The sequence below is a fragment of the Virgibacillus sp. GM2-2 genome, assembly GCF_055329585.1.
The window spans coordinates 57,672-115,342 of sequence record NZ_JBUZWC010000002.1; the positions used below are offsets into that span (position 1 = coordinate 57,672).

At 36.3% G+C, this 57,671-nt stretch carries 57 protein-coding genes, 1 other RNA gene and 3 other annotated features (2 of these 61 cut by a window edge); of the genes, 53 read left to right on the forward strand and 5 right to left on the reverse strand.

Annotation, left to right across the window (positions count from 1 at the left end; genetic code table 11):
- From ACY9Z2_RS04005 to yajC, 25 genes are all read left to right on the forward strand, one after another.
- Positions 1-1,334, forward strand: partial view of a sensor domain-containing diguanylate cyclase gene (locus ACY9Z2_RS04005; protein WP_463608328.1) — the 3' portion only. 385 nt of this gene lie to the left of the window's left edge; only the last 1,334 of its 1,719 coding nucleotides appear in the window; its start codon lies beyond the left edge, outside the window; its stop codon occupies positions 1,332-1,334.
- Positions 1,335-1,723: 389 nt separating this feature from the next.
- A complete protein-coding gene (locus ACY9Z2_RS04010; RefSeq protein ID WP_463608329.1) occupies positions 1,724-2,647 on the forward strand; it encodes a hypothetical protein in 924 nt (307 codons plus the stop codon).
- 197 nt (positions 2,648-2,844) lie between these two features.
- Positions 2,845-3,534: a RadC family protein gene (gene radC, locus ACY9Z2_RS04015; RefSeq protein WP_463608330.1), complete on the forward strand. Its 690-nt coding sequence runs from the start codon at positions 2,845-2,847 to the stop codon at positions 3,532-3,534.
- A 361-nt stretch (positions 3,535-3,895) separates the two neighbouring features.
- Entirely contained in the window at positions 3,896-4,936 is a 1,041-nt protein-coding gene (locus ACY9Z2_RS04020) for a rod shape-determining protein (protein WP_463608331.1), read from the forward strand.
- Between the two features lie 16 nt (positions 4,937-4,952).
- Positions 4,953-5,831: a rod shape-determining protein MreC gene (gene mreC / locus ACY9Z2_RS04025; protein ID WP_463608332.1), complete on the forward strand. Its 879-nt coding sequence runs from the start codon at positions 4,953-4,955 to the stop codon at positions 5,829-5,831.
- A gap of 2 nt (positions 5,832-5,833) precedes the next feature.
- Positions 5,834-6,367, forward strand: a complete 534-nt coding sequence (gene mreD / locus ACY9Z2_RS04030) for a rod shape-determining protein MreD (RefSeq protein WP_463608333.1) — start codon at positions 5,834-5,836, stop codon at positions 6,365-6,367.
- 66 nt (positions 6,368-6,433) lie between these two features.
- Positions 6,434-7,120, forward strand: coding sequence for a septum site-determining protein MinC (gene minC, locus ACY9Z2_RS04035; protein WP_463608334.1), 687 nt, complete (start codon positions 6,434-6,436; stop codon positions 7,118-7,120).
- A complete protein-coding gene (gene minD, locus ACY9Z2_RS04040) occupies positions 7,113-7,907 on the forward strand; it encodes a septum site-determining protein MinD (protein WP_463608335.1) in 795 nt (264 codons plus the stop codon). The genes minC and minD overlap by 8 nt, the downstream gene beginning before the upstream one ends.
- A gap of 714 nt (positions 7,908-8,621) precedes the next feature.
- Positions 8,622-9,389: a peptidoglycan DD-metalloendopeptidase family protein gene (locus ACY9Z2_RS04045; RefSeq protein WP_463608336.1), complete on the forward strand. Its 768-nt coding sequence runs from the start codon at positions 8,622-8,624 to the stop codon at positions 9,387-9,389.
- Complete coding sequence (locus ACY9Z2_RS04050; protein WP_463608337.1) at positions 9,376-10,236, forward strand: M50 family metallopeptidase; 861 nt, start codon at positions 9,376-9,378, stop codon at positions 10,234-10,236. Before ACY9Z2_RS04045 ends, ACY9Z2_RS04050 begins: the two co-directional genes overlap by 14 nt.
- Before the next feature lie 66 nt (positions 10,237-10,302).
- Positions 10,303-10,403: a sequence feature (ribosomal protein L21 leader region), on the forward strand.
- 15 nt (positions 10,404-10,418) lie between these two features.
- Positions 10,419-10,727: a 50S ribosomal protein L21 gene (rplU, locus tag ACY9Z2_RS04055; RefSeq protein WP_463608338.1), complete on the forward strand. Its 309-nt coding sequence runs from the start codon at positions 10,419-10,421 to the stop codon at positions 10,725-10,727.
- A 12-nt stretch (positions 10,728-10,739) separates the two neighbouring features.
- Positions 10,740-11,069 carry a ribosomal-processing cysteine protease Prp gene (locus ACY9Z2_RS04060; protein WP_463608339.1) on the forward strand — a complete coding sequence of 110 codons (330 nt, stop codon included), beginning with the start codon at positions 10,740-10,742 and terminating at the stop codon, positions 11,067-11,069.
- 14 nt (positions 11,070-11,083) lie between these two features.
- Entirely contained in the window at positions 11,084-11,374 is a 291-nt protein-coding gene (gene rpmA, locus ACY9Z2_RS04065; protein ID WP_463608340.1) for a 50S ribosomal protein L27, read from the forward strand.
- A 292-nt stretch (positions 11,375-11,666) separates the two neighbouring features.
- A complete protein-coding gene (locus tag ACY9Z2_RS04070; protein ID WP_463608341.1) occupies positions 11,667-12,155 on the forward strand; it encodes a Spo0B domain-containing protein in 489 nt (162 codons plus the stop codon).
- Complete coding sequence (gene obgE / locus ACY9Z2_RS04075) at positions 12,155-13,435, forward strand: GTPase ObgE (RefSeq protein ID WP_463608342.1); 1,281 nt, start codon at positions 12,155-12,157, stop codon at positions 13,433-13,435. Before ACY9Z2_RS04070 ends, obgE begins: the two co-directional genes overlap by 1 nt.
- Positions 13,436-14,236: 801 nt before the next feature.
- Positions 14,237-15,034, forward strand: coding sequence for a SafA/ExsA family spore coat assembly protein (gene safA, locus ACY9Z2_RS04080; protein WP_463608343.1), 798 nt, complete (start codon positions 14,237-14,239; stop codon positions 15,032-15,034).
- Between the two features lie 131 nt (positions 15,035-15,165).
- Positions 15,166-15,903, forward strand: a complete 738-nt coding sequence (nadE, locus tag ACY9Z2_RS04085; RefSeq protein ID WP_463608344.1) for an NAD(+) synthase — start codon at positions 15,166-15,168, stop codon at positions 15,901-15,903.
- Positions 15,904-15,977: 74 nt separating this feature from the next.
- On the forward strand, positions 15,978-16,529 hold the full coding sequence (locus ACY9Z2_RS04090; RefSeq protein WP_463608345.1) for a YhcN/YlaJ family sporulation lipoprotein: 552 nt from the start codon (positions 15,978-15,980) through the stop codon (positions 16,527-16,529).
- 106 nt (positions 16,530-16,635) lie between these two features.
- The gene (locus ACY9Z2_RS04095) at positions 16,636-17,364 is read left to right on the forward strand and encodes a YebC/PmpR family DNA-binding transcriptional regulator (RefSeq protein ID WP_463608346.1); all 729 of its coding nucleotides are present in this window, start codon (positions 16,636-16,638) and stop codon (positions 17,362-17,364) included.
- Positions 17,365-17,451: 87 nt separating this feature from the next.
- Positions 17,452-18,057, forward strand: coding sequence for a Holliday junction branch migration protein RuvA (gene ruvA, locus ACY9Z2_RS04100; RefSeq protein WP_463608347.1), 606 nt, complete (start codon positions 17,452-17,454; stop codon positions 18,055-18,057).
- Positions 18,058-18,072: 15 nt separating this feature from the next.
- Positions 18,073-19,074 carry a Holliday junction branch migration DNA helicase RuvB gene (ruvB, locus tag ACY9Z2_RS04105; protein ID WP_463608348.1) on the forward strand — a complete coding sequence of 334 codons (1,002 nt, stop codon included), beginning with the start codon at positions 18,073-18,075 and terminating at the stop codon, positions 19,072-19,074.
- 1 nt (position 19,075) lies between these two features.
- Entirely contained in the window at positions 19,076-19,273 is a 198-nt protein-coding gene (locus ACY9Z2_RS04110) for a DUF2905 domain-containing protein (protein WP_463608349.1), read from the forward strand.
- Positions 19,274-19,521: 248 nt separating this feature from the next.
- Positions 19,522-20,550 carry a tRNA preQ1(34) S-adenosylmethionine ribosyltransferase-isomerase QueA gene (queA, locus tag ACY9Z2_RS04115; RefSeq protein ID WP_463608350.1) on the forward strand — a complete coding sequence of 343 codons (1,029 nt, stop codon included), beginning with the start codon at positions 19,522-19,524 and terminating at the stop codon, positions 20,548-20,550.
- 17 nt (positions 20,551-20,567) lie between these two features.
- Positions 20,568-21,707, forward strand: a complete 1,140-nt coding sequence (tgt, locus tag ACY9Z2_RS04120; RefSeq protein WP_463608351.1) for a tRNA guanosine(34) transglycosylase Tgt — start codon at positions 20,568-20,570, stop codon at positions 21,705-21,707.
- Between the two features lie 17 nt (positions 21,708-21,724).
- The gene (yajC, locus tag ACY9Z2_RS04125; protein ID WP_463608352.1) at positions 21,725-21,994 is read left to right on the forward strand and encodes a preprotein translocase subunit YajC; all 270 of its coding nucleotides are present in this window, start codon (positions 21,725-21,727) and stop codon (positions 21,992-21,994) included.
- Positions 21,995-22,093: 99 nt separating this feature from the next.
- Here the strand turns inward: yajC and ACY9Z2_RS04130 are convergent, their stop codons facing one another.
- Both ACY9Z2_RS04130 and spoVB read right to left on the reverse strand, forming a co-directional pair.
- Positions 22,094-22,474, reverse strand: a complete 381-nt coding sequence (locus ACY9Z2_RS04130) for a TIGR04086 family membrane protein (RefSeq protein ID WP_463608353.1) — start codon at positions 22,472-22,474, stop codon at positions 22,094-22,096.
- Positions 22,475-22,542: 68 nt separating this feature from the next.
- Positions 22,543-24,096: a stage V sporulation protein B gene (spoVB, locus tag ACY9Z2_RS04135; RefSeq protein WP_463608354.1), complete on the reverse strand. Its 1,554-nt coding sequence runs from the start codon at positions 24,094-24,096 to the stop codon at positions 22,543-22,545.
- Positions 24,097-24,219: 123 nt separating this feature from the next.
- Between spoVB and ACY9Z2_RS04140 the strand changes: the two genes are divergently transcribed.
- The 7 genes from ACY9Z2_RS04140 to dtd all read left to right on the forward strand — a co-directional run bounded on the left by ACY9Z2_RS04140 (position 24,220) and on the right by dtd (position 33,296).
- Positions 24,220-24,510: a post-transcriptional regulator gene (locus ACY9Z2_RS04140; RefSeq protein ID WP_463608355.1), complete on the forward strand. Its 291-nt coding sequence runs from the start codon at positions 24,220-24,222 to the stop codon at positions 24,508-24,510.
- A gap of 60 nt (positions 24,511-24,570) precedes the next feature.
- Positions 24,571-26,841 (forward strand): protein translocase subunit SecDF, encoded by a 2,271-nt coding sequence (gene secDF, locus ACY9Z2_RS04145; protein WP_463608356.1) that lies wholly within the window; start codon positions 24,571-24,573, stop codon positions 26,839-26,841.
- 122 nt (positions 26,842-26,963) lie between these two features.
- A complete protein-coding gene (locus tag ACY9Z2_RS04150) occupies positions 26,964-27,305 on the forward strand; it encodes a LapA family protein (protein WP_463608357.1) in 342 nt (113 codons plus the stop codon).
- A 56-nt stretch (positions 27,306-27,361) separates the two neighbouring features.
- On the forward strand, positions 27,362-29,698 hold the full coding sequence (gene recJ, locus ACY9Z2_RS04155) for a single-stranded-DNA-specific exonuclease RecJ (protein ID WP_463608358.1): 2,337 nt from the start codon (positions 27,362-27,364) through the stop codon (positions 29,696-29,698).
- Positions 29,688-30,200, forward strand: a complete 513-nt coding sequence (locus ACY9Z2_RS04160) for an adenine phosphoribosyltransferase (protein WP_463608359.1) — start codon at positions 29,688-29,690, stop codon at positions 30,198-30,200. The genes recJ and ACY9Z2_RS04160 overlap by 11 nt, the downstream gene beginning before the upstream one ends.
- Positions 30,201-30,497: 297 nt before the next feature.
- On the forward strand, positions 30,498-32,699 hold the full coding sequence (locus ACY9Z2_RS04165; RefSeq protein WP_463608360.1) for a RelA/SpoT family protein: 2,202 nt from the start codon (positions 30,498-30,500) through the stop codon (positions 32,697-32,699).
- 150 nt (positions 32,700-32,849) lie between these two features.
- Entirely contained in the window at positions 32,850-33,296 is a 447-nt protein-coding gene (gene dtd / locus ACY9Z2_RS04170; protein ID WP_463608361.1) for a D-aminoacyl-tRNA deacylase, read from the forward strand.
- Between the two features lie 83 nt (positions 33,297-33,379).
- On the opposite strand, the gene ACY9Z2_RS04175 is transcribed toward dtd, so the two are convergent.
- On the reverse strand, positions 33,380-34,441 hold the full coding sequence (locus ACY9Z2_RS04175) for an N-acetylmuramoyl-L-alanine amidase family protein (RefSeq protein ID WP_463608362.1): 1,062 nt from the start codon (positions 34,439-34,441) through the stop codon (positions 33,380-33,382).
- A 97-nt stretch (positions 34,442-34,538) separates the two neighbouring features.
- Between ACY9Z2_RS04175 and ACY9Z2_RS04180 the strand changes: the two genes are divergently transcribed.
- From ACY9Z2_RS04180 to ssrS, 4 genes are all read left to right on the forward strand, one after another.
- Positions 34,539-34,712, forward strand: coding sequence for a hypothetical protein (locus tag ACY9Z2_RS04180; protein WP_463608363.1), 174 nt, complete (start codon positions 34,539-34,541; stop codon positions 34,710-34,712).
- 53 nt (positions 34,713-34,765) lie between these two features.
- Positions 34,766-34,980 (forward strand) — a binding site (T-box leader).
- 49 nt (positions 34,981-35,029) lie between these two features.
- Positions 35,030-36,313, forward strand: a complete 1,284-nt coding sequence (gene hisS / locus ACY9Z2_RS04185) for a histidine--tRNA ligase (RefSeq protein ID WP_463608364.1) — start codon at positions 35,030-35,032, stop codon at positions 36,311-36,313.
- Positions 36,313-38,103, forward strand: a complete 1,791-nt coding sequence (gene aspS, locus ACY9Z2_RS04190; protein ID WP_463608365.1) for an aspartate--tRNA ligase — start codon at positions 36,313-36,315, stop codon at positions 38,101-38,103. The genes hisS and aspS overlap by 1 nt, the downstream gene beginning before the upstream one ends.
- Positions 38,104-38,198: 95 nt before the next feature.
- Positions 38,199-38,388: non-coding RNA, 6S RNA (gene ssrS, locus ACY9Z2_RS04195), on the forward strand.
- 411 nt (positions 38,389-38,799) lie between these two features.
- On the opposite strand, the gene ACY9Z2_RS04200 is transcribed toward ssrS, so the two are convergent.
- Positions 38,800-39,459: an RsfA family transcriptional regulator gene (locus tag ACY9Z2_RS04200; RefSeq protein ID WP_463608366.1), complete on the reverse strand. Its 660-nt coding sequence runs from the start codon at positions 39,457-39,459 to the stop codon at positions 38,800-38,802.
- A gap of 98 nt (positions 39,460-39,557) precedes the next feature.
- Entirely contained in the window at positions 39,558-40,841 is a 1,284-nt protein-coding gene (locus ACY9Z2_RS04205) for a replication-associated recombination protein A (protein WP_463608367.1), read from the reverse strand.
- Between the two features lie 187 nt (positions 40,842-41,028).
- Between ACY9Z2_RS04205 and cymR the strand changes: the two genes are divergently transcribed.
- The 17 genes from cymR to mtnN all read left to right on the forward strand — a co-directional run.
- Positions 41,029-41,448 carry a cysteine metabolism transcriptional regulator CymR gene (gene cymR / locus ACY9Z2_RS04210; RefSeq protein WP_463608368.1) on the forward strand — a complete coding sequence of 140 codons (420 nt, stop codon included), beginning with the start codon at positions 41,029-41,031 and terminating at the stop codon, positions 41,446-41,448.
- Between the two features lie 27 nt (positions 41,449-41,475).
- Entirely contained in the window at positions 41,476-42,621 is a 1,146-nt protein-coding gene (locus tag ACY9Z2_RS04215; RefSeq protein WP_463608517.1) for a cysteine desulfurase family protein, read from the forward strand.
- 16 nt (positions 42,622-42,637) lie between these two features.
- Positions 42,638-43,750, forward strand: coding sequence for a tRNA 2-thiouridine(34) synthase MnmA (mnmA, locus tag ACY9Z2_RS04220; RefSeq protein ID WP_463608369.1), 1,113 nt, complete (start codon positions 42,638-42,640; stop codon positions 43,748-43,750).
- Between the two features lie 64 nt (positions 43,751-43,814).
- Positions 43,815-44,483, forward strand: coding sequence for a tetratricopeptide repeat protein (locus ACY9Z2_RS04225; protein ID WP_463608370.1), 669 nt, complete (start codon positions 43,815-43,817; stop codon positions 44,481-44,483).
- A gap of 17 nt (positions 44,484-44,500) precedes the next feature.
- Positions 44,501-46,813, forward strand: coding sequence for an SF1B family DNA helicase RecD2 (gene recD2, locus ACY9Z2_RS04230; protein WP_463608371.1), 2,313 nt, complete (start codon positions 44,501-44,503; stop codon positions 46,811-46,813).
- 75 nt (positions 46,814-46,888) lie between these two features.
- Positions 46,889-47,077: a YrzR-like zinc ribbon domain gene (locus ACY9Z2_RS04235; RefSeq protein ID WP_463608372.1), complete on the forward strand. Its 189-nt coding sequence runs from the start codon at positions 46,889-46,891 to the stop codon at positions 47,075-47,077.
- A gap of 49 nt (positions 47,078-47,126) precedes the next feature.
- Positions 47,127-48,194: an AI-2E family transporter gene (locus ACY9Z2_RS04240; protein ID WP_463608373.1), complete on the forward strand. Its 1,068-nt coding sequence runs from the start codon at positions 47,127-47,129 to the stop codon at positions 48,192-48,194.
- 44 nt (positions 48,195-48,238) lie between these two features.
- Positions 48,239-48,453, forward strand: a binding site (T-box leader).
- A 629-nt stretch (positions 48,454-49,082) separates the two neighbouring features.
- Positions 49,083-51,725 (forward strand): alanine--tRNA ligase, encoded by a 2,643-nt coding sequence (alaS, locus tag ACY9Z2_RS04245; protein WP_463608374.1) that lies wholly within the window; start codon positions 49,083-49,085, stop codon positions 51,723-51,725.
- Between the two features lie 94 nt (positions 51,726-51,819).
- Complete coding sequence (locus tag ACY9Z2_RS04250) at positions 51,820-52,083, forward strand: IreB family regulatory phosphoprotein (RefSeq protein WP_463608375.1); 264 nt, start codon at positions 51,820-51,822, stop codon at positions 52,081-52,083.
- Positions 52,084-52,086: 3 nt separating this feature from the next.
- The gene (ruvX, locus tag ACY9Z2_RS04255) at positions 52,087-52,500 is read left to right on the forward strand and encodes a Holliday junction resolvase RuvX (protein WP_463608376.1); all 414 of its coding nucleotides are present in this window, start codon (positions 52,087-52,089) and stop codon (positions 52,498-52,500) included.
- 14 nt (positions 52,501-52,514) lie between these two features.
- Positions 52,515-52,796, forward strand: coding sequence for a DUF1292 domain-containing protein (locus ACY9Z2_RS04260; RefSeq protein WP_463608377.1), 282 nt, complete (start codon positions 52,515-52,517; stop codon positions 52,794-52,796).
- A gap of 155 nt (positions 52,797-52,951) precedes the next feature.
- Positions 52,952-54,070, forward strand: coding sequence for an endolytic transglycosylase MltG (gene mltG / locus ACY9Z2_RS04265; RefSeq protein WP_463608378.1), 1,119 nt, complete (start codon positions 52,952-52,954; stop codon positions 54,068-54,070).
- A 148-nt stretch (positions 54,071-54,218) separates the two neighbouring features.
- Positions 54,219-54,857: an O-methyltransferase gene (locus ACY9Z2_RS04270; protein ID WP_463608379.1), complete on the forward strand. Its 639-nt coding sequence runs from the start codon at positions 54,219-54,221 to the stop codon at positions 54,855-54,857.
- A 22-nt stretch (positions 54,858-54,879) separates the two neighbouring features.
- Positions 54,880-55,518: a uridine kinase gene (gene udk / locus ACY9Z2_RS04275; protein ID WP_463608380.1), complete on the forward strand. Its 639-nt coding sequence runs from the start codon at positions 54,880-54,882 to the stop codon at positions 55,516-55,518.
- Between the two features lie 136 nt (positions 55,519-55,654).
- Positions 55,655-56,131, forward strand: coding sequence for a transcription elongation factor GreA (greA, locus tag ACY9Z2_RS04280; protein ID WP_463608381.1), 477 nt, complete (start codon positions 55,655-55,657; stop codon positions 56,129-56,131).
- Between the two features lie 124 nt (positions 56,132-56,255).
- Positions 56,256-56,972, forward strand: a complete 717-nt coding sequence (locus tag ACY9Z2_RS04285) for a YrrS family protein (RefSeq protein WP_463608382.1) — start codon at positions 56,256-56,258, stop codon at positions 56,970-56,972.
- A gap of 26 nt (positions 56,973-56,998) precedes the next feature.
- A protein-coding gene (mtnN, locus tag ACY9Z2_RS04290; RefSeq protein WP_463608383.1) for a 5'-methylthioadenosine/S-adenosylhomocysteine nucleosidase crosses the window boundary here: on the forward strand, positions 56,999-57,671 show its 5' portion. It continues 20 nt past the right edge of the window; the window shows 673 of its 693 coding nt (coding positions 1-673); the start codon lies at positions 56,999-57,001; its stop codon lies off the right edge, out of view.

A 57,671-nucleotide genomic window follows, 5' to 3' on the forward strand; every position in this document is an offset into this window, starting at 1 on the left:
GTGATCATAATTCAATTGATGTGACTAGTATTCCAGATATTATTGCCATTTTTGGTTATGCCATCACCGTTTTTGTTGCGAATCAACTATTTATTAAAATGAACCATCGCTTTTTTTATAATAGAAAGGTCAAGCTAATTGATAAAGGATTTTTACTCGAGTTACAGTATTCCTTAATAGTATTACCAGTTGGGTATGTATTATATGTTTTATACACCGAAATAGGCCGAATTGCCATCTTTTATATGGGTATACCATTTGTAATGATTTCGATCATTCTGAAGTTGTTATATTCACATCAAGAAGTAAATCGATACCTAGAAAAAACAGGTGAAATCGGTCATCAATTAACTAAAAAGATGGAAGTAAATCAAGTTTATGATGTTTTTATTAATAAATTAGGCCATCTTTTGCCAATGGATTATGCATATATTTATATGGAAGCAAATGAACAGTTGGAATTAGTTCGATTTTATGATGTGAATCAAGAAATTAAGCTTTCAAATGAGCAGCTTGAAAAACAAGAAGCTTTTAGTGGAAAGGTATGGGCAACTGGAGAACCGATTATTTATGATAGTTTTAAACAGTGGTCTTCTATTAACAGTTCCAAAGTCCCCTCGAATATGGAAAGTGTTATTTCACTTCCAGTGGAATATAATAATGGAATTACAGGTGTAGTTACGATTATATCAAAAGAAAGAAAAGCATATAGTAAGGTTCATCTTCGAATTATGGATATCTTAACTAATTACTTTGGTGTTGCAATTGAAAATGCCAAAAATTATGAAGCAACAAAGGCAAGAAGTGAAAAAGATGGACTAACCAATCTGTATAATTATCGGTATTTTAATAATGCTGTAGAGGAATATGGTTCAACTTTCACAAATGGTCAAGTATATTCTCTTATATTACTAGACCTAGATCATTTCAAACAAATTAATGATACTTATGGACATGAGGCAGGAAATGAAATATTGTGTATATTTGCAGATAGGTTGAGAGACTTTATTGGTGAATCTGGATTAGTTGCGAGGTACGGAGGAGAAGAATTTGTTATTTCGCTTCCAAATATTGATCTAACAAAAGCACAATACGTTGCTGAGGAACTTCGGTTACTAATTGCTGAAAATCCTTTTCCTGTCGAGAAACACATTTTAGACCACAGCAATGTAGAAAATGTTTCCATTACAGCAAGTATAGGGGTCGCGACATATCCAAATCATTGTGAGTCACCGAATGAATTAGTTCGACATGCTGACCGGGCTATGTATCTTGGTGCAAAACAAAGAGGACGAAATAAGGTTGCTGTGTATCAAGAGTTACAACCAATATAGGCCGTGTCAAAACACAAGTTAATACGCTTGTGTTTTTTCTTTGTAACGTCAGAAAGCATAAGTTATGGTAGACCTTATAAGAAAAAATTCGGCACTCGCTATTAAGGACGAGGCGAATGCCGAATTTTTCTAAAGAGCAAAGAAAGTATAATCGAAAAGCTGTGTAGCTCCATTGCCCAGAATCTGCCGTCATAAGCAATGGACACCTCTTCCCCACAGGACAAGGAAAGCTCCTTGAAATACATCGGCGCTTGCGCTTTTCAAATTTCGGAACTTCATAACTATCGCGATTTTTGTTGAATAGTTTTTAGTGATAAGTGACAAAACTCGCCTTACTTTTCAGAATCTCTATGATAGAGTAATAGAAACTTGGAAAGTGAGGGAAGAGAATGGATAAACGAAAAACAATCATCGTATGGATGGATGGTAAAAAAACGAAATTAAAACAAAGTGATAATCCTACTAATAAGCCTGACGAAACATATTCATTTAAAGAACTAGCTGCTACCAAAGAAAGTCATAGTGATAGTGATCCAATCCCCACTTACATTAGACAAAATACATTTGAAGATGAAATACCACTAAAAAATGGTAGAAATAGAAAAGCGTATAAACAAATATTTGTTGCTGGCTTTTCAGCCATTTTATTAGGAATAGGTCTTGGAATTTTTATGTTAAACATGTTTACAAATATTGGCCCAAATACAATCAATGAAAAGTTAAATCCACTTTCCGAGGCAACAAATGGAACTACGGAAAATGGTTCAAGTAATGCGGTTGTAGCTGATACATCTACTTATACGGTTGAAGGAATAGAGGCATTCGTTTTACAAGCTGGAGTGTTTAGTGGCGAGACTAATGCATCAGTTATTGAAGAAAAATTCAGTAGTGCTGGCTTTCCGACTATGACATGGAAACATGAAAATAAATATTATTTGTTCGCGAATATTGCTGAGACAGAGGCTTTAGTAGACAGTAAAATAGCACAATATAAAGCGTTGAATTTAGAAACATATGCAAAAAAATGGACGACTAGCGATATGAAATTAGAATTAACTGAGGCTGAACACAAATGGTTACAATCATTTCATTCGTTGTGGAATAATGGGCTAACGAAAGTGTCAAACAATAACTCGATTGTCACCAATGATTGGATACAATGGATAGAAGCATACCCTGAGAAAGTGAAAAACACAAATAATTTTTATAAAAATGTAAAGTCGTTACAAGAAGACATCCAAAATGCTGATCAAACAACATCTCCAACGTTGCTGTTGAAGCTATGGAATGAATACGCTAATTTAATAAAATAAACATACGTGTTGCTAGTAATTTAGTCAATATCGTAATTTAATTTTTTATACAGGTAGTTGCTACTTAAAATTGCATTTTCTTCTAGAAGAAAAGATTATTTTAGGGATAAAGATGGTATTAGAAATCCATTTTTGCCTAGTTGTTGGAATACATTTTCCTCGCTATGATATGTTCATCTATCATAGGAGGGAAAATGATGACAATACCATCTATCATGATTAAAGACGTACCAAAAGAGGATCGCCCAAGAGAGAGGTTATTAAAATTTGGTGCAGCTCATTTATCCAATCAGGAATTACTAGCAATCCTTCTTGGAAGTGGAACAAAAGAAGAATCTATCATGTCTCTATCCCAAAGAATTTTAATGCATTTTGAAGGGCTAAAGTTATTAAAGGATGCAACGATTGAAGAATTAATGGCCATTAAAGGAATTGGAGAAGCAAAAGGTGTATTAATTCTGTCTGCAATTGAGATTGGGAAACGTATGAATCAATATAAGCCAAATGATCGATATGTGATTCGATCTCCAGAAGATGGAGCAGATTATGTTATGGAAGAAATGCGTAACTTGAATCAAGAACACTTCGTTGTTTTATTCCTCAATACAAAAAATCAAATCATTCATAATCAAACTATATTTATAGGTAGCCTAAATGCCTCCATTGTTCATCCAAGAGAAGTTTATCGGGAAGCCGTTAAACGATCTGCTGCATCTATTATTTGTGCACATAATCATCCCTCTGGCGATCCCACCCCATCTCAAGAAGATATTCATGTAACTAGACGATTAGTTGAATCAGGTAAAATGATCGGCATCGAACTTTTAGACCATTTAATAATAGGGGACAGGAAATTTGTATCGTTAAAAGAAAAAGGTTATTTGTAGGGATATGTAAAAGTAATGAAAAAAGATACTATCAATAAAGGGCTTCTATCTTCATGAGACTACAAAGCTTATAAAAAAGGAAACCAAGCTAATAGAGATCCTCCACGTAGTACTTTTATTAGACTTTTTGAATATCCTCATGTAAACACTATCTATTTTTATATTTTTTTCGTATAATTATATAGACAAGCAAACAGCGCCATTTTTCAATCGAAATTGAAATTGGCGCTTATTAAGATTATATATAATGTATGATAATTACTTTTCATAGTGTAGGGTTCACGTTGCATAAACTACTTATAATCGATATAGTAAAACTACATATGACAAACGAATAGTGAGCTAGAAAGGGAGATCGTTTTTGGGATTATTCAATTTTTCACAAGATTTAGGTATAGATTTAGGAACGGCAAATAGCCTAGTCTTCGTAAAAGGTAAAGGCGTGGTACTACGTGAACCATCAGTAGTAGCTAAAGATATTGTTACGGGGGAAATCGAAGCAGTAGGAAGTTCGGCGAGAAATATGATCGGTAGAACGCCAGGAAATATAACAGTAATTCGTCCGATGAAGGACGGAGTCATTGCTGACTATGAAACAACAGCTGTAATGATGAAATACTATATTAAAAAAGCTATGCGAAATCGATCTTTCTTTGCTAAAAAACCAAATGTTATGATTTGTGTGCCTTCTGGAATTACAATGGTTGAAGAACGTGCGGTAATTGATGCAACAAAACAAGCTGGTGCAAAAGATGCCTTTCCAATTGCAGAACCATTTGCTGCAGCAATAGGAGCGGGGCTACCAGTTTGGGAACCAACAGGTAGTATGATTGTAGATATTGGTGGAGGTACTACTGAAGTTGCGGTAATCTCACTTGGTGGAATAGTTACAAGTCAATCGATTCGTATCGCAGGAGATAAAATGGATGAGGCAATTATATCGTATATTAAAAAGAACTATAATTTAATGGTTGGTGAACGATCGGCTGAATCGATAAAAATGGATTTAGGAACTGCTGGTGAAGTTGTAGAAAATGAAGAAATGGATATTCGTGGTCGCGATTTGGTGACTGGATTACCAAAAACAATTACTGTTTCAGCAAAAGAAATTTCAGCCTCATTAAAAGATATTGTAGATGCAATTGTAGAATCAGTGAAAGATACCTTAGAAAAAACACCTCCAGAGTTAGCAGCTGATATAATGGATCGTGGAATCGTGCTTTCTGGCGGTGGATCGTTGTTAAAGAACTTAGATAATGTAATCAGTGACGAGACAAGCATGCCTGTTTTTGTTACAGAAGATCCATTGGATAGTGTAGCTATCGGCACAGGTAAATCCCTAGAATACATTCAACATTTTCGCTCCCATCCGAATGTATCATCTCGTCCAACTGTAGATTAAGAAGTAGGTGTAATAAATGCCGTTTTTTCGTAAAAAACGCTTGTTTATAATTTTAATTGGAATCATAATTTTAGTTGTATTGATTGGATTTTCTTTGAAATCCAGGGATCAATTATCAACACCAGAACAATTTTTAAAAGACACCGTAGGATGGGCACAGAGTGTTGTTCACACCCCAGTTAATTTTATAGCAAATGTATTTACAAACATAGACGATTTAAAAGATACGTATAAGGAAAATCAAATACTAAAAGAAAAACTTTCCCAATATAAAAGCTTGATTTACGAAGTTCAAGAAATAAAAGAGGATAATGAAGAATTACGGAAAACGTTGGATAAAACTAACTCAATCCGTGATTTTAACCCAATTCAGGCAACGGTTATCTCTCGGACCCCCGAAAGATGGGTTGAACAGGCAACGATCAATAAAGGGTCACAAGATGGTGTTAGACCTAATATGGCTGTTATAACCGCTGATGGTATGGTGGGCAAAATACAATCAACATCTGAATTTTCATCAACGATACAACTCTTAACTGGATTTGATCAATTTAATCGAATTTCCGCGACGATCTCAAGAAAAGAAGGTAACGACATTTTTGGAGTAATCGAGGAATATGACAAAGAAACAAACTCCTTACACTTCAAAATAATTGAAGAATCCGAGTCGGACATTAAAAAAGGAGAAAAAGTTTTTTCAAGTGGAATGGGAGGAGTGTTCCCTGCAGGATTGTTTATTGGTACGGTAAAAGAGGTTGTACCTGATCAATATGGATTAACTAGAACTGCTTTAGTTGATCCAGCTGCAGATATGTTTGAGATAAATAATGTAATTGTAGTCGATAGAACGTTAGAAGAAAAGAAACAAACTGAGAATGTGAAGGAGGAAGAGTAATAATGAAACGTTTATACCTTCCTCTCATTCTCTTCGTTTTCGTCATTTTAGAAGGTGTCGCAATAGAATTACTGCCACCTAGTTTTGTAATAAATGAATTATTAATTATTCCCCACTGGGTATTTATTTTTTTACTGTTCATAGCGATATTTTACGATAATGACCAAACTAATTTTTCTGTCTTATATGGTGCAATTTTTGGATTGTTAATTGATATTGTTTATACAGGTGTTCTAGGAGTTTACATGTTCGCTTATGCTTTCATCATTTATGTCATGCACGGTTTGAGAAAGTTATTACACGGAAATATTTATGTAACCATACTCTTAGGAATTATTGGCATAGCGTTCACCGACTTTACAATTTACCTTATCTATTCCGTTGTTGGGGTTACAAATATGGACATGGTTGATTATCTTCTATATCGACTGCTTCCAACTATTGGTGCAAATTTATTATTTCTCCTAATTTTGTACCCTTTAATCAAAAATCGTTTACTGAAGTGGCAGGATGAACAAGTTTCTAGTAAAACGTAAAACTAAAAACTAGTACATCTGATTTCATGATAAACGTGTAAAGATTTTAAATGAGGTGAACTTATCATGCTCGAGAAGAAACAATTAATTACAATAAAAGGTACTAGAGACGGGCTCACCCTATTTATAGACGACTCTTGCTCCTATCAGGAAGCTTACAATGACTTACGTGAAAAGTTAATGAATAACCGGCCTAAAAAGGATGAACCAGTAGTAAAGGTCAGTGTTCAATTAGGAAATAGGTATTTAAATGAAATACAAACAAATGAGTTAAAGAAATTGATTAGTAGTGAAAACCATTTCTCAGTAGAATCAATCCATTCTGATGTAGTTTCCCGAGCTCACGCGTTAAAATGGATGGAAGATAGTGAAGTGAAGACCATAAACCGAATTATTCGTTCTGGACAAGTAATCACTATAGAAGGAGATTTACTGTTAATAGGTGATGTAAATCCGGGTGGTAAAGTCGAGACGACAGGAAATATTTATATCTTGGGTAGCTTACATGGAATTGCGCATGCAGGAAAAGATGGAAATCGTGACGCAATTATTGTGGCTTCATATATGAAGCCCAGTCAGCTCCGAATTGCGGATTATATAAGTCGAGCACCTGATTATGAAGCTGAAGGTGTCTATATGGAATGTGGCCGAATCGATGAAAAACAAGATAAAATTGTAATTGATAGACTACAAGTTCTTGCAAATAAACAAATTGATTTGAGCGGGTTCGAGAGGAGAATGAATAATGGGTGAAGCAATTGTCATTACATCTGGTAAAGGTGGAGTCGGAAAAACAACGACAACAGCAAACGTTGGAACTGCATTGGCCTTAATGGAGAAAAAAGTATGTTTAATCGATACGGACATTGGTCTTAGAAATTTAGACGTTCTTATGGGGCTAGAAAACCGAATTATCTATGATATAGTCGATGTAATTGAGGAAAGATGTAAATTAAAACAAGCCTTAATCAGGGATAAACGTTTTGACGATCTAGTTCTTTTACCTGCAGCACAAACCAGCGATAAATCAGCAGTTACGACAGATGGTATGAAAAAAATCATTAGCGAACTGAAGCAAATCTATGATTATATTATTATTGACTGTCCCGCTGGTATAGAACAAGGATTTCAGAATGCCGTGGCTGGTGCAGACAAGGCTATAGTTGTTACCACCCCTGAAAAAGCCAGTGTCCGTGATGCAGATAGAATTATCGGGTTGCTTGAACAAGAAGAAATAGAACCACCTAGTCTAGTAATCAATCGAATTCGTAACCATATGATGAAGAGTGGTGATATGCTTGCCGTCGACGAAGTACTACAGATCCTTTCTGTAGACTTGATCGGTATTGTCGTTGATGATGATGAAGTTATCAAAGCGTCAAATAAAGGTGAACCAATAGCACTACAACCTAATTCTAGAGCTTCTATTTCCTATCGCAACATAGCAAGGAGAATCCTTGGAGAATCAGTGCCATTGCAGTCACTTGAAGACGAAAAAGGGATGTTTACGAAAATTAAAAGTTTTTTGGGTATGCGTTGATAGTGTAAAGATGTGAGAAACGGAATATGTTTCTTGCATCTTTTTTTTAACGTCAGTAAGTATAAATTATGGTAAATCTTATAAAAAAACTTCGGCACTCGCCATAAGACTGGTGATTGACGAGTCTTTCTAAAGAGATCAAAAATATTAAATATTACTGTTTTTTAAAGATCTAATAAAAGTGGTAGAGAAATGTATTTTATAGATCGGCAGTGGAAATAAATTGCGAAATAATGAAAATTCATACTTATGGTAACAGAAACTTTGATTTCCGCGGGGGGCAAGGCTAGTGAAGTAACATGTTGACCGTACTGGAAAGGTTGCATGCAGGATGTCAGCTAGCGGACACACGATCCCTTATTTGTGAAAAATAAGTGTAAATGCGGTCGTTATCGGACTCAGGATTCCTTATTTGGGTAAAAACAGTTGAAAATCATGTTTTTTAGCTGAATAAGGCATCGTGTGTCCGTTAATCCTCAAAATAAAGGTGAAAAAGGTAAATAAGGCATCCTCAGTCCGATACCAAGCAGTCGCTAGCCCCCTGCTTAGTTCGCAGTTTATGCTTAAATGGATCTAATGACAATTAGGTTTGGATATATTAAAAAATGAATCCCTAGCAGAGATAGACTTATATGCATATGAATTTTTCAATAACATATCTTGTCCACCTTATTCATACAATGGTAGAAACGTGTGAAAAAGGACGGTGACAACATGGATCCAAAGGTCAAAAAAGTGCGTAAAGCAATTTCAGAACGTAAAAAATCCCGAGGAGTTTCCGGCTCTGATGCTGACAAAAATCTATTTCCACATTTACAAGTTCAGGAAGAAGAAAAGCATGGGTATTTTCCAATTTTTACAGATTCAACAACATCTACAACTAAGAAAAGTAAATTTGTTTCTGGATTTATCCTAAAGGGCATTTTGTCAAGTATACTTTTTTTGGGTACTGCAATACTATTTCAATCCAATAACGATGCTTTAGAGAAACCAAAAGCTATAGCTGCAAGTTTATTTACTAATGAATTTCCTTTTGCGAAAGTAAATCAATGGTACCAGCAAACGTTTGGTACACCGTTAGCATTTTCTCCAAAAGGAAATGTGGATGAACAAGAAAATACATCACTTGCACTCCCGGTATCTGGTAGTATTTCAGAGTCATTTCAATCGAATGGGGAGGGGGTTTTAATAACTCCAGGTGAACCATCCGATATTTCAGTTTTGCGAGAAGGAGTTATTATTTTTGCAGGTAGTGATCCAGAAACTGAAAAAACAATTGTTGTACAGCATGCAGATGGAAGTAAGTCTACATACGGTCACTTAAGTTCCATCAATGTTCATTTGTATCAGTTTGTCGATAATAACCAAGTAATCGGGGAGTTTGTCCCTTCAAAAGAAAGTAAAAGTGTTTATTTTTCTATTCAAAAAAATAATGAATATGTGGATCCTGTCCAGGTGATTGAAGTCGATGACCGACCATAGAATAATACCAACCATTCATATCCACCCAATTCTTATTCTTTTTCTAGTTATTGGCTTCATTACCGGTACGTTTATGCAAATGGTTGTTATTTTAAGTATCGTACTTTTTCACGAACTTGGGCATTTTTTAATGGCCATGTCGTTTAAGTGGAGAATAAAACGCATTACTCTATGGGTTTTTGGCGGTGTGATGGAAACAGAAGAACACGGTAATAGACCTATTTATGAGGAAGCATTAGTTAGTATTGCAGGGCCACTACAACACATATTCATTTATTTGTTTATATTCATTTTTATGCCGCTAGATATTATTCCAAAATCAATAATGGATCTTATTATTTATTATAATAACGTTATATTACTATTTAACTTATTACCAGTTTGGCCGTTAGATGGCGGTAAATTTCTTTTTACTTTACTATCATCGTTTACCCCTTATAAAAAAGCACATACGATAATGATTGTTGGTTCCATTTCATTTAGTATAGCTATATTGTTCACACAATTGTTCATTCTACCTTTTACATTAAGTGCAGTCTGTATTCTATTATTTATTCTTCTTGAAAATAGAACCGAATGGAAGCAGCGATATTATGTGTTTCTTCGATTTTTATCAAGAAGATTTTATGGAGGAAACCATGCGAAAAAAATTGCACCAATCGAAGTTTCTTCTAACACTTCGTTATTTAAGGTGTTCTCGATGTTCATGCGAGAAAAAAAACATATTATATTAGTTCATGATGGATCAACTAATAAAATAACTATAGACGAGCGGGATTGTCTGCGAAGCTATTTTCAAAAAAAACAATATAACATATCGGTTAGCGATGTCGATAAACTAAGTTAAAATCTTGCCAATGCTTGACAATATTAATTAAATCATGGTAATATCAATACGTTATTCATCGTAGCACCAGTGCTACAACCGCACAGAACAGGTTTGTAAACCTTTTAACTACTAGCGATTTGACGCTATGTAAAAGAAGTACCTGTATGGCGAGTCTGAGTCCATTAAGGAGGTGCAAGTATATGTACGCTATTATTGAAACAGGTGGTAAACAAATCAAAGTTACAGAAGGTCAAGAGATCTATGTTGAAAAAGTTACTGGAGAAGCAAATGATTCGGTTACTTTTGACAAGGTGCTTTTCGTTGGTGGAGATGATGTAAAAGTTGGTGCTCCTTACGTGAGTGGTGCATCTGTAACTGCTAAGGTTGAAAAACATGGTCGTCAAAAGAAGATCACTGTTTTCAAGTTCAAACCAAAAAAGAATTATCACCGTAAGCAAGGTCATCGTCAACCTTATACGAAATTAGTGATTGAAAAAATTAATGCATAAAGGTAAGTTTATATGATCCAAGTTACTGTTTATCGTAGTACAAATCAAATTGATGCATTTCGTATTTCTGGACACGCTGGTAGTGGACCCTATGGGTATGACTTGGTATGTGCTGGTGTATCTGCCATATCATTCGGAGCAATAAATGCAGTCATGGAATTGTGTCACACAGACTTGGACATTGAACAGGCTGATGAAGGTGGTTACCTTCACGTAACTCTTCCAGGTCATTTACATAAAAATGAAATGGAAAAGGTACAGCTGTTGTTTGAAGGTATGATTATTTCCTTAAAAACGATTGAGCATGAATATGGTCAATTTATAACGATACAAAGTAAATAAGGAGGTGCAGCAAAATGCTACGTCTAGATTTACAATTTTTCTCTCAGAAAAAAGGTGCTGGTAGCACGAAAAACGGTCGTGATTCTGAATCCAAACGTTTAGGTGCTAAACGTGCTGACGGTCAGTTTGTAACTGGTGGATCTATTCTTTACCGCCAACGCGGAACAAAGATTTATCCAGGTGAAAACGTAGGACGCGGTGGTGATGATACACTATTCGCGAAGACTGATGGTGTTGTGAAATTTGAGCGCTATGGTCGTGACCGCAAAAAAGTTAGTGTATATCCAACTGCACAAGAAGCTTAAATTAATGTGGAACTCCAATCAGCTATCTGATTGGAGTTTTTTCATTTGCAGGTTAGAAAACTGCATGAGTGCAACTAAGGATTTTGCCATCAAGGGCAGGCGATAAGCCAAGTTTTCTAAAATTAGGTCAATGCACGGATAGCATGAAATCGATAACACGATTGAACACCTTTCTAACATTGCGCTTGTACTAAATGACTGGATTACCGGAATTACAAACTTCCATTGTTAGCAGGTATTTTCGCTTTTGCATATATTCTGCTATACTTTTCATATCAACGGAGGGATTTCAGTGGAAGAAAATGAGGTTATGAATTTACTTCGCTATTACCGACACGATATTATGAACGATTTACAAATTGTTCAGGCATACACGAGTATGGGGAAGTTTGAAAAAGTAGAGGACAAGTTAGCAACCTGTATGAGTCGTTTTAATGAAGAACGGAAATTGATGGAATTAAACGCGCCAAGTTTTGCACTTTGGTTAATTCCATTTAATTCTATTCATCCTAATTTCCGCTTTACATACACTATTCATGCTGAAAAAATAGATTTATCGAATATAGATGTTGAACTAAGAAAACAATGTCAAAATTGTATCGAACGCTTGGAAGAGAAATCAGATGAAAAAGAACTTTACGAAGGCGAAATAATACTTGATTATGTTTCAGAAAAAGGTCATGTTCAAGTACAATTTGCTTTAAAGGATCCTACAGGGTTCAATACCAACGCACTAACAAGTACTGTAACAATTCCATGGGATAGAAAAGGTGAAGAATAATGTTTGTAGATCAGGTTAGCGTTTTCGTAAAAGCCGGTGATGGCGGAAATGGTCTTGTTGCTTATCGGCGTGAAAAATATGTACCAAAAGGTGGCCCAGCTGGTGGCGACGGCGGTAACGGTGGCGATGTCATTTTTGAAGTAGATGAAGGATTAAATACATTAATGGATTTTCGTTATAACCGGCATTTTAAAGCAAAACGCGGTGAAAATGGAATGAGCAAAACACAACATGGAAAAAATGCTGCACCATTAGTAGTTCCAGTACCACCAGGAACTACCGTGATCGATGAGGATACGGATCAGGTTATTGCAGATTTAACGACTCATAAGCAACGAGCAGTTATTGCTACTGGGGGCAGGGGTGGACGTGGAAATACTCGCTTTGCTACACCACGAAACCCCGCACCTGATTTTGCTGAAAATGGTGAACCAGGAAAAGAACGGAATATTAAAGTAGAACTTAAGTTAATAGCTGATGTCGGATTAGTTGGATTTCCTAGTGTGGGTAAATCAACATTACTATCAGTTGTAAGTGCTGCCAGACCAAAAATAGCGGATTATCATTTTACAACGCTCAGTCCAAATTTAGGTGTGGTGGAAACAAGTGATCAGCGAAGCTTTGTAATGGCTGATTTGCCTGGATTAATTGAGGGGGCAAGTGAAGGAGTAGGTTTAGGACATCAGTTTCTAAGACACGTAGAAAGAACCAGATTAATCGTTCACGTTATTGATATGGCCGGAACAGAAGGTCGTGACCCTTATGAGGATTTCCTTAAAATTAATGAGGAATTAAAGGAATACGACTTAAAATTGATGGAACGTCCGCAAATCATTGCAGCAAATAAAATGGATATGCCGAATGCAGAAGATAATTTAACCATTTTTAAAGAAAAAATAAATGATGAATTTCCAGTATACCCTATTTCAGCTGTAACGAAGGATGGTCTACGCGATGTATTATTTGCAGTAGCAGATAAACTAGATGAAATTCCAAAAACGAGTACCACTATTGAAGATATCGATGAAAAAGTAGTGTACCGTTTTCAAAAGGAAGAAGAACCGTTTTCCATCACACGAGATCCGGACGGGGCTTTTGTCTTACAAGGTATGAAAATAGAAAAGCTGTTTAAAATGACAGATTTTAATCGTGATGAAGCTATTCAACGATTTGCACGTCAAATGCGTGGCATGGGAGTAGATGAAGCACTCAGAAAGCGTGGCGCAAAAGACGGTGATACTATACGATTAATGGATTATGAGTTTGAGTTTATTGAATAAGATAATATACTACCTTTTCTTGTATGGGAAAGGTAGTATTTTTTTCTTTATTCGACTAATTTTTGGAGTTTCAACAATGTTGGTATAAGGTGATAGATGCACATTCGAAGTAAACTGCGAACGAATGAAAATTCATACTTATGGTAAAAGCAACGTTAATTTTCGCTGCGCGCAAGGCTAGTGAAGTAACATTTTCGAGGGTACTGGAAAGATTGCATGCAGGATGTCAGCTTGCGGACACACGATACCTTATTTGTGAAAAATAAGGGTAAATGCGGTTGTTATCGGACTCAGGATTCCTTATTTGGGTAAAAACAGTTGAAAATCATGTTTTTTAGCTGAATAAGGCATCGTGTGTCCGTTAACCTTCAAAATAAAGGCAAAAAAGGTAAATAGGGCATCCTTAGTCCGATACCAAGTAGTGTCCTTGGCGTGCTATTCGTTCAGAATGTTTAGTTTACAGCTGAAGAAAAATGCGAAGTAGTGAAAAAGTCTGGTTTCAACTTGTTTTTACCTAAATAAGGTCTTCTGATTCCGCTTAACCCATACCCAAAAAGTAAAAATGCTTCTGTGTCCGTTCTGTGACAACCAGGTATAAAAGCCAATCTTATCTTTTTGAAAACGATAAGCCACATAGAAGATTGGTTATAGCTCTCAGGGATGAATGACGCTCTTGCTCTTTTCTTATCAACTTTTTCTGGGTATGTGCATATGTTGTATTGTATGGTTGCCCAAAATGAATTAGAAATGAAAGGAGACTGAATTAGTTTGAAAATACACATTGTTAAGAAGGGGGATACTTTGTGGGAAATTGCTAAGCAATATAATGTAGACTTTGAACAGTTAAAACAAGCAAACTCACAATTATCTAGCCCTGATATGATTATGCCTGGTATGAAAATAACCATCCCTAGTAACGCGAAGCCAGTGAAAAAAGAAAACACGAATATGAATATGAAAGAAAAAGAAAAAGTAAAAACACCATACAAAGACATTTCACCTAAGCCGATGCCGGTAGTAAAAGAAGATGAGAAAGAAAAACCAATTATGAAACAAAAACCACCAATGCATCAAAAACCATCAATGCATCAAATGCCTGCTATGGACCAGGATTTTTATCAAAATACAACGATTAATTTTACACAAATGCCTCCGAAGCATATGCCAAAAAAAGAAACAAAGCCCAACGAAAAAATGCCTCAGATGATGCCGCAAATGATGCCCCAATACATGCCAGTTCCAATGTGTTGCTATCCGATGCATCCACAACACCATCAGATGCACCATGGTAATGTAGCACCAATGCACATGATGCCACCCATGCCAAAAAAGCAGCATGGATGTGGATGTGATGGCGTAAAGTCAGCTTATGATGATGATTATATGAAGCATATGTACGGAAATTTGCCGGAAATGGAAATGCCAAAAAAACCAAAACATACCTATGCTGATCCAATGATGCCTAACCATCAATATGATCAGAACTATCCTAAAATGGGTGGGAATAAAGGATATGGTAACCCGTATCCAACACCACCGGGTTTTCAACCTTTTCCAACAGCTAACTTTAGGGACGATGAGGAAGAATCAGACGAATAGGAAAAATGGAGAGACGAGATAACCAATTTATCGTCTCTCCATTTTTGTGTTTTAAGTGGTTAACTTTTTTCGTATTAACCAAACAATGTTAAGATAGAAGATAATTTATGATTACGAAAGGAGCAATTTAAGTGGAAAAAACAATAGAAAAAATTGTGCAATGGTTACGCGATCAAATAGAAGAAGCAAACGTTAAAGGTCTGTTAGTTGGCGTTAGTGGTGGGTTAGATTCAGCAGTGGTAGCAAATTTAATCAAACGTGCCGCTCCTGACCATTCACTTGGAGTTATTATGCCACTTGATAGCAGTCCAGATAGTGTTATTGATGCTGAAAAAGTAATTGAAAAATGCGGTATTGACAAAATTACAATTGATTTAACAGAAACACATAAGGTTATGTATGACCAGATACAAAGCAAATTAAAGGACAAGCAGGAATGGCAGGAAAAAAATGATCAATTGGCGAATGCCAATCTACGGGCTCGGTTGCGTATGAGCACTGCTTATTCCCTCGCAACAAACTACAACTATTTAGTTGTCGGTACAGACAATGCGGCTGAATGGTATACAGGATATTTTACAAAATACGGAGATGGTGGAGTAGATATTTTACCAATTGTTGAATTCACAAAACAAGAAGTTCGTGAAATGGCTAGAGTTCTTGGTGTCCCAGATGAAGTAATTAATAAAAAACCAAGTGCTGATTTATGGGAAGGACAAACGGACGAACAAGAAATGGGGACATCATACGATAAGATTGATTCATTTTTAAAAGGTGAAGAGATTCCTGAACATGATAAAAAAGTAATAGAGGCGATGCATAAACGTACGGAACATAAACGAAAAGGTGCTAATCAATTTCGCTTGTGATAAAAAATTCCTATAATTAACTAGGTTAAAAACACCTTCTTTATACATGCTAATGAAAAGGAGGTGTTTTTTGTATGAAATTACTAGTTACTTTCATTTTTGCGGTATTGGTAATAAGCGGTTGTAATAATCAAAATAACGAGGAAACTAACCAAGCTCAACCTGAGACACAATCGCTTCACTATGAAACAAACGAAGAGCGAGATGATCGCCTTAACATACGAAATAAAACAATAGGTGAAGAAGGTGGTTATCCTCAATCAGAACCAGACGAACTAAACCGTGGAGACAACACATCGGGCGGTAATACTGATATATTTACAAATGAGCAATCAAAAGAAATTGCCAACCATTTGATGAAACAGGAAGAAATTAGGCTAGCTCAAGTAGCTATTAACGAAGAGAAAGTGGTTGTAGGTGTTATGCTTAACGATCATGATAATCATGCAATAACTGATGAAATTGAAAAAGAAGTTCAAAAGTTTGAGTCCAATAAAACAGTAATCGTATACACCGATGATATTTATTGGGATCGAATGAGTAATTTAAAATCAAGGCTTCATCAGTCTCATTTTCCAAATGAATTAAAAGATGAAATTCAACGATTGTTTAACCCAAATCGATAAAAAACCTTTGCGCTTATGCAAAGGTTTTTGCTTTTATTTTAGTTTATATGACAACGAAAATTTGATATAGTAAAGAAAGAAATTTTCTAGAGAGGAGAATGTCCAAATGGCTGGTCATTCTAAATGGAAGAATATACAGAGAAGAAAAAATGCACAGGATGCGAAAAAAGGAAAAATCTTTATGCGTCATGCAAAAGATATATATACAGCTGCAAAGCAAGGTGGCGGAGATGTTGCAACAAATGCATCGCTTCGGCTAGCGGTAGATAAAGCGAAGGCTGACAATATGCCGAGTGACAATATTGATCGTGCTATTAAGAAAGCAACTGGCACACTTGATGGAGCAAACTATGAAGAAATCACGTACGAAGGGTATGGGCCTGGTGGTGTAGCTGTAATCGTTCATATTCTAACAGACAATAAAAATCGAACTGCAGCTGAAATACGTCATGCATTTAAAAAGAGCGACGGTAACTTAGGGGAAAGTGGCTGTGTATCCTTTATGTTTGACCGAAGAGGGTACATCGTTATTGATAATGTAGAAGGAACTATCGATGAGGAAGAAATTACACTCGAAGCTATTGAAGCTGGTGCCGAGGATATTGCTATTGAAGATGGTGCTTATGAAATTTTTACAGCACCCGAAGATTTTGAAGCTGTACGTGATCATTTGAGTGAACAAAATTATCCGATTTCTGATGCTGAAATTACGTTAATTCCACAAACATATAGCTCCTTACCAGAATCTGATGAAGAAAAAATGCTACAGTTAATTGACACGTTAGAAGATAATGAAGATGTACAAGATATTCATCATAATTTAGAGTTGAGTTAGCATGGAGACTTCTATTCCAACTGTGAATAGAAGTTTTATTGTTATTTATGTTATGATAGATGAGATGATGAGTAGAGGGGAAAAATCATGATTGCTTACATAAAAGGGAAAGTTACATATATACAGGACGAGTCAGTTATCGTTGATGTGCAAGGGGTTGGGTATGAGATAGTGTGTTCCAATCCTTTTGTTTTTCAAGCACAACTAAATGAAGATACGTTAATATTTACGCATCATCATGTACGTGAAGATGCACAAATTTTATATGGATTTAAAAATCAGGAGCAAAAATCACTTTTTACAAAGCTTTTACAGGTTTCAGGGATTGGACCCAAAGGAGCACTTGCAATATTAGGTTCAGTAAATGTAGGTGATTTCGTTGCAGCTGTTGAACGTGAAGATGATAAGTTTTTAACCAGTTTTCCTGGTGTCGGAAAAAAGACTGCAAGACAGGTGATCTTAGATCTAAAAGGAAAATTAACGTCAATGCTGTCTATTCAAGGGGAATCATCCACAGAACAAAATGATCAACATACTAATGTTGAAGGGTTAGCTGAAGCTCAAGAAGCGTTACGTGCACTAGGCTATTCAGAACGTGAAATTAAAGCCGTGATACCACAATTGCAAAAAGAAAACATATCAAATACAGATGAAGCTATTCGCAAGGCTTTATCGTTATTAATGAAAAATTAACAAGGGGAGATTGAAATGGAAGAACGGATGGTCACAGGTGAATTACAGGAAGAAGATTCTTCTGTTGAACTTAGTCTTCGCCCCACTTCTTTAGGACAATATATAGGACAAGATAAGGTGAAAGAAAATTTACATATTTTCATTCAAGCAGCAAAAATGCGTGAAGAACCATTGGATCATGTTTTGTTGTATGGACCACCTGGACTTGGAAAGACGACATTAGCTGCAATTATTGCCAACGAAATGGGTGTACAATTTCGATCAACTTCTGGTCCGGCTATCGAACGTGCAGGGGATTTAGCTGCTATTTTGTCATCTTTAGAACCGGGTGATGTGTTGTTTATAGATGAAGTACATCGATTACCACGCTCTGTTGAAGAGGTACTTTATCCTGCGATGGAGGATTTTTTTCTTGATATTGTTATTGGGACTGGTCCAAGCGCAAGATCAGTAAGGATTGATTTACCTCCTTTTACATTGGTAGGAGCAACTACCCGAGCAGGATTATTATCTGCACCACTACGAGATCGGTTTGGTGTATTGAGTCGATTGGAATATTATGAAACGAAAGATTTGTGCTCAATAGTTGAACGAACTGCTGATATATTTCAAACAACCATTACGAAGGATGCTGCTATTGAGGTGGCAAGAAGGTCTAGAGGCACACCAAGAATTGCTAATCGCTTGTTAAAAAGAATTCGCGATATTTCTCAGGTCAAAGGAGAAAAGGAAATTAGCCTCGAAACGACCGAACTCGCATTGGAAATGTTGCAAGTCGATGATGTTGGTCTTGATCATATTGACCATAAATTATTAAAAGGAATAATCGATGGATTTCAAGGTGGTCCAGTTGGTTTGGATACAATTGCAGCGACAATTGGTGAAGAATCACAGACTATAGAAGATGTTTATGAGCCATACTTATTACAAATAGGCTTTATCCAACGGACACCGAGAGGTAGAGTGGTAACACAAAAAGCTTATCAACACTTTGGTATAAAAAAAGGGAACGATTAACATGAGTATGGGAAAAGTATTTATTGTATTAGGCATTGTTTTTATCATAATTGGTGTGATTTGGTCACTATTTGGTAAATTACCAGGAGATATTAGCATTAAACGTGGAAACTTTTCCTTTCACTTTCCCATTATGACATCCATCGTAGTTAGTGTAATTCTATCCATCATCTTGTTTTTAATAGGAAAAATGAAGTAACAAAAGCGTAAGTGCCCGTTAATTTGCGTATGACCTACACCCACGCAAAGTAGCGATTTTAATCGACCTTCCTCCGTATGAGATAAAGGAAACATGCCACTAAAAAAGGGGGATGCGACGTTGGGCGGCAAGCCGTTCTTAGTCGGCCCTCCTTCGTAAGAATCGATGTTGATTTATCGTAAGAAGGTACCGATGGCATTAGCAAATGGGCATTGGAGCTGGAGTAAGAAAGGATTTGTCAGTGCATCATGGATATAAATGATTTTGATTTTAATTTACCAGAGCACCTAATTGCTCAAACACCATTAGCAGATCGCTCGTCGTCAAGATTACTAACACTTAACCGCGGATCAAAAAAGGTGGAGCATAACCATTTTACGGACATTAAAAATTACCTTAAAAAAGGTGATTGTTTGGTTCTAAATGATACAAAGGTGTTACCAGCAAGACTATACGGAATAAAAGGTGACACAGGTGCAAGGGTAGAAGTATTGTTGCTTACCCAGCAAGAAGAGGATTGCTGGGAGGTGTTAGCTAAACCAGCCAAAAAGATAAAGGTTGGGACAGAGTTAACGTTTGGTGATGGAAAGCTAAAAGCCATTTGTCTCGCAACAAAAGATCATGGTGGGCGAATTTTACAGTTTAGCTATGATGGGATATTTTACGAGGTATTGGATGAACTAGGTGAAATGCCATTACCACCTTATATTAAAGAACAGCTTCCTGAAAAGAATCGATACCAAACCGTATACGCTAAAGAAGAAGGATCAGCAGCTGCACCTACCGCAGGTCTTCATTTCACGGATGAATTGCTTCGTGAGCTGAAAGAAATGGGGGTAATCATTACCTTTATAACATTACATGTTGGACTGGGAACTTTTCGCCCTGTTAGTGTGGATAATGTAGATGAACATGTTATGCATTCTGAGTTTTATCACATGACAGAGGAAACGGCAGCTACACTTCGTGACGTTAGAAAGAATAACGGTAGAATTATTTCCGTCGGTACAACTTCCACTCGAACGCTTGAAACGATTACACGAGACCATGACGGTGAATTTGTTGCTTCAAGTGGTTGGACAGATATTTTTATCTATCCACCATACAAATTTCAAGCAATCGATGGATTGATTACAAATTTTCATCTACCTAAATCAACATTAATCATGCTGGTTAGCGCGTTGGTAGACCGTGAAAGTATTTTACGAGCATACAATGAAGCTGTAAAAGAAGAATATCGCTTTTTTAGCTTTGGAGACGCTATGTTAATTTTATAATAAAAGGAACGAATAATATGACTGCTATTACGTATGAATTAATAAAGACATGTAAACAAACAGGTGCACGACTAGGAAAAGTGCACACCCCACATGGCTCTTTTGATACACCAATGTTTATGCCTGTCGGAACACTTGCAACAGTTAAAACGATGAGTCCCGAAGAATTGAAAGGAATGGAAGCGAAAATCATTCTTTCAAACACGTATCATTTGTGGCTCAGACCTGGTGAAGACATTATTAAAGAAGCGGGTGGCCTTCACAAGTTTATGAACTGGGACAGACCTATTTTAACCGATTCTGGTGGGTTTCAAGTGTTTAGTCTCAGTCAAATTCGAGAAATTCAAGAAGAAGGCGTGCATTTTCGCAACCACATCAGTGGTGAAAAGTTGTTTTTATCACCCGAAAAGGCGATGCAAATCCAAAATGCTTTAGGCTCTGATATTATGATGGCTTTTGATGAATGTCCACCATACCCAGCTACGTATGAATACATGAAAGCATCTGTAGAACGTACATCTAGATGGGCAGAAAGATGTTTGGAAGCACACCAAAATCCGAATACGCAAGGTTTATTTGGAATCATCCAGGGTGGAGAATTCGAAGAACTTCGAAAACAGAGTGCAAAGGATCTCGCTTCATTAGATTTTCCCGGCTATGCTATTGGCGGTTTATCTGTTGGGGAGCCAAAGGATATTATGAATAGGATGCTGGAATACACTACTCCATTAATGCCTTCCGATAAACCTAGATATCTGATGGGGGTGGGGTCACCAGACTCACTAATTGATGGCGCAATTCGTGGCGTGGACATGTTTGATTGCGTATTACCAACTCGTATAGCACGTAATGGGACATGCATGACATCGAACGGTCGACTTGTCGTTCGAAATGCAAAATACGCGAGAGATTTTTCACCTATCGATGAAAATTGTGATTGCCATGTTTGCAAAAATTACACCCGTGCTTATATCCGACATTTAATTAAATGTAATGAAACATTCGGATTCAGGCTTACTACTTATCATAACCTGCATTTTCTGTTAAAATTAATGGAACAAGTGCGAACAGCGATAAGCGAAGATCGACTTGGTGATTTTAAAGAGGCATTCTTTGAACAATATGGTTTCAATCAACCGAATGCAAAGAATTTTTAGAGAGAGGGGGGAACGAATTGGAAACGTTATATAGTCTACTTCCGATAATCTTAATGTTTGTTATTTTTTACTTCTTGTTGATTCGTCCACAACAGAAGCGTCAAAAGCAAGTAAAACAAATGCAATCAGATCTTAAAAAAGGTGATTCAGTAATCACGATAGGTGGATTTCATGGTACAATCCATGCAATCGACGAAGCTACCGTTATTATTGCGGCCGACAATGTAAAGCTTACATATGATCGTTCTGCTATTCGTGAAGTTATTAGTTCTCATGCTTCAGAATAATAGACACATGGAAAAGCTAACATAGGACATGCTGTTGTTCAAATTCGATACAACATAAGAAAAGGATGATGACGCCATTGCGGTGTCATCATCCTTTTTCTATTCTTGACTCTCTCCTACTGCATTTACACCAATCATACCGCCTACAATTGCTACTAGAATGTATCCTAGATGATTCAATGTTTGCTCCATTGAAAAGGCTTGTTCATAACCTAGGTATTGAACGGCGAACGTAAATAGTGTAAATCCAAGCCCAGTTACTCCTCCAATTAACCACCCTTTTCGCTTACCTTTGGTACCAGCAACGATGCCACCAATTAATAATGTAATTAATCCTACTACAAGTGTTACCCATGATAACGTCGGCTCATTTAACGGTGTGAATTTTAGTAAAAGGGCAATTACAATACTCGATACAAAAATCAGGCCAAGAATGACAATCCACCCATACAAGAGTGCAATGAATTGTTGTTTCTTCATGTTCTTACCTCCCCTGTTTGTCCATTTACTGTCATTTTATTCATCAATTTTAAAAATAGACGAACTATTTATTTTGCAATCCATTTTGTAAAGAAAGGAATTTGCTTTAATTCTTCTTTCGTAATAAATTTTAATGCGAACAGAAGTATGATATAAATCATTGTCAATGCAACGAATATCCCCAGTAGCAGTAAAAGGTTTGAGTTAGACAGATAAACCATTTTAAACATTCTACCAATCCACCAGGTAGCAAGAAGTAAACTTGCCATCTTAACCATATCAATTAGTGGAATAGTGAATTTAATTGCTTTCCGTAATGCTGCTAGATGTAATAAGGTTACCAACACTACTCCTATAATCATCGCAAGAGCAACACCAGTTATTCCAAATTTCGGACTAGAAGCTAGTACAAATAGAGCCGTATATTTTACAAAAGCTCCAGTCAAACTATTCCACATTGCTGGTTTTGCTAGATCCAAGGCTTGTAACGCAGCTTGTAACGGTGATTGTATATAAAGCAGAATAAAAAAAGGTGCCATTAAAACAAGAAAACTACTAGCATGGTCTGTTCCATACATGTATAACAAAATTGGGGCAGCAAATAATGATAATACGATTGTCGCTAATGCCCCTGATGCAAATGAAATGCGTATCGACTGATGGATTCGATAATGGATGAGTGAATTATGTTGTTTTGCCCCTGCCTCACTGATGGAAGGAACTAATGCAATCGACAAAGAATTCGTAATAAACGTTGGCAAAAATAAAAGTGGCAAGACGTAACCGGTCAATTCACCATATTGCTTAGTGGCCAAGCTACTCGCGATTCCTGCGATTGCTAAGCTTTGTGTTACGAGAATGGGTTCAATAAAATAGGAAATTGAGCCAATCATTCTACTACCGGTGCTCGGTAATGCAATGGAAAATAATTCAGAAATTGTGTTCTTACTAGATTTTAAGTAGCCAAAAAAACGGTATCGCAACTTGAATATCTTCTTTCGCTTAAATAAATAGAGAATAAAGGTTAGAGAAGCAAGTTCACCAAGAAGCGCACTAATCATCGCACCAGCAGCCGCATACTCTACTCCATATGGAAGTAGTAATTTAACAAATAGAACAACGCAGATAATCCGGACTATTTGCTCGATAACAAGTGCATAGCTTTGAGGTCTCATATCCTGAAGACCTTGAAAGTAGCCGCGTATAACCGAAGATATTGCGATTATTGGAATGATTGGACAGATCGCATATAGTGGAATGATTGTACGGTCATCTGTTAATAATGTTGTTCCGATAAATGGAATAAAGAAATACATTAATATTGTCACAACAAGGCTTGTACACCCTGTAATAATTAAAGAAACGACAAGGATTTTTTTTATCTTAACTTGATCATTTGCAGCATCAGCCTCTGCAACTCGTTTTGAAATCGCTACTGGTAAACCTAGCTGTGTGATTGTGACCAGCAATATTAAGGTAGGTAGGGCCATCATAAATAACCCAACACCCTCTTCACCCATAATTCGTGCCACTACAATTCGGTTAACAAAACCTAACAAACGCGTAATCATACCTGCTGCAATTAAAATGAGTGTACCCTGTAAAAAGGTTTGTTTGGTCATAATCAAAACCCTGCCTTCTCAAATAGTTAAAATTCATATACAATGATATATATGCAATAGATGTGTCCAAGCATGACTAAAGATAGAATTTAGATTTTTGAAAGCTGAACTGGGGGGAGCGGATTGGAAACTATTCGTAGCGTTAACGAGTGGAAGGCCTTAATGAAACCTGCTTTAGAAAGTAAAAAAAGTGAATTTCAATTGATGGGATATACACATGCTACAACAGAAGAGATATGGAATTGCTTGGTACAAAAAGTTTGGAAAGGTAATCCACCTAAACGTATATATGAAGTTGTCCAAGACATTTTTCATCTCGCTTCAAATATCTATTTAAGCTATCTAACGGTTAAAGCATATGAAGATGATGATCTGATGGCCTCTATACAGGCGATTACCAACATTCAGGATTGACAAAAATGATTAGGAAATACATATGATTGGGTTTTGTGAGAAAAGGGAGGCACTTAGTGAATGAAGAATAGAAGTAGAATTATTGCCTTTTTTCTAATCGTTCTACTGGCAGCAGGAACGATTGGAACAACGGTAATGGGTATTGTGAAGGATATTAATTTAGGTTTAGATCTTCAAGGTGGATTTGAGGTATTGTATGAAGTCGATCCAATTGAAGATGGACAAGAAGTAAATCGCAAGGTTCTCGAAGCGACTGTCCAAACCCTTACAGAACGTGTTAATAGACTTGGTATTAGTGAAGCGAACATTAATATTGAAGGAGACAGTAGAATTCGTGTTCAGTTGGCAGGAGTCGAAGACCAAACCGAAGCACGAGAGATATTGGCAACTTCTGCTAGATTATCGTTTCGCGACGTAAATGATAAAGAATATTTAAACGGAACAGATATTGTAGAAGGCAGTGCTCAACAGGATTTCAGTTCTCAAACGAACGAACCAATTGTAACCTTGCAATTGAAGGATGCTTCCGAATTTGCAGATGTAACGAGTAAAATTAAACAAATGCAAAATCCGGATACACCGTATGCAGATAACCTATTAGTTATTTGGATGGATTTCGAGGAAGGAGATTCATTCGCTGAAGAATACGGAACAGCGGATCCCAAATACGTATCTGCTCCACAGGTTACCGAAACACTTAATACAGCCAATGTACAAATTACTGGTAATTTTACAATAGAATCTGCTCAGCGGTTAGCTGAGATAATTAATGCAGGGTCACTGCCAGTTAATTTGGTTGAGAAATACTCTACATCTGTTGGTGCTCAGTTTGGTGAACAGGCATTAAACAAAACTGTATTTGCTGGTATCGTTGGTATCGGACTAATCTTTTTGTTTATGATTTTTTACTACCGTTTTCCAGGATTGATCGCTGCAATCAATTTAAGTATTTATATTTATATGATCCTTGTAGTGTTTGAATTATTAAACGGGGTATTAACACTGTCAGGTATTGCAGCATTAATTTTAGGTGTAGGTATGGCAGTAGATGCCAATGTTATTACGAATGAGCGAATTAAAGAAGAGCTGAGAGAAGGTAAATCTATTTCTGCTGCATTTAAAGCGGGTAATAAAAACTCTCTATCAACGATTTTAGATGCAAATATAACGACTATACTTGCTGCGGGGATATTATTCTACTTTGGTACAAGCTCTGTAAAAGGGTTTGCAACTATGTTAATCATTAGTATCCTAGTAAGTTTTGTTACAGCGGTATATGGTTCAAGATTATTAATGGCATTATGGATTAAGGTGAAGTTTTTCCGTGATCGCCCAGAATGGTTTGGTGTTAAACGAAAAGATATTAAGGATATCAAAGATAAAACAGAATATGAGCCGAAAATTTTCAACCGTGAAGTAAATGTTGTGCAACACCGTAAAAAGTTCTTTATCGCTTCAAGCATTATGGTAATACTAGGAGCGGTTTCCATGTTGCTGTTCCAATTGAATCCTGGAATTGACTTTTCATCGGGGTCAAGGGTTCAAGTTTTAGCAGAAAATAGTTTAACAACAGAAGAAGTAAATGATAGTCTAGCTGAACTTAATTTGGAAACAGAAAATGTAACCCTAGCTGGGGAAAACAAAGAAATAGCTGTCATACGCTATGATACCGTTCTCGAGCAGGATAAAATCGCAGAAATTAAATCGTATTTTATGAAAAAATATGGTAATGAGCCAAACGTCAGTGTTGTTTCATCTATTGTCGGAGAAGAGCTTGTAAAAAATGCATTGTATTCTGTAGGAATCGCTATCATCGGAATGATTATCTATGTTGCGATCCGATTTGAGTTTTTCTTTGCAATCACTGCGATTATAGCGCTCGTTCATGATGCATTTTTTGTACTTGCGATATTTAGTATTTTCCAACTAGAATTCGATGTAATAATCGTTGCGGCAATTTTAACCATTGTCGGTTACTCCATCAACGATACCATTGTTACATTTGACCGAATTCGAGAAAATTTAATTAAGAAAAAACGTGTGAAATCGATGAAGGAACTTGCATTAATTGTTAATCGAAGTTTAGTACAAACATTTACACGTAGTATTAACACTACAGTTACAACGATGATTGCAGTTCTAGCGTTTCTTATTCTTGGAGCAGAATCGATTTCTGGTTTCGCTATTGCCCTTATGGTAGGACTTCTTGCTGGTACTTACTCATCCCTATTCCTTGCTTCTCAGTTATGGTTAGTATGGAGAGGGAAAATGATTAAGGAAAAGCCTGTTGTATTTGAGAAAAAGAAACGTACAGAAGGACCACAAGTTTAAGCTTGGCAGTAAGCCAAGTTCTCTAAAAAACCCTTGTTGTTTACTATTCAACAAGGGTTTTTGATTAAGTAATGTTAAAATAGGGTATTTTATCCATATATTAGTCTAAAGGAGGATACATAATGAAGGGACAAACATATGTCATATTCGCTATTATTTTTATTATTATAGTAGCTATTTTTGCTGTAATAAACGTTGATCCTGTGGAAGTTAATTATTTATTTGGCTCAGGTGAAGCGCCACTAATTTTTGTTATATTATTTTCTGTCTTGATGGGTTGTATCATTATGGCTGCTGTTGGAATCGTAAGAGTGTTTCGTTTGCAACGTGAAATAAAAGCTTTACGCAAAGAGAATGAGCGGCTACGGAAAGATTCTATCGAACATTCTTCCACTGACCTACTCACAGAAGATGGTGGATCAAACGGTTCTGAACAAGAACCTATCACAACTGAAGATAAATAATACTAATTGCGACCCTTGGCTCCCTTTTGTATAATAGGAGAGTCAGGGGTGAATTTATGTTAAAAAGCAAAGCGAAATGGAAGTTTACTGAGAACGAAGTTGATACAGCATGCTGGACAGGAGAGTCAACAGATTTGTCCCCTGTGGTTAAAGAATTACTAGTACAAAGAGGTATAAGTGATATACAGGAAGCAAGAAGGTTTCTATCCCCTGAAGTTACGAATCTATTTGATCCACAAAAAATGAATGGAATGGAAATCGCTAGTGAACGAGTACATAAAGCCATTGAACAAGATGAAAAAATTCTTGTATTTGGTGATTATGATGCAGATGGTGTCAGTTCTACAACACTTTTAATGTCTGCATTACTAGAGCTCGGAGCTCAATGTGATTATTATATACCAAATAGATTCACGGAAGGATATGGGCCAAATGAGCAAGCTTTTGCATATGCAAAGGAACAGGGCTTTAGCCTTATTATTACAGTTGACTGCGGAATTGCCTCCGTCAATGAAGCGAAACTCGCTACTGAACTTGGAATTGATCTAATCATTACCGATCACCATGAAGTGCAAGACGAAATACCACAAGCCTTAGCTATCTTGCATCCGAAGTGCTCGGCTGAATATCCATTTAAAGAGCTAGCTGGGGTTGGAGTAGCATTTAAATTTGCTCAGAGCTTGCTGGGTTACTTTCCAGAGCATTTATTAGATTTGGTAGCAATAGGAACAATTGCCGATTTGGTACCGCTTGTTAATGAAAATAGAATTCTGGCCTATTATGGCTTACAAATGCTAACGAAAACAAAAAGACCTGGACTAAAAGCATTAAAGAAACAGTGTAAAATTGAAGGAACTGTAACGGAAGAAGATGTTGGATTTCTAATTGGCCCCCGTATAAACGCGGTTGGACGACTACAAGATGCTGGTCTCGCTGTAGAAATGTTAATGACAAAGGACTTTGATGAGGCAGAGCATTTAGCTGAAGTCGTTCAGGAATTAAATAAGGAACGTCAGCGAATTGTTGCGAACATTGTTAAAGAAGCAGAATTGCTAGTCAACACAGAAGAAGATTTAGGTATAACAATTGTTGCCAAAGAGGGATGGAACGAGGGCGTTCTAGGAATTGTGGCATCGAAGTTAGTAAGGAAATACGATCGACCAGCAATAGTATTGTCAATCAATCATGAAAAAGGTACTGCTAAAGGATCAGCTAGAAGCATACCGGCATTTGATTTATTCAAAAATTGTATGCAAGTTAGAGAGTATTTTACTCATTTTGGTGGGCACTCCCAGGCAGCAGGTATGACGTTACCGATAGAAAATGTCTCTGTTTTACGAGAATCATTAAATCAGATGGTTTTATCAAAGCTTTCATCTGATGACTTTAAACAAGAAATAGTGATTAATAAAACGTTGTCCCTTCAAGAAATAAACGAAGAGCTTGTAGCAGAAATTAATCAATTAGCACCATTTGGAATGGCAAACCCAAAGCCTATTTTCCATCTGAATCATCTACCATCCACAGTTCGTAAGATTGGATCTACACAAAATCATTTGAAAATCCAATTTAAACAAGATGCCTTAGCGATAGACGGAATTGGGTTCGGACTAGGTGAACAATTTCCTTTCATTTCTGAGAAAAATCCACTTTCTGTAGTAGGTGAGCTTGGAATAAATGAATGGAATGGGATGCGTAAGGCACAAATAATGATACAAGATGTAAAAATTGAAGGATGGCAGTTATTTGACCATCGAGGCAAGCAGCAAGTAGACATCGCCCCTTTTATTCGAAACTCGAATAACTATCTACTAATTGGAAAAGATGTTGAAAACCGCATGAAACAAGTGCCAACTAATTATAATACAGTGCCATACATAGCGGATCATATACCTTATGACACTGTTGATACCGTTTTTCTATTCGATTTACCAGATACGATTGATGAACTAAGCACTCTATTACAAATGGTAAAACCAGTAAATATACATCTATGCTTTTACTTAAAAAATAGTCACTATTTAACAGCGTTTCCTTCTAGAGAGGATTTCAAGAAGCTTTATGCATTGATTATTAAACGCGGTTATATTAACCTTTCTGAAGATTCACCAGCATTAATGAAGTCATTCGGATGGACGAATGAACGTATAAACTTTATGTTACAGGTGTTTTTTGAACTGGAATTTGTTACGATAGATAATGGACTTGTAAAACCTAGTAACAGCCCTATTAAGAGACAATTACACGAATCGAATTTATACAAGCAACATTTAGAACAAAGTGACATGGAGAAAAAGCTTTATTATTCAAACTATAACGAGTTAAAACAGTGGTTTCAGCAAGTAATGGAAACCGTGGAGATTCCTGAGGAGGAGCTTACCTATGGATTATAAAAAATATATTAAAATAGTAGAGGATTGGCCAAAAAAAGGCGTTCAATTCAAAGACATTACACCATTAATGGATAATGGTGAAGCTTTTAAATCAGCAGTAGATGAAATAGTGGATTTTGCAAAGGAAAAGGAAATAGATATCGTAGTTGGACCAGAAGCACGCGGATTTATTATTGGTTGTCCAGTATCGTATGCTTTACAAGTTGGGTTTGCACCAGTTCGTAAAGAAGGTAAGTTACCACGGGAAGTTATAAAGGTTGACTATGGCTTAGAGTACGGGAAAAACGTTTTAACCATTCATAAAGATGCAATAAAGCCTGGACAAAGAGTTTTAATTACAGATGATTTACTAGCGACAGGTGGAACTATTGAAGCAACGATTAAATTAGTTGAAGAGCTAGGTGGTATTGTAGTAGGATGCGCATTTTTAATAGAACTAACCTACTTAGACGGTTTAAATAAGCTAGATGGTTATGATGTATTAACGCTTATGCGCTATTAATTGCATGTTAACTTCCAATGGTCTGACGATAGAACCATTTTCGTCAGGCCAATTATTTATTCGTTGAGATAAATATTGATCATCGGCAGATACATAATTATCTTCCCTACTTGATGGTTATTGCTTTACATTTAGCTTAAAATTTTCGATACTAATAAGAAACATATTTTTCACTAGTAAGTAATGAATGACTTTAATAGAAATATTGTGTTATGTATAATTTAAGTGTTTTATAGTTGGAGACTTGTCGAGTCTTGCAATTGATTGATTATTCTCTATAACAAATAAGGTGATCTCATGGCTAAAGAAAATTTATTAACAAGTGAAGATGTAATTCAAAAAGCTCGTGCGTATCTATCAGAAGATGATGCAGCGTTTATTAGACGTGCATACGAGTTCGCTGAGCATGCACATAGAGATCAGTTCAGAAAGTCTGGCGAGCCATATATTATCCATCCGGTACAGGTTGCGGGGATATTGGTTGAATTGGAAATGGATCCGGAAACTATTGCTGGTGGTTTTTTGCATGATGTTGTAGAGGATACAGATATTACATTAGAAGAGTTAGAAGAACATTTTAACCATGAAGTAGCTATGCTAGTGGATGGAGTAACGAAGTTAGGTAAAATCAAGTATAAATCAAAGGAAGCAATCCAAGCAGAGAATCATCGTAAAATGTTTGTTGCGATGGCAAAAGATATTCGTGTTATTTTAATTAAATTAGCAGACCGGTTACACAATATGCGAACGTTAAAGCATCTTCCCCCTGAAAAGCAACGAAAAAAAGCCAATGAAACGTTGGAAATATTTGCACCACTTGCACATAGGTTAGGGATATCGACTATGAAGTGGGAGTTAGAAGATATAGCTTTACGATATCTAAACCCTCAACAATATTATCGAATTGTTCAGTTAATGAAACAAAAAAGAGATCAACGTGAATCATATATTAAAGATGTAATGGAACAAGTACAGAAACAGGTTAAAGAAGTAAATATCGAAGCAGATATTTCTGGACGGCCAAAGCACCTATATAGTATTTATCGGAAAATGATTAAACAGAACAAACAATTTACTGAAATTTATGATTTACTTGCTGTCCGAATAATTGTGGATAGTATTAAGGATTGTTATGCCGTACTAGGAATTATTCATACGTGTTGGAAACCGATGCCAGGACGTTTTAAAGATTATATAGCAATGCCGAAACCAAATTTATATCAATCACTTCATACAACAGTGATTGGTCCAAAAGGCGATCCACTTGAAGTGCAAATCCGTACGAAAGAAATGCATGAAATCTCTGAGTATGGAATTGCGGCTCATTGGGCCTACAAAGAAGGAAAGCAATTAAATAAAGATAAAAAGTCGTTTGAAGAAAAGCTTACCTGGTTCCGTGAAATTCTCGAATGGCAAAATGAGACACACGATGCGGAAGAATTTATGGAGTCATTGAAGGTAGATTTATTCTCAGATATGGTATATGTATTTACTCCAAAAGGTGATGTAATTGAGCTGCCATCTGGATCAGTGCCGCTTGATTTTGCCTATAGAATTCATACAGAAATTGGTAATAAAACGATTGGTGCAAAAGTAAATGGAAAAATGGAGCCACTTGACTATAAACTGCAAAATGGCGACATTATTGACGTTATGACATCCAAGCATTCTTATGGACCATCACAAGACTGGCTAAAAGTCACCCAAACTTCACAAGCAAAAAATAAAATTAAACAATTTTTTAAGAAACAGCGACGTGAAGAGAACATTTCAAAAGGGAAAGAGATGGTTGATAAAGAAATCCGTGCATTGGGAATTGAGCCAAAAGATGCACTAACGCAGGAAAATCTACAGCGTGTGTATGAGAAATTTAATTTTTCGAATGAAGATGATATGTATGCAGCTGTTGGATATCAAGGTATTACCGCGGCGTTGATTGCTACACGGTTAACGGATAAGATACGTCAGTCTAAATTAAAAGAACAAGACCTAGAACAAACGTTAGAGGAAGTAAAAAAAGAATCCAAAACAAGTAAACCGCATAAACGGGATTCCGGTGTTAAAGTAGCTGGAGTTGATAATTTACTAGTTCGATTATCCAAATGTTGTAATCCTGTACCTGGCGATGACATTATTGGTTATATTACGAAGGGCAGAGGTGTTTCGGTTCATCGTGCTGATTGTCCAAATGTCCAAACAGAAGATGCGAAACAACGTTTTCTACACGTAGAATGGGAAGCTGATCAACGCGATAAGAAACAATATCATGTTGATTTGGAAATTTCAGGATATGATCGTCGAGGTCTCTTAAACGAAGTACTTCAAGCTGTAAATGAAACAAAAACAAATATCACACAAGTGACAGGTCGTTCAGATCGAAATAAAATGGCAATCATTCATATTACTATTTTGATTCACAATACGAATCATTTACGAAAAATCGTTGAACGAATCAAACAAATTAAAGAAGTTTATACGGTTACGAGAACCTTACAATAAGAAATGTGATGGCCATCGGTCAAAACGGTGCATAAACAAAAACATGTAGAGTGCAGTTTGCATACGAATGCTCGTTTATTATGATTGTAGCTTGTGGGAACGTAACTAGAAATACTTTTGTATATACTTTCTGTAAAAAGGAGTTTCAAGATGCGAGCAATTATTCAACGCGCGGTCAACGCTAGTGTTACGATTAACGGTAAAGTAACTGGTGAAATTGACAATGGATTGGTAATGCTGTTGGGCGTGACACATGAAGATAACCTTGAAGATGCTTCCTATATTGTGAACAAAGTAATTAATCTACGTATCTTTGAGGATCAAGAAAATAAAATGAATTTATCCCTAAAAGATGTTGAAGGAAAAATATTATCTATTTCACAGTTTACTTTATATGGAAATGTTAAAAAAGGTAGACGACCAAGTTTTGTGGATGCAGCAAAGCCAGACCATGCAAACGAATTATACCAAGCTACTAACCAATTAATTAGCGAGCAGGGTATTCATGTGGAAACTGGTGAATTTGGTGAGATGATGAATGTACAGCTTACCAATGTAGGTCCAGCCACTTTTATCATAGATAGTAATGAGAAATAAACAAGATCCGATCATTTGATCGGATCTTGTTTTAATTTATATAGAGTTTAGACGAAACAATAGTTGACCTAAGCTTGATTTCATTATTCATTCGCAAAGTATTTAAGTAAGCCATTCACCATACCTTGCACTAATTTCTTTTGATACGCGTTCGTTTGTAGTAGTTGTTCTTTCTCTTTATTTGATATAAATCCCAATTCTACAAGTATTGCTGGTTTGAAGGTTTGTCTGATTACAAAGAAGTTTCCATACGCAACCCCACGATCATTTGCATTTGTTTCCTTGATTAATTCTTTTTGAACATATTGCGCTAGCTTTTTGTTTTGCCCATGATAATAATATGTTCCAATTCCAGTTACATCTGGTAATGCTGGGGTGCTATTATAATGTATACTAATGAATGCGTCGGTATCAGCAACGTTTGCAAAGCTTGTCCGACTCCCTAAGGAAATAAATTCATCTTCTGGACGGGTGAGCACAACATTAGCACCTAAAATCGTTAATTCTTGCATAAGTTCAAGTGACGTTTTATATGCAATGTCTTTTTCATATGTGCCACTAGCCCCGATTGCTCCAACGTCACGGCCTCCATGACCGGCGTCAATCACTATAGTTTTGTTTTCAATACCTGTTGCTTCACCATTTTCCGATTGATTGATGAATGATTTATTTAAGAATCCCTTGATATCACCCTGTTGAACCTCATACCATTTCTTTGTTTCACCAATAACGTCAAATTTATCTCCTTTGTCTGCAAGATGTACGATTTCATATTCTGATGATGGCCCACTTCGTAGATGGGTGTTATCATACTCTATGGTAATAGATTGAATTGACGCTTCGTTGGTATTGTGATTGGTAGTTTGATCTACGTTTTTTCCTTCACGAATTGAGATATATTCTGTAGTAATCCATCCGGTTGTAGAATCCAATTGAATTTCGACCCAATCATCTTTCTGTTGCAAAATAGGATACGATTCATTCAGATGAACCTCTGCGATTTCTTCAAAATTCGTACCTGGACCATTCCGTACATTTAGTATTTCCGTATCAATGATCGCTTCTTTAACCTTGCTAGGACTAGTCATGGCAGTTAGCAAAAGTAACATAGAAAGCGATAATATGAGAACCTTTAGCGTGCGCAAATCTTTTCCCCCTAATAACGACCTAATATGTATCATGTTTTATTTTAATAGAAATACTAAAATTAGGCAAAGATAGATGTAATGGAGGGAATAAAAAATGCGCGTAACGGATAGACAGTGGAAACAGGCAATGAATTCGGATTTAAACGATATTAATTTACATCGGTTTTTAGAGATACATGACCACGCAAATCATATGGAGATAGCAACAGAATTAGGAATTTCATTAGGTGAAGTCAAACAATTAAAGAAAAAGATAAATCGTGCTTGACATAATAGCGGGTTGCGATTATGATTATAATCATTCTATATAAATCGACAATATACAAACCATTGATGGAAAAAGTAGATAAGTTCCATATGTTCAGAGAGAATATGCCATAGGCTGCGAGCATTTTCACATACTAACTTATCGAAAGACATTCCGTAGGCTCTTAATCGAAACTAAGTAGGTTAAGACGTTTTGCAGGCGTTAACTGTGAAGAGTGGATGCATCAGCATCAACTAGGGTGGCAACGCGGGTAACTCTCGTCCCTTTTTTATATTGGGATGGGAGTTTTTTTATATATTTTTTTAGGAGGAAGAACCATGAACATTAAAGCTCCACGCGGTACCGTAGATATTTTACCTGACGAATCAAGAAAATGGCAATATGTAGAGAACGTAATTAAAAATGTGTGTGAAAAATTTAACTACGATGAAATCCGAACACCGTTGTTCGAACACACGGAATTATTTCAACGGGGAGTTGGCGATTCAACGGATATCGTACAAAAAGAGATGTATACTTTTGAAGACCGAGGTGGAAGAAGTTTAACACTACGCCCAGAAGGAACTGCAGCGGTAGTTCGTGCATTTGTTGAAAATAAATTATTTGGCTCACCTAACCAACCGGTTAAATTATTTTATTTTGGCCAAATGTTTCGCTATGAACGCCCACAAAAAGGTAGAATGCGACAATTGAATCAATTTGGTGTCGAGGCAATGGGGAGTGCAGACCCCGCTGTAGATGCTGAGGTAATTGATCTAGCAATGTCTTGCTATCAATCACTTGGATTAAAGTCGTTAAAGCTTGTTATTAATAGTCTTGGCGATAATGAAAGTAGGAAAGCTTATCGGGATGCTTTAGTAGAACATTTTTCACCGCACAAAGAAGAGCTGTGTAAGGATTGTCAAACACGTTTGACACAAAATCCGTTACGAATTTTAGATTGCAAAACCGATCGCAATCATCCGGCAATGAAAACGGCGCCATCGATTCTCGACTTTTTGAATGATGACTCTCGTCTATATTTTGAAAAAGTAAAGACTTATTTAGATAAGATGAATATTAGCTATACAGTCGATAAAAATCTGGTTCGTGGTCTAGATTATTATAACCACACAGCATTTGAAATAATGAGTGAAGCAGATGGATTCGGTTCTATTACTACTCTTGCAGGCGGTGGAAGATATAACGGTTTGGTAGAAGACTTAGGAGGTCCGAATACACCTGGAATCGGATTTGGAATGGGATTAGAAAGACTGCTAATGGCATTAGAAGCAGAAAACATTGAATTACCTATTGAGGAGCAGTTGGATTGTTTTTTAGTTTCGCTTGGTGATGATGCAGAAATAGAATCTGTTGGATTGGTACACAAATTGCGCGAAAACGGCATTCAGGTGGATCGAGATTATCAAGGTCGAAAAATGAAAGGCCAATTTAAAGCAGCAGATCGTTTTAAAGCGAAATTTGTCCTTATTTTAGGAGACGAAGAGGTTACAAAACAAATAGTTAATGTAAAATCGATGGAAACTGGTGAACAATCGGAAGTTTCTATTGCCGAAATAGTAACGTATATGAAAGAAGCTATTAAAGGAGGCATTTCCTAATGGAACAACTAAAACGTACCTCAGCTGGTACACTAAGAACCACACATATTGATGAGAATGTCTTGTTAAAAGGGTGGGTGCAAAAAAGACGTGACTTAGGCGGCTTGATTTTTATCGATTTACGCGATAAGTCTGGAATTGTTCAAATTGTGTTTAACCCAGAAATTTCGAAAGAAGCTTTAACCATTGCTGAATCAGTCCGAAGCGAGTTTGTTGTTGAGGTTAAGGGACAGGTGGTAAGGCGTGATGAAACTACCATTAATAATACAATGGACACGGGCGATATAGAAGTAGTAGTTCATAATCTTACCATTATTAACAAGTCAAAAAACCCACCGTTTATCATACAAGACGAGACAGATGTTTCAGAAGATCTTCGTCTTAAATATCGTTATATGGATTTACGCAGAAGTCCATTACAAGAAACATTTAAATTACGTCATCGTACTACACAAGTTATTCGTAATTTCTTAAATGATAATGAATTTCTCGAAATGGAAACGCCTATTTTAACAAAAAGTACACCAGAAGGGGCAAGGGATTACTTAGTACCAAGCAGGGTACATGCAGGCGAATTTTACGCATTGCCACAGTCACCACAGTTATTTAAACAATTAATCATGGTATCTGGATTTGAAAAGTATTACCAAATAGCTCGCTGTTTCCGTGATGAAGACTTACGAGCTGATAGACAACCAGAATTTACACAGGTAGATATTGAGACCTCGTTTATGACGAGTGATGAAATAATGGAAATGACTGAACAAATGATGCTAAAAGTAATGAAGGAAGTTAAAAATATGGATCTTTCATTACCATTACCGAGAATGAAATACAAAGACGCAATGGAACGTTTTGGATCAGATAAGCCTGATACTCGTTTTGGGATGGAATTGATTGATGTTTCTGAAGAAGTAAACGATTCTTCATTTAAGGTTTTTCGTAGTGCTGTGACTAGTGGGGGTAAAGTATCATTACTTAATGTTAAAGGTCAGGCAGCAAATTATTCTCGTAAAGACATTGATAAGCTAACGGAGTTTGTTAATGTTTATGGTGCCAAAGGTTTAGCTTGGCTTAAAGTAGAAGAGGATGGAGTAAAGGGACCAATTTCAAAGTTTTTATCTGAAGAAGAGATCCAAGAAATTAGCAAAAAAGCTGAATCTGACGTTGGAGATCTACTGTTATTTGTAGCCGATAAATCGTCGGTAGTTTATGACAGTTTAGGTGCACTGCGAATTAAACTAGGTAAAGAGCTAAACTTAATTGATGAAAGCAAGTATAATTTCTTATGGGTAACCGATTGGCCGCTATTTGAGTACGATGAAGATGCAGGAAGGTATCACGCTGCTCATCATCCATTTACTATGCCAATGGATGAGGATGTTGACAAACTATCTACTGATCCTGCAAATGTTCGTGCAAAAGCATATGACTTGGTGTTAAATGGTTATGAACTAGGTGGAGGATCACTTCGTATTTATAAGCGGGAACAACAAGATAAAATGTTTGAAGTACTTGGATTTACACCAGAAGAAGCGAAGGAGCAATTTGGCTTTTTATTAGATGCTTTAGATTATGGTGCTCCACCACATGGTGGAATAGCACTTGGGTTAGATAGAATTATCATGCTTTTAGCTGGAACTTCAAACATGCGTGATACCATTTTATTTCCTAAAACTGCCTCAGCATCCGATTTATTGACAGATGCACCAAGTGAGGTAGCACATACTCAGCTAGATGAGCTTTCTATTCAACTGAGTAAAAAAAATGAGAAAAAAGATCACTTGTAAAAATAACGTCATATATGTAATCTAATTTTCACAATTGTCTATATTGATAAAATAAAATGACTGTGTTAAGATTATTTTACACTTAAATATTGCATTTAATCCTGATGTGTTTGTCTATAAAAACGTTTTGACCGAACATTTTTATACTTGGGAGCCCCATCGTTTCTGTGTTGCGTGCAAGCCTTTAACTTACTTAAAGAGGAAGCATAATAGGTATAGAACAAGGCACCCACCTGCCGAGAGCGGGATCAAAACAAAGATTTTGACGGCACGATCGGGATTAAAAGCATACATAGAAAAAAGCTGACATAACGTGTAAACACGAATATGTCAGCTTTTTATTTAATAAGATGCTACATATTTCCGCTAACCAGTCGCCTTCGCTTTTCCTTGTCTAGCTGCGGCTCCTAGAAGCTGCCGTCATAAGCAATGAACACTTCTGCCCCACAGGAAGTGGGGTAGTTCAATGTTGCCACAGGATGTGGCGGTCTTAGTTGAACTTCCATAACCCCACGCGTTTTACGGTTCCTTGCTTATGCGTCCGCTTCTAACCAGTCGCCTTCGCTTTTCCTTGTCTAGCTACGGCACCTAGCGTCTAGCAAATAGATAGTCAGGATGAACGTAGGGGGAGAACACCCTACTTTTCACCTGCCTATCTATTTGTACGTCGCTAACCAGTCGCCTTCGCTTTTCTAATTAATTATTACCGTTTGCAACTTGTTGAAGGTTTCCGTTTTTGTCCATTCTAAACGCTGGAGTTTTGACTGGTCCTTGATCGTCTAAAACAGTCATTTTCCTTGCCCGTTCCATAATTTGAATGAAAACTTGATAGTCTTCTTGAATAGAATTCAATTGTTTTTCTGTCACTGATAGTTTCTTTTCTAAGTCACTAACATGATTTCGTAATTCTTGATTCTCTTTTTCTAACTTTTCGACAGTTACTCTTGATTGATTGGAAGATTGGTTTTCTTTCTTGACTTGCTTTAGATAACCTATCACCGTATCCATCGTTAATTTAACAGATTCACTTGGTTGATCTTTTGTCAGTTCTTCGTTTGTTTGGTTTACTGTGTGTTCTAGCTGGCTAACCGAACGTTTTTGTGATTGGACAGCAACAGCGACGGCACGCTTTTTCTCTTTTCGTTGTCTTTTTGCGAGATCAATAGCATGGTCATATTTGTTTCTAACTTCTGCGTTCCATCTAAATCCACATGCTGCAGAAGTACGATTTAAATGATCACCGACTTCTTCAAATGCATTTAGTTGGGTACTTCCTTCACGGATATGACGTAATACTGTTTCTGCTAATAGTAAATCATCTTCATGAGACCATGCGTCTTGTCTAACTTTAACCATTATATTTTCAGCTCCTTTTACTTCGGCAACTAATTTATTTATTGCACATTATTATGTGCTAACTAGTTTGACCGTTTACAAAAGGAAATATACCTATCTCACTTGCTATTATTTTTATCTGCTTGAATTCGCTCATATACTTGTTTCATAGCTTGTTCAAATTTACCAGTATTTTTAGGCTTATAATATTCTTTTTTTCGTAATGTTTCAGGTAAATATTCTTGATTTACCCAAGCATTTGGGTAATTGTGTGGATATTTGTAATCAATTCCTCTTCCAATGCTTTTAGCACCACTATAACTTGCGTCTTTTAGGTGACTTGGAATATCACCACTTTTTCCACCTCTGATATCTGCTAATGCTGCATCTAGTCCAGTGTACGCTGTATTCGATTTAGGCGATAAGCAAAGTTCTACAATTACAACTGCTAATGGTATACGAGCTTCAGGAAGGCCTAATCTTTCTGCAGCTTGCACAGCAGCTAAGGCTCTTGGTCCAGCCTGTGGGTTTGCAACACCAATATCTTCGTAGGCACAGACGATCATTCGTCTTGCTATACTATCTAAATCCCCAGCTTCAATTAATCTACCTAAATAGTGTAAAGCTGCGTTTACGTCACTACCACGAATAGACTTTTGAAAGGCGGAAAGAACATCATAATGTGCATCGCCGTCCTTGTCATGTGAGAAACTTTTCTTTTGCATACATTCCTCGGCTACTTCTAGAGTAATATAGACATTGCCTTCATCATTTTTTGGTGTCGAAAAGACGGCTAGTTCAAGCCCGTTCAAGGCAGACCGTAAATCACCATTTGCAGCATGTGCGAAATGTTCTAAAGCGTCATCTGTAATATCAACCCGATAATCACCTAAACCATTTTCTTCATCCTGTATAGCGCGTTTAATCGCTACTTTTATATCCTCTGGAGTTAACCCATACAATTCAAATAAATGACATCTACTTCGAATAGCGGGATTAATAGAATGATAAGGGTTACTTGTTGTGCAACCGATCAAGGTAATTAAATCACTTTCCAAATATGGTAGAAGAAAGTCTTGTTTAGCTTTATCTAATCGATGAACCTCGTCAAGAACTAGTACTACTTGTCCGGTCATTTTTGCCTCTTCTACTACAATTTCCATATCCTTCTTTTTATCTACTACAGCATTTAACATTTTGACAGGAATTCCTAAACTTTTCCCCAGTGCAACCGCCATGGAGGTTTTTCCTGTTCCAGGTGGCCCAAAAAGAATCATGGATGCAAGGCGATTCGCTTGAATCATTCGGTTTAATATTTTGCCTTCTCCAACAATGTGTGTTTGTCCAATAACTTCACGAATGTGTGTAGGTCGCATGCGATATGCTAATGGTTTTTGTTTCATTATAATCGTCCCTTTATATAAAAATCATTTTAACTGCAAGTGAATTGCAACATGTGTTCAATGCAACATGTGTATCATTCATGCTATAATATCATGTGTCAACAATGAAATCTTGTAATACGATGAAATTGAAATAATTTTAATTGCTTTTCATAAAGGTAGTACAATATTGATAGAGGTGTAAAGAATGAAGATTTCTACAAAAGGACGTTACGGTCTTACCATTATGATTGAACTTGCCAAACACTTTGGAAAAGGACCTGTTTCCCTTAAATCAATTGCACGTGAAAAAGACTTATCCGAACATTATTTAGAACAATTAGCATCGCCTTTACGAAATGCAGGGTTAGTAAAAAGTGTTCGTGGTGCATATGGCGGGTATATGCTTGCAAAGGAGCCGAAAGAAATAACAGCAGGAGATATTATCCGCGTGTTAGAAGGACCAATAACACCTGTAGAGGGAATTGAAGACGAAGAAGCGGCTAAGCAAGCTTTATGGTTACGTATTCGTGATGCAGTGAGGGAAGTTTTAGATACAACCAGTCTAGAAAATTTGGTTGAATATGAAAACGACCAGTACCAAGATTCGTATATGTTTTATATTTAGTAAGTCAAGAGGAAGGAAATGTTTACAATGAAACACATTTATTTGGATCATGCTGCTACTACACCAATGGCCATTCAGGTAATAGAAGCTATGATGCCAATTTATTCGGAGGTATTTGGAAACCCATCAAGTGTCCATTCATTTGGTAGAAAAGCAAGACAACAGCTAGATCAAGCTCGAGCTGTTTTTGCTGAAAGCATAAACGCTGATGAAAAAGAAATTGTAATTACAAGTGGTGGCACAGAAGCGGATAATTTAGCGTTAATTGGAACCGCAATAGCTAACAAAGATAAGGGAAACCATATTATTACAACTGTTCAAGAACATCATGCTGTTCTACATGCAGCTCACCATTTAGAAAAAATTGGTTTTGATGTTACGTATCTACCAATATATAATAATGGAAAAATCGCTTTAGAAGATTTAAAAAATGCCCTGACTGAACAAACAACGGTTGTATCAATTATGTCTGTAAACAACGAAACCGGTATTATTCAACCAATTCAATTGATTGGTGAAATGATAAAAGACCACCAGGCTTATTTCCATACGGATGCTGTACAAGCATACAGTCAATTGGAAATCGATGTGAAAAAAGATTATATAGATTTACTTACGGTAAGTTCACACAAGATTAATGGGCCAAAAGGTATTGGTTTTTTATATGTTCATAAAGATGTTAAGCTTTCTACATTGCAATTTGGCGGTGAACAAGAACGAAAAAGACGACCTGGAACAGAAAACGTAGTTAGTGTAGTTGGTTTCAAACACGCCGTGAAATTAATGATGGAGCAGAAAGATGAACAAATTAAAAAATATAAAAGTTACAAACGATTGTTTATCGAAACATTAGAACAAGCAGGGATTGAATATGAAATAAATGGTGATTCAACCGATACTATTCCGTCAATTGTTAATATAAGTTTTTCTGGAACAAACGTTGAAGCATTACTCACAAACTTTGACTTAGCTGGTATCGCAGCCTCAAGTGGGAGTGCGTGTACTGCAGGATCTGTGGAGCCCTCTCACGTGTTACAGGAAATGTACGGATCTGAAAATGATCGAACAACCAATTCAATCAGATTTAGCTTTGGATTACACAATTCTAAAGAAGACATTAAGGAAGCAGCAACGCGAATTGCTTCTATTGTAAAACGATTAACATCGTTATAATAGGTGGTGAAATATAGTGAAAGAGAATAAAGATATTCGAGTAGTTGTAGGAATGAGCGGTGGTGTTGATTCTTCTGTCGCAGCACTATTATTAAAAGAACAAGGGTATGATGTCGTAGGAATCTTTATGAAAAACTGGGATGATACTGATGAAAATGGCTTTTGTACGGCCACCGAAGATTTTGACGATGTAGTACGGGTTTGTAACCAAATTGGCATACCTTATTATGCAGTGAACTTTGAAAAACAGTACTGGGATAAAGTTTTTACCTACTTCCTAGATGAATACAAAGCTGGCAGAACACCAAACCCTGACGTAATGTGTAATAAAGAAATTAAATTTAAGGCTTTCCTTGACCATGCTATCTCGCTTGGGGCGGACTACTTGGCAACAGGACATTATGCTCAAGTGAGACATGAGAACGGTGAGTATGAAATGCTACGTGGGGTTGATGACAATAAGGACCAGACGTATTTCTTAAATCAACTTACACAAGATGTGCTAGAAAAGGTTATGTTCCCACTAGGTCATCTGCCGAAAAAAGAAGTAAGAAAAATAGCAGCTGAACATGGCCTTGCTACTGCAACCAAAAAAGATAGCACGGGCATTTGTTTTATCGGAGAACGTAATTTCAAAGAATTTTTAAGTGAGTATTTACCAGCACAACCTGGGGAAATGAAAACATTGCTAAATGAAGTGAAGGGTACTCACGAAGGATTAATGTATTATACTATCGGACAACGTCAAGGATTAGGTATAGGCGGTTCAGGCGACGCATGGTTCGTTGTAGGTAAAAACTTAAAAGAAAATGTCTTATATGTAGAACAAGGATCGACAAATGATTATTTATACTCAGATAGTTTAATCGCAACAGATTTGAACTGGATAACAACGAAGAATTTTGGAGAATCATTCGAATGTACGGCAAAGTTCCGCTATCGTCAAAAAGATAGTAAGGTTACGGTTACGATGCTTGATGATGGTAAGGTGCATGTTCAATTTCATGATAGACAGCGTTCCATTACCCCAGGACAAGCAGTTGTATTTTATGACGAAGAGAAATGCCTTGGCGGCGGAACGATTGACGAAGTATTGAAAAATGATGAAAGAATTAGTTATGTTGGATGACAAGTAAAAAGGATCCCTATAAGGATCCTTTTTACTACACGTACAAAGAAATGGAGGTGCTTGCATGAATAAAATGCAACAGGCAATACAATTTATGCAGGAACAAAAGTTTGAGGAATCAGCAAAACTGTTTAATGAGATTATTGAAGAGAATCCAAATGATCCAATTGCATATATAAACTTTGGTAACTTGTTGGTTCACCTTCATGAATTAGCTAAGGCCCAGCGTTTTTTTGAAAAAGCAATTGAGCTTGATGAACATGCTGCAACAGCTTATTATGGGCTAGGTAATGTCTTTCTAGAGGAATCGGTATATGGGAAAGCGCAGGAAAGTTATCAGAAGGCGATTGAACTTGGGCTCGAAGAAGCAGATGTTTATTATATGCTCGGAATGACGCTACAAAGTCAAGAGAAATGGAAACTTTCTATTCCATATTTATTGCGTGCAACAGAATTAAACCCAGATGATGATGAAATTTCTTTTCAGTATGCATTAACACTCGCTCAAAGTGACCATATAGATGATGCTAAACCGGTTTTTGAAAAAGTGTTGAAATTAAATGAAAAGCATAGTGATGCCCACTATAATTTGGGAGTAATTTCCTTATATCACGATGATACAAAAAATGCTTTAGAGCATTTTGAATCAGCTTTATCAATCCAGCCAGATCACATGCTAGCAGCTAATGGTAAGGAAAAAACAAAACAGATTATTGAACAAAAAGAAGAATAGATTGTGAGGATATCTTCATGATGAATATGGAGCAATCGAATAGGGAAAATTTTATAAAAGGAGAGCTACTGTATACGATTTTTCATAATGCTACAGAGCATTTTTCGATTGCCAAGATTAAAATTCTTGATACAAATGAAGAACTTAAAGAAAAGGAAATAGTCGTAAAAGGTTATTTTTCTAATCTTCAAGAAGGAAAGGACTATATCTTTTACGGACAGACCGAACGGCATAATAAATTCGGATTGCAATATCAGGTTAATGCTTATGAATCGGATATTCCGGAATCAACAGATGGATTGATAGCTTATTTATCTAGTGATTTATTTTTTGGTATTGGTAAGAAAACAGCTAGCAATATTATCAAGCACCTTGGCGAAAATGCTATTTCGAAAATTTTAAAAGACCCTGCAATTTTAAAGGGTGTCCCGGGCTTGAAGGCAGATAAAGCTGACCAATTGGTAAAGACCTTACAAGAAAATGAAGGATTTGAGCATGTAGTAGTCAATCTATCTAAGTATGGAATTGGACTAAAACTTGCACAGAAAATCTATAAAGCATACAAGGATGAATCCTTGGACGTTCTACAAAGAGATCCATATCAATATGTTTTTGATGTAGAAGGTTTTGGATTCCAAAAAGCCGATGAAATTGCACAGCTAAATGGCCTTTCCTTAACACACCCAAACCGAATTGGAGCAGGGTGTATCTTTGTCATGCAAAAAAGTGTACAGGATGGCCATGTATATTTACCTGTTGATGAATGTATTGTACACGTAATCAAACTTCTTGGAAACGAGTTAAAAAGCGAAGTCGTAAAAGAACGATTAGATTCATTAAATACCGATAAAAGCTTAATTATCCAAGAAGGTCTTGTTTATTTACCGTCGTTATACTATGCAGAAGACGGGTTTGCTGCACACGTTAAACGGTTAATAACGAAACCAACTGAGCAAGAGATTCCTTTAGCTGAACTAATGAAGATTATTGGTGATATTGAAGAAGCAGAAACGTTAAGCTATGGGAAAGAGCAATTTCATGCAATCAATCAAGCACTACATTCTAAGGTTATGATCGTCACAGGTGGGCCAGGCACTGGAAAAACAACCGTGATCAAAGGAATTGTTGATGCTTATGCTGCAATTCATGAAGTTTCAACTGATCCAAAAAACTACGAAAATAGTACAGAGTATCCCTTTGTATTAACTGCCCCTACTGGGAGAGCTGCAAAACGATTAAATGAATCAACGGGGCTTCCTGCAGTTACCATTCATCGCCTTTTAGGTTGGGATGGTAATAATGGTTTTAGTAAAGATCAAAATGAACCGTTAGCTGGGAAATTTTTAATTGTCGATGAATTTTCAATGGTCGATATCTGGTTGGCCAATAGTTTATTTAAAGCCATTCCTGATGACATGCAAGTATTGTTAGTTGGAGATGAAGATCAATTACCTTCCGTTGGACCAGGACAGGTGCTAACCGATTTACTAGCAAGTGAGACAATTTCATTGGTACGTTTAAATGAAGTGTACAGGCAAAAAGAAGGATCGAAAATAATTCAGCTTGCTCACACGATTAAAAATAATGCATGTACAAAAGAAGAATTAAGAAACGATAAAGATTTCAGCTTTATATCTTGTAACGAATTCCAAATGATTGATGTCATTACAAAAGTTTTTTTACATGCAAAGGAAAAAGGAATTGATTTAAAGGATATACAGGTACTAGCTCCAATGTACAGATCACAAGCTGGCATCACAATTATTAACCAAACGTTGCAATCGATTGTTAATCCTAAGAAGAAAACAAGACGAGAAGTAACCGTATACGATACAATTTTTCGGGTTGGAGATAAAGTGCTTCAATTAGTAAATCAGCCAGAAGATGGCATTTCAAATGGGGATATAGGGGAAATTGTTGCGATTTTCTTTGAAGATGAAAATACGGAAAACGTTGAACAAATTGTGGTATCCTTCGAAGGAAAAGAGATTGTATACGAACGAAAAGATTATTCCAACATCATGCACGCCTATTGTATCTCCATTCATAAATCACAGGGCAGTGAGTTTCCGATTGTATTATTGCCGATTGTATCTACCTATCATCGCATGTTACGAAAAAATTTATTATATACGGCAATCACGCGGAGTAAGCAGTCATTAATTATTTGCGGGGAATTACATGCATTTTTGCAAGGTGTAACTACGTTTGATACAAATAAACGTTATACATCTCTTATTACTCAGCTTCATGAACGATTACCTACTGTTAAAAAAGTGGATACTGGGGAAATTGGTGAGGATGAAATTTCTCCTTACGACTTTATGTAGACAATGTATAAAATGGATTTTTCTGGGTTAACCTAACGAAATAACTATTTCTTTTAAAAGGAGTAATAAGTTCGTATGGAATGCCCAAATTGTAAGCGTAAGGACTTAGGAAAAATAGGAGCTATGCAATATTATTGCTGGAATTGCTTTATTGAACTAGCAGTAGAAAACGACGAACTCGTCATCAATCAAATTGAAGCAGATGGATCGTTAAGTTCATTGAATGATTTGTTTACGGACGAGGAAAGAAAAATACAAGGCTGACGCAGTGGCTATTATTGAAAGGACAATATGAACTGAAGGAGCGTCAGTTATGCTTAAAGAGAAAAACCCACTACATATTTTGTACTGGCTAGTAATTGGTATTTTAGTATTTTTATTATGCTACTTAATTGTAAAACTGTTCCCTTTTTATGGAACCGTTTTTTCCTTTTTGTGGAGTATTTTCTTTCCGTTTTTTATTTCTATTTTCATAGCCTATTTACTTTTTCCAGTGGTTCAGAAAATCCACTCAATGAATATACCAAAAGGTCTTGCAATATTAATCATTTATTTGGTTTTTATTGGTGGAATCATCGTTACAATTAATCGTGTGTATCCTGTATTTCTTAAGCAATTAGCTGAGTTTAGTGAACAGCTACCTCAATTTATTTCTACCTATCAAGAGTGGATATATCAAATGTACGAATCAACATCATTTCTACCAGAGACAGTACACGATAAAATGGATGATTTGTTTCAGCAAATTGAGAACTCGATGGAGGGTATCGTAGCGGGAGTTCTATCATCACTAACAAAAATAGTAGACATAATTGTTATTCTTACAATTATTCCGGTACTTGTTTTCTATTTTTTAAAGGATACAAAACGAATCAAGTCATGGCTAAAAAGTTGGATTCCTGTAAAATATCATGAACGAGCACATGTCATCCTTCACTCAATCGATAACAGTTTGGGCAATTACATACGTGGGCAGTTAATAGTTAGCTTGTTTGTCAGCATCGCAACCTTTACCTGCTTTTATTTTCTAGACCTTAAATATGCCTTAGTGTTAGCAATTATTATGGGATTTACTAACTTTATCCCTTACTTCGGACCGATAATCGGAGCACTTCCTGCTGTTGCTGTGGCCCTTACTGTATCAACTAAACTAGCCGTTTTTGTTTTAATTACGGTGTTCGCCATTCAATTAATTGAAAGTAATTTACTATCTCCCTATATAGTAGGAAGAAGTATTCACATTCATCCAATAGCGATTATTTTTGCTTTACTAGTTGGAGGAAAGGTTGGTGGAGTAATTGGCCTCCTAGTGGCCGTACCATTACTGACAATCATTAATGGGATTGTTAATCAATTTACCAAAAAAAGCAATATCGATTGACAGATGGACAGCGATTGATTATAATATCGCATAATTAGTATTAAGAAAAAATGTTGAAGGTTCTAAGTACATGAAACTCGATTTATCAGAGAGGGATTTCCAGTTTGGCTGAGAGAAATCCTATTTTACGAGACATGGAAAGCTAAACTGGAGTATGGTTAATACCCATCGGTTTCAAACCGTTATCATGGTTAAGTGGTGAATAAATTGTTTTTTATTCATAATTAGGGTGGTACCGCGATTATATCTCGTCCCTGCAATAATGCAGAGAGGAGATTTTTTTAATTTCATCAATTTTTAGTAGGGTATGCAGTTTTTGATGCAAATCCGTAAAATGTGAAGTAAACCTTTAGATCGTGGGGCCGCTCAGTAGCGGACACAGGAGCCCTTATTTTTACTTTTCGGGCATGTTTTACTGGTTAAGCGGACTCAGGATGCCTTATTTAGGTGAAACAGGTTTAAATCAGGCACTTTTTCCTGAATAAGGTATCCTCTGTCCGCGAACAAGCCCATTCACCCTAATTTTGTGCAAATAAGGTATCTGATGTCCGCGAAATTTAATTTCGCCACTAGTAATCTTTCTCTCATTAATGAGTGAATGCTTTTTCTTAGTATCAGAAAGTGCAAACTAGTGAAAAATCAAGCAACATCGACCGCTACGGAAAATCACTGCGCTTTCCGTGGGTACCTGATGAGCCTCCATGCCGGGGCAAGGAGGCTCACCAGCCGCCCTAAGGTGCGCGACTGTTCGCAGCTGAAATCAACGTTGCACTTAACAAACGGCCAAACGTAACTTTTCACTAGTTCGCAGTTCACATCAATTACGAAGGATTTTAGTAACTAAAAAAAGCTTATCCGAAAAGATATAAATACAAGGAGGATATTACCATGAAACAATTAACATCTGCTGATGTAAGACAAATGTTTATCGACTTTTTTAAAGAAAAAGGGCATCGAGTTGAACCAAGTGCTTCACTTGTGCCAGTTGAAGACCCAACACTATTATGGATTAACAGTGGTGTTGCTACGTTAAAGAAATACTTTGATGGACGTGTAATTCCAGAAAATCCACGAATTGTTAATGCACAAAAAGCAATAAGAACCAATGATATTGAAAATGTCGGTTTTACTGCACGACATCACACATTTTTTGAAATGCTTGGTAATTTTTCTATTGGAGATTATTTCAAAAAAGAAGCAATTGAATGGGCATGGGAATTTTTAACGAGTGATAAGTGGATTGGATTTGATCCTGAACTATTAACTGTTACAGTTCACCCTGAGGATGACGAAGCATACGATATTTGGTTGAACGACATGAAGTTGCCAAAAGAACGAATTATTCGTTTGGAAGAAAACTTTTGGGATATTGGAGAAGGACCTAGTGGACCGAATACGGAAATCTTTTACGATCGTGGTGAAAAATACGGAAACGATCCAAATGATCCAGAATTATATCCAGGTGGAGAAAACGATCGATATCTTGAAATATGGAACTTAGTATTTTCTCAGTTTAACCATAATCCTGATGATAGCTATACACCTCTTCCGAAGAAAAATATTGATACAGGAATGGGACTTGAAAGAATGGTGTGCGTAATTCAAGATGCACCAACGAACTTTGAAACGGATTTATTTATGCCAACTATAAAAAAGGTAGAAGAATATGCGAATGTTTTTTATGGTGAAAATGAGAAAAGTGATACAGCGTTTAAAGTTGTAGCTGATCATATTCGCACTGTTACTTTTGCTATTGGTGATAACGCAATTCCTTCTAATGAAGGGCGTGGATATGTATTACGAAGATTGTTGCGTCGTGCTGTTCGATTTGCAAAACAAATTGGTATAGAGAAGCCTTTCATGTTTCAACTAGTTCCTATAGTTGGGGAGATCATGAAGGACTTTTATCCAGAAGTATTAAATCAACAAAAGCATATAATAAATGTTGTTAAACAAGAAGAAGAACGTTTTCACGAAACATTAAATGATGGGTTAGAAATTCTTTCAACGATTATGAATGAAGAAAAAAGTAAAGGCAGTACCGTTTTTCCTGGCAAGGAAGTATTCAAGTTATACGATACGTATGGTTTTCCAAAGGAATTGACCGAAGAATATGTGGAAGAAGAAGGTTTCACCATTGATGAAGTAGGCTTTGAACAAGAAATGCAGAACCAGCGAGAGAGAGCTCGTAATGCAAGACAAAAAGTTGATTCCATGCATGTACAGGATGAAATTCTTAGTAAGGTTGATCATGCAAGCGAATTTATCGGTTATCAGCAGTTAGAAGTTGAAACCTCTATTACACAAATTGTTAAAGGGAAGGAATTTGCTGATACATTAGTAGAAGGGGATGAAGCATTTGTTTTCTTATCTAAAACCCCGTTTTATGCAGAAAGCGGTGGACAGATTGCAGACAAAGGCTGGATTTATACGGAAACTGGTTCAATGCATGTAGAAGACGTTCAAAAAGCACCAAAGGGACAACATATACATCGTGTGGTTGTAAAAAAAGGACAATTCCAGATAGGGCAGAATGTTCAAGCATCTGTGGAACAGCAATTCCGAAATTCGACTATCAAAAATCATACAGCGACACACCTTTTACATCAAGCGTTAAAGGATGTATTAGGCAATCATGTAAACCAAGCAGGATCACTTGTTACACCAGATCGATTACGGTTTGATTTTTCACATTTTGGCGCGATATCGGAAGAAGAATTGAAAAGTATAGAGTCGATTGTTAACGAAAAAATCTGGCAATCCATTCCCTTGCTAATCGAAAACAAAAATATAAAAGATGCAAAAGAAATGGGGGCGACGGCTCTATTTGGTGAAAAATACGGAGACATTGTGCGTGTTGTTCAAATAAGTGACTATAGTATTGAGTTATGCGGTGGCTGTCACGTAACCAATACTGCAGAAATTGGGTTATTCAAAATAACAACTGAAACTGGAATTGGTGCTGGAACCCGACGAATTGAAGCCGTATCAAGTAAATATGCATACAAGTATGTAAATGAAAAGATGGAAGTTTTGAAAAATGCAAGTCAATTATTAAAAGCAAATCAAGAAAATGTACCTGATAAAATTGAAGGCTTGTTTAAAGATATGAAGGCACTACAAAAAGAAAATGAATCACTGAGTGCTAAACTTTCTAATCTAGAAGCGTCATCTATCCTTGATCAAGTAAATGTTATTAATGATGTACCACTTTTAGCAGAACAAGTGAATGTGAAGGATATGAATCAGCTACGTGGTATGGTAGACGACTTAAAGCAAAAACTAGGCACAGGTATTATCCTATTGGCTACAGAAAACGATGGAAAAGTACAATTAGCTGCAGGTGTATCAAAAGATTTAATAGAAAAAGGACTCCATGCTGGTAACTTAATTAAAGGGGCTGCACAGCTTTGTGGTGGCGGAGGCGGTGGTCGTCCGGATATGGCACAAGCAGGTGGTAAAGATCCTCAAAAAATTAATGAAGCGTTATCCTTTGCCAATTCATATGTAAAAGAAATTGTAAAAAGTTAGTAATATGTATCCTAGCAAGCAAAAAAAGATATAATAATAGGTACAAACATGTTAAGATAGGGAAAGAAGACAAAACTTGGAATGAGGTGTCACTATGAGCTCTATTGATAAGACAATGAAATTTAATTTCTCTGAAGAACCGTTTGATCAGGATATAAAAGAAATACTCTTTACTGTTCATGCAGCACTTAAAGAAAAGGGTTATAATCCGATCAATCAAATCGTGGGTTATTTATTATCTGGTGACCCTGCGTATATCCCAAGATATAATGATGCGCGTAATTTAATTCGTAAGTTGGAACGGGACGAATTAATAGAAGAATTGGTTAAATTTTATCTAGAACATCAAGAGGATTAAATTATGAAAACGATAGGTTTAGATGTAGGGTCTAAAACAATTGGTGTTGCTGTTAGCGATGCTTTGGGTTGGACTGCACAAGGGTTAACTACGATAAAATGGAACGAGAATGATGTATCTTCTGCAGATGATGAACTGAAAAAAATCATTCGTGAACATGAAGTAGAACGAGTTGTGATAGGATTGCCCAAACATATGAACGGGGATATTGGTGAACGTGGAGAAGCAAGTATCGCATATGCTGAACATATAGAAAAAATACACAATATCCCAACAGATCTATGGGACGAAAGATTAACAACTGTAGCTGCTGAGCGAGTACTATTAGAAGCTGACATGAGTAGGAAAAAAAGAAAAAAAGTAATTGATAAGATGGCAGCTGTAATGATTTTACAAGGATTTTTAGATAAAAAATAGGAAGGAGTGTTGAAATGGCACTTGATGAGAAAGAACGAATTATTATTCCTGATGAAAATGGTGAAGAGCATTTGTTTGAAGTGTTATTTACATTTGACGCAGACCAAACGGAACAGTCATATATTGCTGTAGTACCAGTCGAACAAAAAGATGATGAAGAGGTAGAAGTATATGCATTTCGTTATGAAGAAAAAGATTCGGATGACTTATCTCTTTTCCCAATTGAATCAGACGAAGAATGGGAAATGGTTGAAGAAATGTTAAATACGCTTGCGGATGAAGAATTAGATCAGTAATACGATTACAAGTAAATAAAAAAGCTGATGTCAATGTGATTGACATCAGCTTTTTTCAATCCGCATTTTCCGCTATAATCATACTAAATTCTTTATAAATCATGGATATTCTATAAATTTTTTAGTATAATATAGCGGATGAGAGGAGTTAGTTTATGTTCAAGAAGAAAGAACCAGGCAGTTATACGGACAACCTAATAAAGCGTAGTGAGGATGCAAGAACGGTTCGTAAAATTGTTACAATCGTAATTATATCGTTGATATTGATTCTTCTAGTAGGAGGAATTTCAGGATATATGTATGTGAAATCAGCACTTGAGCCTGTTAACCCAGATAGTGAAAAAGAGGTTAAGGTTGAGATTCCTATGGGTTCTTCTACATCTGATATTGCATCAATCCTTGAAGATAAAGGAATTATAAAGGATGCGCGCGTTTTTCGTTTTTACATAAAGTTTCAAAACGAATCGAATTTTCAAGCAGGAAATTATACTTTCTCACCATCTATGACATTAGATGCGATTATTGAATCGTTAAAAAATGGGAAAGTACTGAAGGAACCAATTTATACAATAACAATTCCTGAAGGAAAAACGATTGAACAAATGGCGGCAATATATGGTGAAAAGTTACCATTTAGTAAGAATGACTTTTTAAACAAGGTAAACAATGTAGAATATGTACAATCGTTAATCAACCGTTATCCATCCATTTTGTCGAAAGAAATTTTAAATCCAGATATCCGTACACCGTTAGAAGGTTATTTGTTTGCTGCAACGTATAATTTTTATGAAGAAAAGCCTACTGTGGAAGCTGTCGTTGAAAAAATGATAAGTAAAACGGAATCTGTTGTGACACCATACCTTGACGAAATAGCTGCACAGGATTTTACTGTACATGAAGCATTTACAATGGCATCACTTTTAGAAAATGAAGCAAGAACGGTTGAACAACGTAAAAAAATTGCCGGTGTGTTTTATAATCGATTGGAAGAAGGCATGCCACTACAAACAGACCCAACAGTTCTGTATGCGTTAGGTGGTCATAAAGAGAAAGTTTTATTAGAGGATTTAGAAGTGGAATCTCCTTACAATACGTATCATGTTGATGATTTACCAATTGGACCAATTTCAAATTTCGCTGAGAACTCATTGGTTGCTACATTAAATCCAGAATCATCGGATAACTTATATTTCTTACATGATGGCGAAGGAAATATTTATTATTCGGAAACGTATGACAAACACTTAGAATTAAAAGAAAAATATATTAATTAAGCAGAGAAAATAGGAAGTGTGAATGAAAATTCGCATTTCCCGTTTTTTTGCGCTTTAATTGGAATGGGTCCGAGGTTTTATGGATTAGCAACTAAGCAAAGACCGATTGAATGGTACCACGTATCTTTATTATTAAGGAGGAATTAGCTTGAACAACAAGCAGTTGGATCAGTACCTTAAGGGATCACTACCGCCGGTTAAAAAATGGGTTGAGGAACTAGAGTTATATGCAAAAAACAACCATGTCCCTATTATGGATTCCGTTAGTATGCATTTTTTGCAACAAATCATTCGAATTCAGCAACCAAAAAAAATTTTGGAAATAGGAACCGCAATTGGTTATTCCGCTTTACGAATGCTAGAGGCTTACCCAGAAACATCAATTGTAACCATCGAAAGGGATCCCGAACGTTTTCAATTTGCGTTAGAGGCTATTACTAAACAGGAGAAAAAACAACATATTCAAATTATCCATGGTGATGCTCTTGATGTTGGTGAGAAAGTCTCCGAGAATGCTCCCTTTGACTTCATATTTATAGATGCAGCTAAAGGACAATATAAACGATTTTTTGAATTGTACCAACCATTGCTTCAAAAAGGTGGAATTATCGTATCTGATAATGTATTATTCAAAGGGTATGTTGCTAGTCCTAGTGAGGACAACCCTCGCTTAACTAAGATCGCAAATAAAATAAACACATACAACCAATGGCTAATAAACAATGAAGACTACCATACATCTATTGTCCCTATTGGGGATGGAATAGCTATAAGTATAAAAAAATAAGCTATAAGGAGTGCACTGTAACATGCAAGATAAGCCAGTAGTAATTGGAGTGGCTGGAGGAAGCGGGAGTGGAAAAACTACCGTCACACGTTCCATATGCAATCGATTCTCCGATAAGACAATTCTTGTAATTGAACAAGATTACTATTATAAAGACCAAAGTCATTTACCTTTCGAAGAACGTCTAAATACAAATTACGATCATCCATTGGCTTTTGACAACGATTTATTGATTGACCATATTTCAGATTTGATGAACAAAAAATCGATTGAAAAACCAGTCTATGATTATAAAATGCATACGCGTTCAAAGCAATCGATTGAAGTGGAACCTAAAGAAGTCATTATTTTAGAAGGTATACTAATATTAGAAGACCCTAGATTGGTTGATCTAATGGATATAAAGGTATATGTTGATACAGATGCTGACATTCGAATTATAAGAAGGTTAATGCGAGATATTAAAGAACGTGGTAGATCACTTGATTCTGTCATTGATCAATACGTTAACAATGTTAGACCGATGCACCTACAATTTGTAGAACCAACAAAGCGATATGCGGATATCATTATTCCAGAAGGTGGACAAAACCATGTCGCAATTGATATAATGGCTACTAAAATTGAAAACATTTTGGCAAAAAATCAGGCAAAACAATAATGGAAAGTATTGAAAATTTAAATAAAATCTGCCATAGTTAGGATTAGAACATATTTAGTTTACCGAGCGCACAGCATTGTGCTGCTCATTTTTATATGTTATTTCTTATTGTAGATAAAAAAAGGAGTGTTTGTTAATGGCTGTAGAGAAAAGCTATTATATGACAGAAGAGGGAAAATCAAAATTAGAGAAAGAATTACATTACCTAAAAACAGAGCGTAGACAAGAAGTAGTTGAACGCATTAAAGTAGCACGTGACTTTGGAGATCTTTCCGAGAACTCCGAATATGATGCAGCAAAAGATGATCAAGCATTCGTTGAATCGCGTATTTCCCAAGTTGAGAAAATGATTCGTAATGCAGTAATTATTGAAAATGATAATGATAATCCAGATATTGTATCACTTGGTAAGTCTGTTACATTTCAAGAACTGCCAAGTGGTGAAGAAGAAACTTATACAATTGTGGGAAGTGCTGAGGCTGATCCGTTTGAAGGCAAAATTTCCAATGATTCCCCGATGGCAAAAAGCCTACTTGGTCACCAAAAAGGTACAGAAGTTACAGTTGCAACCCCTGGTGGAGATATACAGGTAAAAATCGTAAATGTACAATAATAAATAACGTAAAATTATAAAAGGGCGGGATTTTTAATCTCGCTTTTTTTTAGTTCTTTCCTCGCATATAACGGAAATTAGAAAATATGATATTATATTAGCATGGGTGAAGGAGGGCTAGACTATGAGTGATTTTGATAAACATTCACGAGTTAATAAATTTGAAAAAAGACGAAAAAATACCAAATCAATTTCTTTTTTATTAATTTTAGGTGGTATCTTGATTATTGTTCTGTTGGGGATGTTTCTATTTGGTAGCAATGATGAAGAGGCTGAAAATGGACAAGCCCCACAAACAGCTAGTGAAAATAGCCAATCAGACGATAAAGTGAACGATAGTGAAGAAAACAGTGATTCAACTGAAGAGTCCAATTCGGATGAAAATCAATCCACAACTGATGAAAATGCAACTGACGAATCGACTAACGGTGAATCAAGTGATCCAAATGCAGAAGATGAACAAAATACTTCTGATGAAAATGCAAATAATGCTGATTTAGAAAAAGAACCTGTTGAGGTAACTGATAATCCAAATGTGAAGGAAGCGTATACAGCTGATTGGGAACCAATTGGTACTGAACAGGAAGGCCCGCATACGAAAAAATTTGAAGAAGGAACCCAAGACCGCATTGAAATGGAAGAGGCAATTCGAGTCGCAACTGGATTAGAGCAAGGTAACATGATCACGTGGTGGCTTGAAAACGGCGGTGGCCAAGAAGTAATTGGGACAGTTTCAAACAAAGCACAAGATCAAACATATCGTGTTTATTTAACTTGGGTAGATAATGAAGGCTGGAAACCAACGAAAGTTGAAGTTTTAAAAGAAAACCCTAGAGATTAACAACAATGATTGAAAGAGGTTAGGTTATGACAATTGGAATAATTGGAGCAATGGATGAGGAAGTTGCTCTATTACTAGAAAACATGTCAGATAAGCAAGAATTAACTGTAGCAAATTCATTATTTGTAACAGGAAAAATGGAAAACAAAGATATAGTATTATTAAAGTCTGGTATCGGTAAAGTAAATGCAGCAATGGCAACTACAATATTACATGAACGATTCATGCCAGATTATGTAATTAATACTGGTTCAGCAGGTGGATTTGCTGAGGAGCTTGAAATTGGAGATATTGTTGTATCATCTCAGGTGGTTCACCATGATGTAGATGTTACAGCCTTTGATTATGCATATGGACAAGTTCCGGGGATGCCAGCTATGTTTGCGGCTGATTCCAAGCTAATTGCACTTGCAACTAGTGTTGTAAAAGAATTAGATGTTACATCAAAAGAAGGCATCATTGCAACTGCTGATACATTTATGGCTGACCCAGAGCATGTAAATAGAATTAAAAATAAATTTCCGACGATGATTGCAGCCGAAATGGAAGCTGCTGCAGTAGCACAGGTTTGTTTCCAATATCAAAAACCATTTGTCATCATTCGGGCTCTTTCTGATATCGCCGGTAAAGAATCATCTATATCATTTGATACATTCATTGATCAAGCGGCTAAAAATGCTGCTACTTTAATCATGAAAA

Coding starts and splice junctions, on each gene's coding strand:
- ACY9Z2_RS04010 (WP_463608329.1), top strand. CDS start 1,724: ATGGATAAACGAAAAACAATCATCGTATGGATGGATGGTAAAAAAACG.
- radC (WP_463608330.1), top strand. CDS start 2,845: ATGACAATACCATCTATCATGATTAAAGACGTACCAAAAGAGGATCGC.
- mreC (WP_463608332.1), top strand. CDS start 4,953: ATGCCGTTTTTTCGTAAAAAACGCTTGTTTATAATTTTAATTGGAATC.
- mreD (WP_463608333.1), top strand. CDS start 5,834: ATGAAACGTTTATACCTTCCTCTCATTCTCTTCGTTTTCGTCATTTTA.
- minC (WP_463608334.1), top strand. CDS start 6,434: ATGCTCGAGAAGAAACAATTAATTACAATAAAAGGTACTAGAGACGGG.
- minD (WP_463608335.1), top strand. CDS start 7,113: ATGGGTGAAGCAATTGTCATTACATCTGGTAAAGGTGGAGTCGGAAAA.
- ACY9Z2_RS04045 (WP_463608336.1), top strand. CDS start 8,622: ATGGATCCAAAGGTCAAAAAAGTGCGTAAAGCAATTTCAGAACGTAAA.
- ACY9Z2_RS04050 (WP_463608337.1), top strand. CDS start 9,376: ATGACCGACCATAGAATAATACCAACCATTCATATCCACCCAATTCTT.
- rplU (WP_463608338.1), top strand. CDS start 10,419: ATGTACGCTATTATTGAAACAGGTGGTAAACAAATCAAAGTTACAGAA.
- ACY9Z2_RS04060 (WP_463608339.1), top strand. CDS start 10,740: ATGATCCAAGTTACTGTTTATCGTAGTACAAATCAAATTGATGCATTT.
- rpmA (WP_463608340.1), top strand. CDS start 11,084: ATGCTACGTCTAGATTTACAATTTTTCTCTCAGAAAAAAGGTGCTGGT.
- obgE (WP_463608342.1), top strand. CDS start 12,155: ATGTTTGTAGATCAGGTTAGCGTTTTCGTAAAAGCCGGTGATGGCGGA.
- ACY9Z2_RS04090 (WP_463608345.1), top strand. CDS start 15,978: ATGAAATTACTAGTTACTTTCATTTTTGCGGTATTGGTAATAAGCGGT.
- ACY9Z2_RS04095 (WP_463608346.1), top strand. CDS start 16,636: ATGGCTGGTCATTCTAAATGGAAGAATATACAGAGAAGAAAAAATGCA.
- ruvA (WP_463608347.1), top strand. CDS start 17,452: ATGATTGCTTACATAAAAGGGAAAGTTACATATATACAGGACGAGTCA.
- ruvB (WP_463608348.1), top strand. CDS start 18,073: ATGGAAGAACGGATGGTCACAGGTGAATTACAGGAAGAAGATTCTTCT.
- ACY9Z2_RS04110 (WP_463608349.1), top strand. CDS start 19,076: ATGAGTATGGGAAAAGTATTTATTGTATTAGGCATTGTTTTTATCATA.
- queA (WP_463608350.1), top strand. CDS start 19,522: ATGGATATAAATGATTTTGATTTTAATTTACCAGAGCACCTAATTGCT.
- tgt (WP_463608351.1), top strand. CDS start 20,568: ATGACTGCTATTACGTATGAATTAATAAAGACATGTAAACAAACAGGT.
- ACY9Z2_RS04130 (WP_463608353.1), bottom strand. CDS start 22,474: ATGAAGAAACAACAATTCATTGCACTCTTGTATGGGTGGATTGTCATT.
- spoVB (WP_463608354.1), bottom strand. CDS start 24,096: ATGACCAAACAAACCTTTTTACAGGGTACACTCATTTTAATTGCAGCA.
- secDF (WP_463608356.1), top strand. CDS start 24,571: ATGAAGAATAGAAGTAGAATTATTGCCTTTTTTCTAATCGTTCTACTG.
- ACY9Z2_RS04150 (WP_463608357.1), top strand. CDS start 26,964: ATGAAGGGACAAACATATGTCATATTCGCTATTATTTTTATTATTATA.
- recJ (WP_463608358.1), top strand. CDS start 27,362: ATGTTAAAAAGCAAAGCGAAATGGAAGTTTACTGAGAACGAAGTTGAT.
- ACY9Z2_RS04160 (WP_463608359.1), top strand. CDS start 29,688: ATGGATTATAAAAAATATATTAAAATAGTAGAGGATTGGCCAAAAAAA.
- ACY9Z2_RS04165 (WP_463608360.1), top strand. CDS start 30,498: ATGGCTAAAGAAAATTTATTAACAAGTGAAGATGTAATTCAAAAAGCT.
- dtd (WP_463608361.1), top strand. CDS start 32,850: ATGCGAGCAATTATTCAACGCGCGGTCAACGCTAGTGTTACGATTAAC.
- ACY9Z2_RS04180 (WP_463608363.1), top strand. CDS start 34,539: ATGCGCGTAACGGATAGACAGTGGAAACAGGCAATGAATTCGGATTTA.
- hisS (WP_463608364.1), top strand. CDS start 35,030: ATGAACATTAAAGCTCCACGCGGTACCGTAGATATTTTACCTGACGAA.
- aspS (WP_463608365.1), top strand. CDS start 36,313: ATGGAACAACTAAAACGTACCTCAGCTGGTACACTAAGAACCACACAT.
- ACY9Z2_RS04200 (WP_463608366.1), bottom strand. CDS start 39,459: ATGGTTAAAGTTAGACAAGACGCATGGTCTCATGAAGATGATTTACTA.
- ACY9Z2_RS04205 (WP_463608367.1), bottom strand. CDS start 40,841: ATGAAACAAAAACCATTAGCATATCGCATGCGACCTACACACATTCGT.
- cymR (WP_463608368.1), top strand. CDS start 41,029: ATGAAGATTTCTACAAAAGGACGTTACGGTCTTACCATTATGATTGAA.
- ACY9Z2_RS04215 (WP_463608517.1), top strand. CDS start 41,476: ATGAAACACATTTATTTGGATCATGCTGCTACTACACCAATGGCCATT.
- ACY9Z2_RS04225 (WP_463608370.1), top strand. CDS start 43,815: ATGAATAAAATGCAACAGGCAATACAATTTATGCAGGAACAAAAGTTT.
- recD2 (WP_463608371.1), top strand. CDS start 44,501: ATGATGAATATGGAGCAATCGAATAGGGAAAATTTTATAAAAGGAGAG.
- ACY9Z2_RS04235 (WP_463608372.1), top strand. CDS start 46,889: ATGGAATGCCCAAATTGTAAGCGTAAGGACTTAGGAAAAATAGGAGCT.
- ACY9Z2_RS04240 (WP_463608373.1), top strand. CDS start 47,127: ATGCTTAAAGAGAAAAACCCACTACATATTTTGTACTGGCTAGTAATT.
- alaS (WP_463608374.1), top strand. CDS start 49,083: ATGAAACAATTAACATCTGCTGATGTAAGACAAATGTTTATCGACTTT.
- ACY9Z2_RS04250 (WP_463608375.1), top strand. CDS start 51,820: ATGAGCTCTATTGATAAGACAATGAAATTTAATTTCTCTGAAGAACCG.
- ruvX (WP_463608376.1), top strand. CDS start 52,087: ATGAAAACGATAGGTTTAGATGTAGGGTCTAAAACAATTGGTGTTGCT.
- ACY9Z2_RS04260 (WP_463608377.1), top strand. CDS start 52,515: ATGGCACTTGATGAGAAAGAACGAATTATTATTCCTGATGAAAATGGT.
- mltG (WP_463608378.1), top strand. CDS start 52,952: ATGTTCAAGAAGAAAGAACCAGGCAGTTATACGGACAACCTAATAAAG.
- udk (WP_463608380.1), top strand. CDS start 54,880: ATGCAAGATAAGCCAGTAGTAATTGGAGTGGCTGGAGGAAGCGGGAGT.
- greA (WP_463608381.1), top strand. CDS start 55,655: ATGGCTGTAGAGAAAAGCTATTATATGACAGAAGAGGGAAAATCAAAA.
- ACY9Z2_RS04285 (WP_463608382.1), top strand. CDS start 56,256: ATGAGTGATTTTGATAAACATTCACGAGTTAATAAATTTGAAAAAAGA.